Below are 57671 nucleotides of genomic sequence, written 5' to 3'. Positions count from 1 at the left end.
TTGGTGCTTAAACAACAAACCTTGCATAAGGGTAATTTGATTTACCAATTTATCAGCTGATTCTGTTGCTAATTGTTGGTTATTTACAGCAAATTCAGACTTTTGTACTCGTTTAGCCAATAAACGATTATTTTCGATCGTTGCATCTTGCCACGCTAAAGTTGGCACCACAATAAACTTAGCGACAACAAGTAAGGCAATCAGTAGTAAAGCATATTTGTGCTGGGCTAATTGCTGTTTTATATCACTCATTACGCTTTCGCCTTATCAATTGGTGTTATTTCAGCAACTGACTGCTCTTTGGGCTTTAAAGTAAAGCTAACCACAAAGCTCTCGTAACGTTTTGAACGCCTTACTGCCGAGTCAAATTGTGCGTCAACAACTTCTGGGTGACTAATAAGCCTTTCCAGTAAGTCTGTCGACTTTAGGGTTACATTTTCTTTTTCTTTTTGATCAGTGTTGCTATTTTTTTTCTCTCTGTGAGTACGGCCTAGAAACACATAACGGCCTTTGATAAACCTGATTGTACGAATATCAAAGTCTTCTATCACTGTTGCAAGGACAGGCCAAATCATGGCTTTTTGGTCTTGTGCCGCAATTAATGAAGTTAGTTCTTGAGCCTCAGCTAAACGCTCGGTGTATTTTGATTGCACATTCAAAGCATTAGCGACATCACCTTGCTGGTTGGCTATTTGTTCGGTCAGCGCTGTATTTTGCCAATATAACCAGGCAGAAGTTAACGCCAAATAAACGGCAAAAACACCAATACCCGGTAACAATAAACTTTTTATTAGTTCACCTATACCCTGCTGAGATTGCTGTTTTTGAGCAAAAGCGGATAAGTTACTAAAAGGGAGCCTTATTAAACCGCTGACAAGGTTCGCTGCCAGTTCTTTTGTTCCATGCTTGACTACTATGTCTCGAGTAAGCTCATTAGTCTCGTAGCTCGCTAGCGCTTTACCAATACTGTTGCAAAAACGTTCTGGCGAGTTAATTAGCGGTGTAAGATAAGAAGAAATTGAGCTGCCATTATGTTGGCTAACGAAGAGTTTTTTACTCTTAACATCGTTATCAGCTAGACAGTCTTGCGCTAACACTTGGTGTGGATGAATATTCAATGAAAGTAGCAAAGATTCAGGTAACACAAACCTAGGTGTTATGTGTGAAAGCTGCGTTAATTGATTAAACTTCCAAGTGCTTACTTTACTTGTGCTTTCACCTATCGCTGTAATTTGGTAGCTACTTGCCGTTTGCCCTTCAAATTCCAACGCTAATAGCTTAGTAAGCTCCTTTTTGTTATCTATAGGGTAACTTAGCTGTTTTTCTTGATAATATTCTCTAGCAACAATTAAAACTGCTGGTTGAAAACTACTGCCATTAACTTCTTGCAGCGTAATATTGGAATCACTAAAGTTAAATTTATAAAGGGCATTATTCGCATAGTAGCCAGTATAGCGGCACAGCATATTCACAATACGGGCACGCAATTTAGGCTGAGAAAAAATATTTAATGATAACTCTTTCATAGAATTTAACTAGCGACTCCTCGCCTAAATAAACCAACCTTAAAAATTTATACCTACACGGTAGAACTTTACTAGCTACCACTTCTCTGTTTGATAGTAAACGGTTTCACATTACCAGTACTATATGGGCTAAATTTCACCATTAGCGTCTGATTTAGTTCAACGTCGTTCATTGTTGAGCTAATCGATATCTTGACAACTTTATTCGGGGTAAAGTACACGTCTATATCCGAAGAGAGCCCCATCATATTGCGCACAGCTGATGTTCTCGAAGGTGGCGACAACCGCAGCTTGACAATTTCTTCCGCAATCAATTGGTTACTGAGTGCGGTAAGAACAGTTTCAGGGCTGGTCATCAAATTAATATAGCTAGCACCAAACAATGTAAAGTCTGATTCTACCTGCTCAAAACGTTCAATACTCATATTCTTTAGTAACAAAATTTCACGAGTATCTTGCACTAAGGCATTTCTAATGTATTGAGCTGACTCGTCGCCAGTGCTGCGCGCGATACTATCACTATCTTGCCAATCTAACAAGCTAGCCCCAATAGCCTCAGCAATTTCCTCGCTTGCACCGGTAAGCATAAAGCGCTTCTTTGTCAAATCAGCGAGTGGAAAATGAAGGCTGAGCAGACCCGCTTGGTCTTGAAGTCTAACTTCGACACTATCGGTAAGCTTAAATGGCTCACTATATAAATTCCAAGGCAGCACTTCACGGTTTTCCCGACCGTCATTTGTACTATTTTCTACAGCTGTAACGTTACTACTTTCTTCTGTACTCGTATCAAAGATCAGTTCGCTATTAATTTTGTTGGTTTGCCACTCATTAGTGAGAAGCTCGAACAATACAGCGTTTTTAGCACTATGCGCATTCACATAAGCCTGCGCCCTGTCTATAGACCATTGAGCTATAGTGACTTGTTGACGAGTAGATTGTGAAATATAAAGCGCAATTGTAGATAAGACCCCCACCAAAATGAGTATTTGGATAAGTGCCATTCCTTTAGTTGCTTTTAATGAAGCTAATTGCATTGAAGACAAGTACTGCGTCATTAATTGGCCTCTTGGTCAAAATAAGTGCGCAAGTGTTCTTCAACACTACTATCTAATTCAGTAATAAGGTTTAGCTTTTGGTTTTCATTAGTGATAGTGAGTTCTATTTTTTCAGGCATGAGTACTCTATCTAACCCAGAAAAGCGGGTTGACCAAGCAAGCTCACCAATCAGGTTATCTGCGGTGCGTCCCTTTTTGTCAAAAAAAGATGACCAACCATAATAACTAAACGATATATCATCAACATCATCAATTAGCACTTGTTGCCTTTCAAAATCAATCGACTGTGATTCGGTTAGAATTGCAAAACCTTCCAAGGATAAAGCTTGATACAGCAGCTGCTTTTTCCCCGATGGTTTTGTTAACACGGTCAAGCGAAAAGCTTCTGGGAAATTAAAATTAAATAAACCATTGTGGGTAATAGCTAAAAGGCTTTCTTTGTCACCAATAAAAAAAAATGCCGGTTGCTTGTTATCTTTAAAAATCACTAATGGCGAAATATTTTCCGTTGCCATTCGCAGGCGCTCAAGCCCCACTGAAAAGCGTTTTACTTGATCGAATTGGCCAATTTCCTCTTGCCATTTATTAGTGAACAAGCTGTAAGCGTAGCCACCCGTAAAGAGTAACAAGCTGATAATAAAAGTGACGATGAGCAGCTCAATTAAGGTAAAGCCACGGTTTTGGGTTCGCGGCTTTGACGTGCGCCTAAGATTGCGTTTAACTTCTCCCATTAGTTGAGCCAACTCACTTCTTTATATCGGTATTGCAAAGAACCCGGTTCATTGCCTTTTGCACTAGTGTTATCGCTACCTAAAGTTAGCTCGACTTGCCATAGCTTATACCTGTTATCTTGATTTTCTGTGTTACCCGTCTCTTGATCAAACTTATCTGGCGGTGCTTTAAAAGCAACTTCATTCGCTTGCCAATGATAATTAACCCCCCACATTTGACCTTTGTTACCAAGTTCTTTGGCTGTTGCGGTGGTCTTTTCTTGAATTTCTTGACTGATTACGCTCAGCACAGCTGGGACAACCGCAGTGTGTTCGAGTTTTTGCTGTGCTTTTTCTGAAGCAATAAAGGACGATTTAAACAAGATACTCACGACGGCAATAGTCGCAAATAAAATAAGGCTAGCTATCAAGACTTCAAGCAATGTGAAACCTTGAATATTTTTTATCTGCGATTGCCCTAATCTTTTCAATGAAGGTTTAAAGTTAGTCACTACGGGCTTTAATTTATCTGGATGATTTCGCGACATTATCAACTTTCTCGCCCAAAAAGAGTGCGCTATTTTCACCACCTATCGTGACATTGATTTCATTAGGGGTCATGTAACCAAAGACACTAACCAGAGCAAACTGTTTAGTAAAGTTAAGTTGCTCAAACTGACGCGTTGCTAATGGCTCAATATTTTCTATGGCAGCACTAATGGCATTTAGATTGTTGTTATACAGCTGTTTATTTCTTGGCGGTAAATAGAAGCGTACTTGATCTTTTTCAAAAGCTAGCACTCCTTGCTTTTGATTGGCAAAGCTTCTATATAACTGGCCGTTAATCCAGTTATTTAAGGAAAGTTGCTCTTCTTTTTGTTTGATTTTATCAAGCGATTTAAAGGTTAATGGGCCAACAAGAGAAGTTACTATGGCGACAATCGACATCACTATAATTAACTCAATCAAAGTGAAACCTGACTGACTGACGTTAGTTTTGCTCGGCAATGGTTTTAAAGGCTTAGAGAGTGACATAATGAAAATAAATAGTGGCTAAATAGCGCTAATTAATTTATATCCCTATATCATTTATAGAAACCATACTTAGCAACATCATTACCACAACGCCACCGACGAAACCGCCCATAAATAAAATCATTAGCGGTTCAAGTAAAGTGGTCATGCTTTCTGTCCAGCTTTCAAATTCTTTTCGTGATCGGGTGGCTATTTCATCAAATACTTTTTCCAAGTTTCCAGACTCTTCGCCAACTTCCAATAAAGATACAAAAAAATCAGGATATAGTGAAGTTTGTTGCAATGCTGGGGTTAAGGCACTACCACCTTTGACCTTAGATTTTGCAATATCCATTTCTCGCTTTAGGATGCTGTTTTTAATACTACCGCCAGCAAGCACAATAGCACGATCGATTTGCACACCAGCTTTCACCATCATGGCCAAGCCACTATTAAAGCGGATACGCTCGACGATAACCGTGGCTTTACTGATGACGGGCAGTTTTAGACAAACTTTTTGCCACCAGCGAATAAAGCCAGGTAACTTGGCTGCATATACCAATCCGATAATGCCTGCGACAACACCAAGAAGTAAAAGGCCTTGATAGTTCATCATCCATTCACTGGTGGAAAGCATAACTTGGGTGTACCAAGGTAATTCTTGCACGCCGTCAAACATGGATGACATTTTAGGGATAATAAAGTTAAAGATAAAAAAGATACTAAGAAGGCAAACAAAAAAGATCACCGCTGGATAGGCGAGTGAGCTAATAATTTTTCGTTGTAGATCGCGTTTGAATTTCAGATCTTTAGATAAACCGTCGAATACTTCACTCAGGTTACCTGAGGCTTCACCTAACTCAATAAGGTTGCAATAAAGTGGGTCAAATACATCATCATTATCAGCAAAAGACTGCGATAAACTTTTACCTTTCTTGAGATCTTTACTGATATTATTAAGTAATAAAGCCAACGCAGGTTTAGCCTTAGTGCGTTTAATAATGTCGATGCCTCTATCAATTTTGACACCAGACTCAAGTAAAAGACTTAGCTCTGAGGTAAGAAACTCGAGATCAGCAAGTGACACTTTTGATGAAAATAAACTAATACCGCCTGTTTGTGCGGCAACCTGTTTAACTTCGGTGGGCATCAAGCCTTGCTTTTTTAGCTCGAGCAACGCTGATGGCTTGTCTTTAGCCTCGACTTGACCGTTTACTTTACCGCCAGAGGTATCGTAAGCTTTATACTCAAAAATCGCCATTTAGCCAGCTACTCTAATTACTTCGTCTATGGTTGTCAGCCCTAAAATTGCTTTATAAAGGCCGTCTTCCAATAAAGTTCTGCGCGCTAAACTGTTGTTATGGGCTTTCGCTTTAGGAATAAAGGTCGCGTCTTTAGCCATGACTTTTATTTCATCATCACAGCGTAGATATTCTGTAATCGCCATTCGGCCTTTAAAACCTGAATGAGCACAGTGATCACACCCTTTACCTGAGCGGAGCTTGATGGTCTCGACGTTAAATTTTTCAGCAAGCGATTGCAGGTCATACTTAGCAATTAATTCTTCTTGCTGGGGATGTTCGGCTGTGCACTTAGGGCAAACCTTACGTGCTAAACGCTGGGCAACAATGGAAACAAGGGCAGCATTTAATAAAAATTCTTCTACGCCTAAATCTAATAACCGAGTATAGGCACTGGCGGCATCGTTAGTATGCACGGTAGAAAATACTAAGTGACCGGTTAGTGCTGACTGCAGAGCGATTTGTGCCGTTTCTTTATCACGAATTTCACCGAGCATGATGATATCGGGATCTTGACGAACAATGCTGCGCAAACCTGCAGCAAAGTTAAAGCCTATATCACTGTTAACTTGTACTTGGTTTATTCCCGGTAACTGATATTCAACCGGATCCTCTAACGTGATGATCTTAACGTCATCATTATTAAGGGCATTTAAAAAGGTGTATAAGGTGGTGGTTTTACCCGAGCCAGTTGGGCCTGTCAGCAATACAACACCAGCAGTAGTTTTAATATCCTCTCTTACTAAGGCTTCAATATCATCTGATAGGCCAATGACCGACATATCATATTGAACATTATCCTTACGAAGAAAACGTAACACCATAGATTCGCCATCATTAAGTGGCAATGCAGAGACACGAATATCTAAGTCTTGATTGGCGATCTTCATTTCGATCTTGCCATCTTGCGGACGACGCTTTTCCGCAATGTCCATGCCCGAAAGAATTTTTAAGCGGGTAACTATGGGGAGCTGCATTCTCGGAGAAAGCACTTCAGCCTCATGCAGTACACCGTCGACACGATATCTAGCTCGGTAACGGCCTTTATATGGCTCTAAGTGCATATCTGATGCACCTTGCCTTAACGCCTTAGAAATAAGTGAATTTAGCAAGTTAACGGTTGGGGCTTCTGAGGCCAGCTCTTTTAGTCGCTCTTCTTCATCCCCCAAGTATTCGTCACTCGCTTCTTCCTGTTGCTCAGTATCGTATTTGGAACTGAGTAATTGAAATTCAGTTTCACCGACAATATGGACATCTGCGTCAATATTGTTTGCGATTAGCCACTCATTGACACTTAAATCTAGGGGGTACTGACAAGCAAGTATCCAATGATTGCCATCAGCAGCGAGTGGCACCCAATGATTTTCCAGTAAAAAGGCTATCGTATTTTTATCGATATCAAGAGCTGGTGCTGCTTCCCACTCCGCTAAATCAATCAGGGGAATATTGAAAAATTTAGCATAAAGTACGGGAAGCTGATCATCTGATAAACTTCCCATATTGACTAGCGTTTGCTCGACGCGACCGCCAAAACGAGTTTGATAGCTTTCAGCGCGGTTCAAATCTTCCGGCGTAATACCAAAATCGGATACAAGTAATTCACCTAACGACATGTTATTTATGTACTATATCTTCGTTGTTATCTGTGCCGCCTTCTTTGCCGTCCGCTCCATAAGATAAGATTTTATATGGGTTACCTTCGTCACCTGGGGTTTTGTAAACATACGGATTTCCCCATGGGTCCATTGGAATTTCTTTAGGTAAGTAAGGGCCATCCCAACGAGGCTTGTCACTTTTGCGTAATTCTTCTAATGCAGCAGGATAGCCTCCCATATCTAAACGATAGGTATCTAATGCAGTTTCAAAAGCATTCATTTGAGCAGATGCAATACCCCGTTCTGCGGTGCCAAGTTGGCTAAAGAATTTAGGGGCAACTAAAGAGGCTAAAAGGCCAAGAATTACTATTACAATCAGTAATTCAATCATCGTAAAACCGCGATTATTTTTCATAATAAACTAATATACTGCTAAATTTTATTTGACAAAAAGTCTATCAACTGTGGTAATTCCTGTCGATAGGTAGAAACTGTTGCTTACTATTATTTGTAGGGCAAATAATGAAATGTCGCAGAAGTGCTAACTCTTAGAGATAACACAATACTTCTGAAGCAACATTGAATATACGACAAAGATAAGCGTAAAAACGGATAACATGATCCATTCTTGAACAATGAGTAGTTCTCCAACAACACCAATCAACGCCATAACAATAGATAACCCGCTGATAATCCACAAAGCCTTTCTAGACGTTACGCCATTTGCTAATAATATATGGTGAATATGACCATTATCTGCCTTAAATGGGGAGTCTCCTCTACGAATCCTCCTTATCATAATCGCTAGCATGTCCATAAGCGGGATAGCAATTAGCCAGAGTGCAATTACAGGACGAAATGTAGCAGTTGTATCTGCGGTATCTTGTGTACCCAGCGTAAGCAACCAAATAACGGTTAGCCCCATATACATGCTGCCAGCATCCCCCATAAATATTTTCTTACCGCGGGGGTTACGGGTGCTTACGTTATAAAATAAATAAGGAATCGTTGACACAACAATCAGCATTGGCAGCAAAATGCTCTCACTGCTATTGTTGAATGCCATCAAAGACGCTATTGAGCCAATTGTAATGATACTCATTGAGCCCGCCAAGCCGTCAATGCCATCAACCATATTAAACGCATTGATGGCAGCAATGACCGCTAAAACGGTAAATATCATGCCATAATCGCCAATAACTACGTTCTCACCACCAAATATCGCGCCAAAATCACTGATAAAACGGCTCGCTCCAAACACCAAAATACAGGCAACGATACCTTGGAATAACATTCGAGAGCCTACACTCAAATCATAGATATCATCTAAGGTTCCAATAAAGACAATAAGCGCAGAAGAAATCAGGTAGAGATTAATAATATTACTATTTTCAATAAATAACGTTGAGGCAATTAACACCCCTGTAAAAATAGAAATCCCACCGATCAGCGGAATAGCACCATCGTGCTTTTTTCTTTCATTGGGTAAATCAATTAAACCAATATGGGGAGCCAAAGGAAGCAAGACCTTAATGGTCAAGATAGAGCAACAAAATGCCACTACTAAAGCGAGGATATCAAACATATTAAGCGAAAAAATGAAAAATTAGTATTGCCGAACCAATTTGTATAGTCCGTTATAAGCTGGATGCATTATAAATGCACCCAGTCCAGTAAGCTAGCAATTAAAACAATATTGCCAATTTGATAACATTTTTGAGCAGTCTGTTACAAACCGGCAATTGCAGCAATTGCAACTGAGGCTTGATAAACAATTTGTGTACCTAAAGCCCATAAACTCAAATTATCAACAAAGTAAGAATCCAATGGCACGACCACAGTATCGCCCGGGCTAAGTGAATTTACATTGCTCGTAAACCAATTAGCCGCTTCTGGAATCATCACTTGACCGTTCGCTTTAATCACATAAATACGTTTGTTATCAGCTTGTTGCTTCGTACCACCACTTAACTCAACATAGTCAAAAGCATCTAACCCTTGTTTGTATATATGCGAGGTCGCAACTTGCACCTGACCAACAACGTTGATTGAGTTTTGTTTGGTGGGTACGAATAAAACATCGCCATTTTCCAGTAATATATCAGCATTAGCGTCTTGCTGAATTTGAGGAATATCGACCACTAAGCGACCAACCGGCTGAACTTTTGTTAGATCTGACAGTAATAATCGCGCTTGTTCATAGTCTATCGCTTGCGAGTCTTTTTGCGACAAGCTTTTCGAAGCAATCTCCGATCTCAAGCTTTCAGTCACTTTCAAAATATTTTGAAGTTCTAGTTGCTTGAGCTTTTCACGGGTAAAAACAGAGCCTTCTTTGTAGGCAAATTCGGTAAAGCCACCTGCGCGTTCGATAAGTTGGCCAAGTGTCTCGCCACGTTGGATCGTGTATTTACCCGGGAATAGAAATTCACCACGAAGCTCAACAATGTGATTTTCCTGCCATGCGGGAATAACATGTATATTGAGTCTGTCTTTGCTTCGAATGGTGATGTTATGACCATTTTCACCCGCTAAAGCGCTGTGCAGGTTAATATTGATTGCACTTTTACGCGCCTTATTATCAATAATTTCATTGCGCGTAATTTCGGCGCGCTCCAAATAGGCCGACTCTAAAAGACCGCCTGAAGCTGCCACTAAATCATTTACTTGGCTGTTTTTAGCTAGCGGGTAAATACCTGGGTATTTAACTGCACCAACAACTTCAATGAGCTGTAAAGGTTCACCCGATGCCGCTTGATGCTGTAGCTTCCTAATAACTGGAGCGAGTAACTTTTGGCGCGAAAAGATCGCGATATCTTTAGGGTCGACGTCTTCTTCATAAGTGCCGCCAGTCAACTCCTCTAGTGACTTTTCAGCAAGCTTTAATGACTCGTCGAGTTCGTCAAATTCCTCTAAAGGCTCTTCTTCACCATACTGCAACCAAAACATACGCTCTTTGTATTGCTCTTCCGCAAGTTGTTTTTCTCTTTTGCGAAGCTCTTCCTGCGTCATTGCCAGTAAGTCGAGAGAGTCATCTGCGCTAGCGTTGCGATCATTAATTGAAAACACCAAAATGCGGTCATGCGGTTCCAGCATCAAGTTATCATCAGAGTTAACATCGCTCAGTGCCTTAAAGAGGCTAAATTGCAGTACTTCGATATTTCTGCCAATGTCTTTTTCTCGAATAATCAAACTGTAATTTAAATCGGCATCATCGAGCATATAAGCGTGAATATTAGGAATTAAATCACTAATTTTATGGCCTTTTTGCCATTGATATTTACCAGGGCGAGTAACGGCACCAATAACCGTCACTGAATCATCGTATTGCTCAGATGTCTTGAGTACTTTTAACACATCGCCACCTTTAACGGCTTTCGCTAACTGTGTCTGCTGAGTTAAATCGACGTTTACTATGGTGCGAATGTTACGCTCGTTAAAACGCTCAACAACACTCGCTGTTGGATATGCTGAGGGCAATAAACCGCCAGCCATTTTGACAACAGCATTAAAGTCGTCATTACTTGAGAGCTCATAAATCGCCGGGCGCTTAACCTCGCCAGTGACCGTGACTCGCTCCCCAACAGGCGCCACAAAAACGACATCTCCGGATTTCAACAAAATATCATTTGAGGAATCACCGTAGATAAGTAGGTCGTACAAATCTAACGTTGTGACCAACTTACCAGCGCGCTTAACCTGAATATTTCGAAGCGAGCCAATGTCGTTTATACCGCCGGCCGCAAAGATAGCATGCGTAACACTAGACAAGGCACTCATCACATATGGGCCCGGCTTAAACGCATCACCAGCCACGAAAACGCGCATTGAGCGCAAATCAGCGAGGGTGACGACAACATCGACACCGAGCACTTTCTTTTTGATTTCAGCAGAAAAATAGCGTTTTACTTCTGTGTAGGTAAGACCAGCAACACTAAATGGTCCCAGATTTGGAATCACGACATCGCCTTGACGATTGACCTCAAGCTCAAATTCGTCACTTTCTTTACCAAACATTTGGAGCTTAATGGTGTCACCTGCGCCAATGATGTAATCAGCAGGCACGGCAATATCCATGGTTGGCGCAAAAGTAAATGGCGCATTCGCAAAAACATCATAGCCAAACGGCTGTGGCTCTGTTTCTTCCTCCTCTTCTTCCGCCAGCATTTCATCTTGAGGCAGAATAGGATTACCAAATTCGTCAAACTGAGTGCCACGAGGATAAATCGTTTGTTGTTCGTTCACACCTTCCTCGTCGCTCGTATTTGCACCACCTTGTAGCTGTTTTCTTATTGCGTTGTAGTCAATACCCATACTCTGCGCTAACGCTCTTTGTTGGGATACAGGCAATTTTTTAAACTGCTCTAGCTGTTGCGGTGTAATCGAGCTAGGAGCCTGAGCGGCGATAGCACTTACAGAGAGAGTCATGCCAAGTATGGCTGACATAAATTTGGTAGAAATGTATTTCATTGAACAGCGAATTCCTAGGAATCAAATATTTGTTTTGCTTGAACTGGTGCAAATACTAACATATGCACCAGTATTGTTAAGGTTGTTTACAACGAACCGAGTTTTCACAGAGGCGGTATTTACTCTTCATCAAGCTCATCTAAATAAGCGTCAAGCTCTGCTTCTTCATCTTCGTTAACCTTAATTGGCGGGTTACCATCGTAAACGCGATATTCCATATTCTGAAAATAAGCTTGTTTGACAAACTCATACGGGTCAATGGCTTCATTAATCAATTGCTCTTGTTGGGTTAATGAAGCTCTCGCTTCTAAACCTATAATTGCGCTACGGACAACATTCGGCCAGAAGTCAATGACAGCTAAAGGCCAATAATAACGGTCAACAAAATCGCCCGCTTCGTCGCGCACAGAGCTCGGCCCTAGTGCCGGGATAACTAGATACGGACCATCACCTACACCATAAACAGCGAGTACTTCGCCAAATTCCTCTTGCGTGCCCGTCCAGCCAAAGTCGCTAGCCGGATCGAAGAACCCCAAAATACCGACTGTAGAATTTAGTATAAAACGACCAGCACTTTTACCCGCGTCAGTAAATTTTCCTTGCAGGACATTGTTGATGAAAGACGATGGCTCATTCAGGTTAAGCGCCATATTGTGCAAACCAGTGCGCAAAAAAGTCGGCGTGTATTCTGTATAGGCAGTTGCAGCAGGTTTTAGAACATATTTATCGGCATAGTCCCAAGTGAAAGTCCAAGACGCTCGGTTGACAGGCTCCAACGGGTCTTTGGGATCGTTATCAACCTGTGAAGTTGACGAACAGCCGGATAAGGCAACAACTGACACCAAGGCCAATGCTTTTAACGTTGGAAACGAAAAAGCTGATGAAAATACTCGATAACATGAATAATTCACTATAACTTTCCTAATAGTAATTTTTTGAATTCTAACTTTGCCTAAATTACGCTCTCCAGTAATGAACGCATTGCAAGCGACAAACGCCAAAAGCAGCCGTTTAGTATTGTGCTTTAGGGGATACGGCTAGCCATCACCCTGCTTATACATCGCAAGTAACATTTCAACCTCAGCTCTGGGTAGTTCACACTCTGCCATAATCTCTTCGGCACTGGCGCCTTTGGCAGCCAGCTTCGACGCTCGGTGGTAAAACTTATCTTGAGGTTGTTGCTCATCTAACAAGGTTAACTTTTGCGTAAGACTGGCCAGTTCTTGTTGTTGATTTCGTATTCGATGTTCTAGCTGCCTAGACACTTGCTCGTTTTCGGTGGTTTGAGTGTTGAGCAATGCACTTAGTTCCGCATTTTTTTGATCAAGTGCACTAATATTGACTTGTAGATCTGCCGTGAGCATTTCTAACGCATTGAGTTGACTACTCAATAATTTAGCTTGCGATTTGAGACGAGAAACTTTGATAAGCAGCCAAACCAAGCTGAGCAGCAAAGCTGCTGCGACAACAATTATCAATACAAAGTTGATATTCACATTTCTCGTCCACAAAAAAAGCCTGATATACAGGCTCTATACCCATGCTATTTCAAGATGCTTGATTTCAGCGCTGTCACAGGGATTCAATATCAAGGCGCAGCTTGCCGGAATGGTCACTCCCTTTCAATAAGCTGCAACGCAGAGAGTGAGTTCCTGTGAAGCGCCCTTTCTACCCTAAAAAAGTGGGTTGGTTTAAAAGCGATTTATACTGTGTTATTGATTTTGACAAGGGAACAACCATTCTCTGTAATCAATGCCTTGCCTAAAACGCTTTTAATTCCAACTGAAACAAGCACTTTGAAGTAGCTTGGGTATTCATTAAAAATCCATTTAGAATTGCTTTAACTCATCCCATTCGTCATCTGATAGCAGTTTATTAAGATCAACAAGGATAAGCAACTCACCTTCACGGTTTGAAACACCTTGAATAAACTTAGCACTTTCTTCGTTACCGACATTTGGTGCAACATCAATTTCAGAGACTTTCAGGTAAACGACTTCAGCAACACTATCCACTAAAATACCAATAACCTGCTTTTCTGCTTCAATAATCACAATACGCGTATTGTCAGTAATTTCTGCGGCTGCTAAGCCAAAGCGAGAGCGCGTATCGATAACGGTCACGACATTGCCACGCAAGTTAATAATACCCAATACATAATCAGGGGCACCTGGCACTGGCGCAATTTCAGTGTAACGCAACACTTCTTGCACTTGCATTACATTGATGCCATAAGTCTCTTGCTCTAACTTAAAGGTTACCCACTGTAACACTTCATCATTAGTATCAACTGAATCGTTCGCACTACGTCTTTCGTCAGACATACTTCTTGTCCTCAAAGTTGTTAACTATTGCCGCACCAGCAGCAATAATGATTATTTGGATATACGCTTAATTTGGGTATACGTTTAAGCCTTGATCAAGCATTTTAATCAAAGCTTCGATATCTAATAGCGCACACATACGCTCTTTCACCAGCCCAGCTAACCATGGACGTTTAGGGTTATTATCCATCCACTTAACGTCACTTTGCTCTAACGTTACGGTATCAACTAGCTGCTCAGCCATTAACCCCCACTGGCTATTACTCAACATTATAATATATTGATAATGTAATGAATCCATTAATTGTTGATCACATTTTTCCGGCATCACCCATAACGCCGTATCAACGACATTAATTTTTTCCTCACGGTGTAACATCACACCTTTAAACCAGTCAGGCTTCCCCATTAAGTTATTAATGCTTTCCACGTTATGGATACCGCCTAACTCAATCAAAGGCACGGCAATGGTAAGCCCGGCGACGTCAAAAAACATCGCCTGGAAGCTGCCTTCGCGATAGTCTTTTTGCGGCTTAACATGAACCGTTTGTTCACTTTTCGTCGTCGAAATCGCAGTCGTTTTTACTGGTACATCAGTCTTTACTTGCGCAGCTGCTGGTTTGGCTGGTGCCTTGGGTGCTTGCGTAACTTTGCTTTTTACAGGTTTAGCGTCCGCTGTTATCGCACGCGCTTGAGCGCGAGTTGATGTCACTTTATCCGTCACCGATAAACTTGGTTTTGCAACATTTTCAAGCAGCTTTTCAAGCTTTTCACTATCCGGCTCTTTGTGTGTGAGCACACTTTGCGTTGATGGCGCTTGCTCGAGTGACTCAGCATCATCAGTCAAAAGCTCTGATAAATAAGACCTCATCACTTTTTGGCTAGCGGCTAGCGACTTTGACATTGATTAACCTATTTCTTTACTGCGGTAAGTTTAATTAAATGTTTCAACAAGCTTTTGTAGGCGTAAACACCACGCGAAGCACCTGCATAATCAGAAGGTACTTTTTGTGAAACACTGGCATTGCGAAAATTAGTATCTACTGGCACTACGCCAGGCCAAACCGTATCACCGTATAGCTCTTGAAGCTTTTGATAAGCAATCAGTGATGCCTTAGTGCGCTTATCGAACATCGTTGGCACTATGGTATACGTGAATGGCTCCTGCTGCTCGCCTTGCATGATCTCCATCGTTTTCATCATACGATCTAAACCTTTTAAAGCGAGAAACTCTGTTTGCACAGGCACGATGATTCTATCAGAAGCGGCTAGCGCATTCACCATTAAAACACCAAGTACTGGTGGGCAATCCATTAATACATAATCATACTGCCCTTCGAGCTTCTGAATTGCTTTTTTAAGCACTAAGCCCATGCCACCTTTGCTGCCAAGCGAGCGATCAAGTGTCGCCAAGCCCATCGTTGCAGGCAAAATATCAATATTCTTGTACTGAGTCGGGCATAGCGTTTGCTCAATTTGCTCCTGCGTCGATACTTGAACAAAAAGGTCGTATACACTCAGCTCTAAATCTTCAGATTCGATGCCAAAGTAATAGCTTAATGACGCATGAGGGTCGGTATCGACCAGTAACACTTTGTGTCCGCGTTCAGCCAGTAACCCTCCCAGTGAAATAGTCGTCGTAGTTTTGCCTACGCCACCTTTTTGATTAGCAATTGTCCAAACGACCAATAGAGCACCTATTTATTTGAGTTATTAATGTTTTCATCACTTCGCGTCGTGATACGGATACCACCGTTATCTAAGCGAATGATTCTAATTTTATTGTCTTCATCTGTAGAATCAACCACTTCCTTAATGGTTGCTACGTCCTTAACACTGATCGTTGGTGTATCAAGTAAACTTTCTTGATCTAGACCATATTTTGAAATGGCGATAACCACTTTACGATTTTGCGCTCGCCCTTCTGAGGTTTCGTTGTCTGCACTTGGGTAATACTGTCCATACCCTTCAATTGCCATTCGCGCTGGCAAAATACCTAAATTCTCTAATAACCTAAGAATGGCTGTGGCTCTGGCAACAGATAGCTCCCAATTCGAGGAAAATATTTCGTTGTTAATGGGTTGATTGTCAGTGTAACCGCGAACCCGTATAAAGTTCGACACATCGATCAGTACTTGATGAATAACCGTTAAAATAGCATCGGCTGAGCGCGTAGGTGATGAAGAGCCGCTCGGAAACAGCAAGGCGCTATTGAGTTCTATTTCGAGCCAGTCGCCGTCAACCTGAAGTTGGGCATAGCCTGACTCAATAATATCGTACAGTGCCGTGTGTAACTTTCGCTCTAGTGAAGTTAAATTTGTACCAACATCACTATCAGCGATATTAGATAATACCGGCTGGCCATCCGTTAACTCTGGCCCGGCATCATCTTTAATGCCGTCACCATATAGGCGCTTATTCGTTTTGCTCGAATTTACGGGTAAGATATCTTCACCGTGGCCGCGATTTTTAGGTAGCTCTTCGTTCGCCTGAAACACGCGACCAATTGAATCTGTCATTGTTTCAAATGGCTCTTCGTGGATCATCGCCATCGCATACAAGACCACAAACAAGGCAAATAATAGCGTCATGTAATCGGCATAAGACACCAACCAACGATGCACATCATCATGTTCCACTTCGTGTCGCTTTATTCTGAGGCGACTCATTCTTGTAACCTAAACGCAGATAAACGATTTTCAATCGCGTGTGGGTTTTCACCTTGCGAAATCGCAATTAAACCTTGCGCCATCATTTCCCGGTACATGGTTTGTTGGTGAACAATCGCGCGAATTTTATTAGCGATAGGAATATAGATGAGGTTTGCAAAACCAACGCCGTAGATAGTGGCGACAAACGCTGTAGATATACCTTGCCCCAGCATATCCGGGTCTGACAGGTTTCCCATTGCTTGGATCAAACCGAGTACCGCTCCCAAAATACCGATGGTTGGGCTATAGCCGCCCATCGACTCAAATATTTTGGCAGAGCGTAAACTGTGGTCTCGGTACAATTCGATATCGAGCTCAATAGACGTGATTAACTGCTCTGTTTCAACGCCATCGGCAAGAAAATTTAACCCTTTGTTAACGAAGCGATCTTCGACATCCATGGCGACATTTTCCAGTACCAAATAGCCTGACTCTCGCGCTTGTTGCGCCCAAGTCACGACATCATCAATGCCCTGTTCAATATCAAATTTAGGTGGATGAATTACCCAACCAAGCAATGAAATGGCATGGCTAAACTGTTGTTTCGAGGATTGCAGCAACACAGCTCCAACCGTGCCGCCAAAGACAATAATAAATGCTGGTAGCTCAAACAAGGTGGCGATTGCGCCACCTTCTATACTAAATCCTAAATAAATCGCGAATAGCGCGACAACAAGCCCAGCAATACTGAGCTTATCCATGTCCTATCTCCCTTAGGATGGTACCTGCTACTTGCTCAAGAGGTAGTGATAACTCAGACAAGCCTGCTTTAGTCACTGCTTGTGGCATACCGTACACCACGCAGCTGGCCTCATCTTGCGCCCAAATAGTGGCACCTTTATTTTTTAACATACGAGAGCCTTCCCTTCCGTCAGCGCCCATACCGGTCAATATGATACCTAATACATCACCCGCATATATTTTCGCAGCAGAGCCAAAACTAATATCTACACTTGGTTTGTAAGCAACTCGTGCCGAGTTGTCTTCCATCACCCTGATTTTTGCTGCATTTTCTGTACCATCTATAAGCATTTGCATACCACCAGGTGCTAGGTAGGCATGACCGGCTTGTAAGCGATCACCGTCTTTCGCTTCTTTGACGGAAATTTGACACAGTGAGTTGAGTCGATTGGCAAAGGCTTCAGTAAATGCCGCAGGCATGTGCTGAACCATGACGATTGGCAAAGGAAAGTTAGCGGGTAATTGCGTTAGAATTTGTTGAAGTGCGACGGGCCCGCCAGTTGACGTACCAATTGCGAGTAATTTGTACTTCTTACCTGAGCTCTTTCTCAGTTTCGTCTCTGGCATTGGTGCTGATGATTTATCAGTGCCGTCAATTGGTTTGGCAAAGTTTTTTGATACCACTGGCGATTTTGATAAAACTGGCGATACCGGAGGCTTTCGCTCGAACCTCGAGCGTGTCGAAGGGCTCAAAGTGCTCGCGGTACTGGTAGCCTTACTTTTAGGCGTGAAAGTCGGGGTTGGACGACGAGTAACACCGCGTTTAACTGAGCCGCTTTTGCGCGCTAGCTCTAAAACGCGCTGGCGTAACAAGCCACCAGCGTCTTCGTTATTTTTGGCAATCTCGTTGAACTTCTTAGGTAAAAAGTCTAGTGCGCCTGCGTCAAGTGCTTCAAATGTTGCCTTTGCTCCCTCATGGGTTAACGAAGAAAACATTAATATCGCGGTCGGCGATTTCGCCATTATCGCCTTAACCGCCTCAATGCCATTGAGTACTGGCATCTCGATATCCATGGTTATCACATCGGGCTTCAATGTTGCAGCTTTGTCGACAGCTTCTTGCCCATTAACAGCAACGTCAATCACTTCGATGTTGGAGTCTTGGTTTAATATGTCGGTAACTCGGCGTCTAAAAAAACTCGAATCATCAACAACCAATACTTTATATGCCATGTAAATTCTCTAATGCTGGCGCTCGGAGGGAGAGCTGCGCGTTAACCACGCAGCTTTTTGTGAACCAAAGCTTTTTTAGCGTAGTGCTTTAACATGCTCGGCACGTCTAAAATCAACGCAATACCGCCATCACTGGTAATCGTCGCACCGGCCATGCCTGGTGTGCCGTGAAGCAGTCGATCTAATGGTTTGATCACCACCTCTTCTTGACCAATCAAGCTATCAACCACAAAGCCAACTTGCTGTGTGCCTAACTGCACAATAACAACATGGCCTTTATCGCGTGGTTTTTCTTCACCGCCTTTTACCAACCACTGATCTAAATAGAACAACGGGATCGCTTTTTCACGGACGATAATCGTTAGTTGCCCATCAACCACGTTCGTGTTCGTCAAATCAAGGTGGAATATTTCGTTAACACCCGCCAGCGGTAAAGCAAAAATCTGCTCGCCAACAACAACCATTAAGGTTGGTAAAATAGCAAGTGTTAACGGTACTTTGATCTCTAAAACCGTACCGACACCCAATTCAGAATCGATATTTACCGTACCATTTAATTGAGTGATTTTGGTTTTAACAACGTCCATACCAACGCCGCGACCAGAGACTTCTGAGATCTCGGTTTTGGTTGAGAAACCAGGTGCGAAAATTAGGTTGAATGCCTCTTTCTCCGGCATACGCGCCGCCGCTTCAGCATCTAATACACCGCGATCAATGGCAATTTGCTTGAGTTTCTCTGCATTCATGCCAGCGCCATCATCTCGGATGGTGAGTAAGATATGATCACCTTCTTGCGATGCCGATAATATCACAGTACCTTCACGTGGCTTGCCATTGGCTTCACGCACATTTGGCTCTTCAATACCGTGGTCAACAGAGTTGCGCACCAAGTGAACTAGCGGATCGGCAAGCGCTTCAACTAAGTTCTTATCTAAGTCGGTCTCTTCACCTTCAAGGATAAGCTTAATTTCTTTGTTTAAGCTACGCGCCAAGTCACGAACAACGCGAGGGAATCGGCCAAAGACCTTTTTGATTGGCTGCATGCGGGTTTTCATTACCGCACCTTGAAGATCTGTGGTTACCGCATCAAGGTTAGAAACGGCTTTGGTTAACTCTTCATCTTCTTTCGTCAAACCTAGGCTAGTTAAACGATTGCGCACCAATACGAGCTCACCCACCATATTCATGATTTGGTCTAAGCGTTTCGTATCAACACGTACCGTTGTTTCTGCTTGTGGCGCAGCTGGAGCAGCTGGCTTTTTGTCTTTTGCAGCAGGTTTTGCTGGCGCTTTAGCAGCCGGTTTTGCGGCAACAGGTTTAGCGGCAGGCTTGGCTGGTTCCGCTTTAGCTGCTGGCGCTGCGGCCACAGGTGTTGCCGCAGGTTGGGCAGCACTAGGAGCTTTACCCTTACCGTGCAGTTCATCTAGTAACGCTTCAAATTCGCTGTCGTTGATCTCATCTGAAGAAGCCGCTGGTGCAGGTGCAGTATCTGCAGCAGTCGTTTTAAAGGCACCTTGGCCGTGAAGTTCATCGAGTAACGACTCAAATTCGTCATCGGTAATTTCATCGCTATTGCCCGCTGGCGTCGACGCTTGCGGTGCATTACTTGCAGCTGGGCCATTGCTTGGGCCATGTAACTCGTCAAGTAGTGCTTCAAACTCGTCTTCCGTCATTTCTTCATCACTGCTAGAAGCTGAAGTTTCAATTTCAACTTCTTGGAAGATTTCTGGTTCAGGCTGAGCCGCCACTGGTGCTGCCGTTGGCTCTGCACCTTCAGGTTCACTTAATCGATGTAACTCGGCAAGTAACGCAGGGTCTGCTGGCTCTGGTTGCTCACGGTTTTGGACCATGGCAAACATTTCATTGATGGTATCAAGCGCCTGTAAAATAACATCCATTAACTCTGGCGTTACCGCACGTTGACCATTTCGAAGAATGTCAAAAACGTTTTCGGCACCATGACAAGCATCCACAAGCTCTGTCAGTGATAAAAATCCGGCACCACCTTTGACGGTATGAAAGCCTCTAAATATGGCATTTAGTAAATCAGCATTGTCTGGGTCATTTTCCAATTCGACCAGCTGTTCTGACAACGCTTCTAAAATTTCGCCTGCTTCTATCAAAAAATCCTGTAGAATTTCTTCATCCGCTTCAAAGGACATGCACCAAACTCCCGCTAAAATCCTAGGCTAGATAAGAGATCATCAACGTCATCTTGACCTGATACAACGTCGTCTCTCTCGTCAGTATTTACAATCGGCCCTTCAACTAGGTTCTCACCTGTTTTCAGGGTTGCTTTATCTTTTTGCTCATCTTCCGTCACACCAAAAGCAGTCAGCATATTAATGAGGCTTTCTTCCACTTCTCGCACGAGGTCGATCACTTTTCTGATGACTTGACCCGTTAAGTCTTGGAAGTCTTGCGCCATTAATACGTCTGTCATTAACGCATGCATGTGTTCTGTTTCTGATGATGTCGTTTTCAGCAGCTTGTCAATGTCTTTACAAAGCGCTTTAAACTCCCCCAAATTCAGCTCGTTGTGCATCAGCTTTTGCCAAAGCGGATTAACCGCTTTGACTTGCTCTTGAATGGTGTCAACGACAGGGAAAATGGATTCGACCGCGTCCATGGTTTTATTAGCCGCGTCTTCCGTGCGGCTAATAACATAATTTAAACGCTCTTTGGCATCAGGAATATCAGCATTGGCCAAGTCATTCAATCGAGAATCCAATTGAAAATTCATCATCGAATCATGCAGCTGACGGGTTAATTTACCAATCTCTGCAAATAACTCAGAGTTTATCGGGTTTTGGATCTCAGCAAGTAAAGTATCAGCCTTTTCTTGCTCGCCATTTTCGATAAACGCCACTAATGACTTTGCCTGTTCTAAACTAATCTTTCCAGTAGACAGTTTACTCATGAAATTTCCTCGCGTTCAGATCGTTTATCCCAAACGCTCAAAAATTTTGTCTAATTTCTCTTTTAGCGTCGCAGCAGTAAACGGCTTAACAATGTATCCGTTAACACCCGCTTGCGCCGCCATAACGATCTGCTCTTTTTTCGCTTCTGCGGTAATCAGCAATACCGGAATATGTGCTAAGTTCTCATCAGCGCGAATCGCTTTCAATAGATCGATACCTTGCATACCCGGCATGTTCCAGTCGGTAACAACAAAATCAAAATCACCGCCTTGTAACATAGGCAGCGCTGTACTGCCGTCATCCGCTTCTTGAATATTAGTAAAGCCTAAATCGCGTAATAAGTTCTTAACAATTCGTCTCATTGTTGAAAAATCATCAACAACAAGTACTTTCATATTTTTATCCAAGGCACCCTCCGGTGAAATAAACCAATAAATTTCTATATATTCTACTTAACTTTGCCAAGATTGCATACGTGCTTTTAATCGATGCATCGCTTGACTGTGAATCTGGCTTACTCTTGACTCACTTACGTCAAGAACTTGCCCGATTTCTTTCAAATTTAATTCTTCGTCATAATAGAGGGACAGTACTAAAGCTTCTCGCTCAGGTAAAGTCGAAATACACTCTGTTAACGTTTTTTTGAAGGTTACTTGTTCAATCGCATGATATGGATCATCTTCTTGAAATTCTTCATCAAAGCTGATGACATCGTCAGTGACACCTAAATCTTCAATGCCAATGATTTTGCCAGTACTTACTTCGTTGAGAATATGATGATATTCGTTGAGGGAGAGATTTAGTTTAGCTGCGACTTCTGAGTCGGTAACATCACGTCCCAACTCAGCTTCAAGTGCTTTTATCGCATCGCTAACCATACGGCTATTTTTGTGGACAGAGCGCGGTGTCCAATCGCCTTTGCGAATTTCGTCGAGCATCGCGCCGCGAATGCGGATACCAGCGAAGGTTTCAAAGCTAGCACCTTTACTACCGTCAAAATTATTGGCCGCTTCCAACAGACCAATCATGCCGGATTGAATTAAGTCGTCGACGATAACACTGGCTGGCAGCCTCGCCAACAAGTGATAGGCAATACGCTTAACCAGCACGCTATGCTGTTCGATTAGCGTTGATTTGTCTAGATAGCTAGTGTAAGCATTAGCTTTAACCACTATAACTCCCTATGAAGTGCTATTGCTCAAGCAATTGTTCGATAAAGAACTCTAAATGACCTGATGGTCGATTGGGGATAGGCCAGCTGTTCACTTTCTTGGCTAGGCTAGTAAATGCCTTAGCCGCAGGTGACTCTGGAAATGCATCAACAATTGCTTTTTGTTTGCGCACCGCCTTGCGAATATTCTCATCGAATGGCACGACAGCTACTAGCTCGATGGCCACATCTAAGAATCGATCCGTCACTTTGGTTAGTTTAGCAAACAATTGCTGCCCTTCTTTTGGCGAACGTACCATATTGGCAACAACTTTAAATTTAAATACACCGTGATCACGGCTCAGCAACTTCATCAGCGCGTAGCAGTCAGTGATTGACGTGGGTTCATCACAAACCACTAACATCACATCTTGTGCTGCGCGTGCAAAGCTCAATACCATATCAGAGATGCCAGCTGCGGTATCGACAATCAGAACGTCAAACTCAGTTTGCATATCACTGAAGGCGCGAATCAGGCCGGCGTGTTCAGACGGCGTTAAATCAACCATTGATTGAGTGCCAGAGGTCGCAGGAATAATTTTAATCCCTGCAGGGCCTTCAATAATAATGTCGTCAAGTTCGCAATCGCCGCTAAGTACATGAGCAATGTTTTTCTGAACGCGAAGGCCGAGCATGACATCGACATTAGCTAAGCCCAAATCAGCATCTAAAACCAATACTTTTTTGCCTTGCTTTGCTAGTGCGATTGCAGTGTTAAGCGAAACATTGGTTTTACCTACACCGCCTTTGCCTCCGGAAACTGCGATTACTTTGATTTGTCTTAAATCTTGCATTTTTCGTAAGCCGCTTGCTTGGTCAATCATCTACTACATCTCAAAGGTTAACCAAAAGCCGCAGAGGCCATTGGTTGTCGATTAGCGCTAAAATTGAATCTTACCGCTGATTTGTTTGCTATTTTCTCTGCAAGACTAACCAATTTTTCAGCATTTGCAACTTTAATATCTTCCGGTACGCGTTGACCGTCTGTTAGATAACCAATTGGTAAACCATTTTGGATAGCCGTTGATAAGATTTCACCCATGCTCAAGCTTTCATCTAGCTTGGTAAAAATACAACCGCACAATGGAATTTTCTTGAAGCGTTCAACGTTTTCCTGCATGACCGCTTGTTGGGTATTAGCCGCTAATACTAAGTAGTTTCTAATACGAATACGTGAGTTAGCCACTAAGCCTGATAAGTTCTCTGCCAAACGCATATCACGTTGACCCATACCAGCTGTATCGATCAAAATCAGCTTTTTACTGCTGTATTGCTGGATCAGTTGCTCTAACGCTTCGCTGTCTTTTGCCAGTTTAACTGGGCAGCCAATAATCTTGCCGTAAGTTTCTAATTGCTCAAAACCGCCAATACGGTAGGTATCAGTCGAAATTAATAAAATGCTATCGGCGCCGTGCACCTGTGCGAAACGCGCAGCTAACTTTGCCAATGTCGTTGTTTTACCAACACCTGTTGGCCCAACTAGCGATACCACACCGCCACGGTGGATAATATCATTGTTGGTTGTGTTGATTTGACTGGTTAAGAGTTGTAGTGCACTTTGCCAGCTTTGCTCTTCATCTAAATGCGCAGGCACAAACCCGGCAACTTGGTCGGCTAACTGGTCGTTTAGGCCGAGTGCTGTTAAGCGGTCAATTAACATCGCGCGATTGGGGTCTTTTTGCGCCATGTCTTGCCACATTAGGCCTGACACTTGGTGTTCTAATAGCTGACGAATAGAGGCCATTTCCGCTTTCATTTGATTGAATGCATCCATACTAACAACGCTTGCGTCTGCGCTGTGATGAGCTGCTGGGGTATTGGCAGCGTGCATCGCAGGGGTCGCATTAACTGGCATATCAAAGCCGTCGTCTTCTACTTGTGGCAAGTCAAAGTTTTGACTCGACTCATTACTCGCTTGCTGTTGCTGTAATTTGTCGGTGAATTGTTTTAATTGCAGCTCTAAATCAGGTGCAGCGTCATGCACTGGCGCAGCCGTTGGGCTAGGCTGGCTCATTGCTGGTTGTTGTTGAACATTGCGTGCTAATAACGCACTTAAACTATCCGCTGGAGAGCTTTCAGCTGAAGAAGGGGCTTCTTGCGGCGCAACGCCGTTAAGTGAAGATAAGTGTGGTTCAATGCGTTGTTGCGGCTGCTCTGCGCCTGTCATTTCGGTGTGATTGCCCAGAGTACTTGTTGGTGCAGCTGGTGTCGATAAGTTGACAACATCATCAGCAAGATCGCGTTTAGTGTTAGCGCCTTGGCTCACACCGCCCATTTTCGGCTCAACTGGCGTGCTATTGTCTTGCGCCGCCATTAATTCAACACCTTCTGGAATCTTCTTGTTCGACATAATGACAGCGTCAGCACCTAACTCTTCTTTGATTTGTGCCAACGCGGTTCTCATATCTTTAGCAACATAACGTTTAATCTTCACTGATAACCCCTTAATTCAGCAGATAGCATTCAATTCTTACGTTTGTGCTGGTGGTTTAGTTACCGATCGCGCTGACAATCTTGATTTGCTTATCATCTGGAACTTCTTGATAAGAAATCACTCGCAGGCCTGGAATCGTGTACTTAACAAACTTCGCTAATACCGTTCTCAGTATGCCTGACGTTAGCAAGATAGGTGTTTCACCGCTTAATTCTTGCTGTTGTGCGCCATCGGTTAATGATTTTTGCAGTCTTTCTGCTAGGCCAGGTTCAATACCTGCACCGTCATCACCAGCCATCTGCATAGACTGATGCAACATCTGTTCCAACTCTGGCGCCAATGTTATGACAGGCACTTCACTTGCTGAACCTACCATGTCTTGGATAATGAATTTACGTAAGCTAATGCGTACTGCAGCCGTTAGTACCTCTGGGTCTTGGCTCTTAGGACCATACTCGACCAAGGTCTGAATGATGCTGCGCATATCACGCACCGCAACGCCTTCATTCATTAAGTTTTGCAGTACTTTAACCACGCTGCCTAATGGTAGAACGTCAGGAATCAGTCCTTCGACAAGTTTCGGATAATTTTGGCCTAAACGGTCTAGTAAGTTTTGTACTTCTTCATGGCCGATTAACTGCGCGGCGTTATTACTTAAAATTTGACTTAGGTGCGTTGCCAATACCGTTGCGGCGTCAACCACGGTATAGCCAAGTGATTGTGCCTGCTCACGCTGATTTTGCTTGATCCACACAGCGTCTAAACCGAACGCAGGGTCTTTGGTTGGAATACCGTCAAGTTGACCAAAAACTTGACCCGGATTAATGGCAAGGTCGTGATCGTGGCGGATTTCCGCCTCGCCGACCGCTACGCCCATTAATGAAATTTGATACGTGTTTGGCTCAAGATCCAAGTTATCGCGAATATGTACCGCTGGCACCAAAAAGCCAAACTCCTGAGAAAGTTTCTTTCTCACCCCTTTAATGCGATTAAGTAATTCACCACCTTGTGCTTTATCCACTAGCGGGATCAGGCGATAACCAATCTCTAGGCCAATGACGTCAACGTGATTAACATCATCCCAGCTAAGATCTTTGGTTTCCTCTTCTTTTTGCTGCGTTTGCACTTGCTCTTCTTGTGCTTTTTGTTGCGCTTCGTCAGCTTTTTGGGTTTTCATTTTCTCGCCAAAGTAAGCGATAGCGGCAATTAACGCAGCAAACGTCAAGAAGGCAAAGTGCGGCATACCCGGGACAATCCCCATGACAAACATCACACTTGCAGCGATGTAGAGCGAACGTGCTTGCCCTAACTGACTGCTAACCTGCTTGCCCATTTCTTCAGACGTATTTTGACGCGTAACCACGATTGCGGTACCGACGGAAAGCAATAGGCCAGGGATCTGTGCAACTAAGCCATCACCAATGGTTAATAGCGTATAAATTTCAACAGCCGCATCAAACGTTAAGTCATGCTGTACCATGCCAATCACTAAACCACCGATGATATTAATGAACAGGATCAAAATACCCGCAATCGCATCCCCTTTGACGAATTTACTGGCACCATCCATTGAACCGTAAAAATCAGCTTCACTGGTAATTTCTTGGCGGCGCTCACGCGCTTGGTCTTGCGTAATAAAGCCCGCGTTAAGGTCGGCGTCAATCGCCATTTGCTTACCCGGCATGGCATCAAGGGTAAAGCGCGCGGTTACTTCTGAAATACGGCCAGCACCTTTGGTGACTACGACAAAGTTAATAATGATCAGAATGAGGAAAACAACTAAACCCACCGCATAGTTGCCACCAATTACCACAGAGCCAAACGCTTCAATAACAGCCCCCGCAGCATCAGGTCCCTCGTGACCTTCCAGTAAAACCACACGGGTACTGGCAACATTAAGCGACAGTCGCAATATGGTGGCAATTAGCAATACCGACGGGAAAGCGCCGAAATCTAACGGCTTTAAGGTGTAGACAGTAATCAGCAAGACAATGAGTGATAACGCAATGTTGAATGAGAATAAGATATCTAGCAGCATTGCCGGCATGGGTAAAACGATCATACCAAGTGCCGCCATAACCAGGAACGGTGTGCCCAAGCCAGATAAATGGCTTACTTTACTTTTGTCAAATTGGGAGAATTTCGCTAATAACTGCATTTCAAATTAGTGATAAAGTTTTGACGATTACTGGATTACTAACAGCAAAAGCAATAAGCAAGCCACAACGCTAGCCTGCTTACTTAACCGCTGATAATTTGTCCGCCAGTCACTTTTCGGCTAGTCACTTCTGAGCTAGTATCGATAATCGTCTGGAATGGGAAGATTTTTTGCCAACGCCACAGGACGCCGCCCCTTACCTGAGCGGTGTGCCCTAAGCTGAAAAATAAACGCAAGTACCTGGGCAACTGCGGCAAACAGTGCTTCTGGAATTTCTTCGTTCACCTCAGCGGTGTAATACAAAGAACGCGCCAGCGCAGGTGATTGTAATATTTCAACTTCATGTTCTTTGGCAATAGTGCGAATATGAATCGCCATTTGATCCGCCCCTTTGGCAATCATCATCGGCGCTCCACCTTGCTCAGCATCGTACTTTAGAGCAACAGAATAATGAGTGGGGTTCGTGATAACAACGTCAGCTTGAGGCACGTCTTGCATCATGCGGCGCTGCGACATTTCATACTGTGCTCGCCTAATACGCCCTTTAATTTCCGGGCTACCCTCGGTATTTTTCATCTCATCTTTGACTTCTTGCTTCGTCATTTTTAGCTGGCGAGTGTGGTTCCACACTTGGTATGGCGCATCAATGGCCGCGATGATCGCTAATGATGACGCCAATGCCAAAAACATCCACAGCAACATTTCTACCGCGTGACCGAAGTTAGTGGGGGCGGACTCTAAACTCAGGCTGATAATTTCTTCAAACAAAACCGTCAACAAAGTGATCGCGACAAAAAAGACAACGAAAAATTTGAGTAGTGATTTAATTAGCTCAACCCCTGCTTGTACGCCCAACATTCGCTTGAAGCCTTGCAGCGGTGAGAGCTTATTTGCCTTGGGCGCCATCGCCTCCCAGGAAAAATTCATACCGCCTAACAAGGTATTCCCGACAAAGGCTGCGAGCGTGATAATCGCAAAAATCCATAACATGGGATACATCACACCGGCGAAAACCTCGCCAACGATATTGAAGATATTCTGAGTATCCATGACCTCTTCGCGCGTAAATGTAAACATGCGCTTCATCATTTGCGACAGGCTAAGCACTAAATAGTCGCCAACCATCAACAAGGCACAGGCACTACTGATAAGTACAAACATGGTACCTAAGTCTTTCGAGCGAGGAATTTGCCCTTTCTGTCGAGCCTCCGACAGCTTTTTCGCCGTCGGCTCTTCAGTGCGTTCGCCTGAATCTGAATCAGCCATCGTTTTTAACCATAATTGCTAGCCATAGTTATCAGCAATTGAAACAAGCGGTGAATGAACATAGGTTAACTCCCCCCACAATCGACAAGGTAACACGTAAAATCGATCGCCCTTTGCCACTGCTGCTCAAAGTGAAGAAGAAAATTACCAAGTGTTAGCCACATAATAATCAAGCCACCCGTCATCGTAATCGGAAAACCGACAGAAAATATATTAAGTTGAGGCGCGGCACGCGTCATAATACCAAACGAAAAGTTAATCAGCAGCATCGCCGTTAGCGGCGCAAGTGCCAATGACAATGCAGTAGTAAACATCCAGCCAGCCCACTCGACGGTTTCCTTATACTTCATGGCTTCAAGCCCCTGACCGGGGATTGGGATGGTTTCAAAACTCACGACAATAAATTGTAAAAACGTTAAATGCCCATCAAGCGACCAGAACAGTAGCGTTGATAAGATCAGAAAAAACTGACCAACAGCCGGTACACTAGTGCCACTGGCCGGGTCAACTAGTGAGGCAAACCCCAAACCCGTTTGCATCGCGATAATTTGCCCGGCAAGGGTAAAAGTATTGACCACCAAAACAGTGACAAAGCCAATTAACACCCCGATCAGAATTTGCTCAACGACCAATAAAAAAGTGTCAAAGGCAAATAAGTTGTCGACACCGACAGGTGGGATGGCAGGCATAATCGCGAAGGTAATGGCGATAGAGAGTAACAGTTTGATGCGCATGGGAATCGTCTGCGCCCCTAAACCAATCATCGACATAATCAAGGCCGATACACGGGTCAGCGGCAGCAATAAATCAGCCATAAATTGGTTAATGACTGACTCGGTAAACTCCATTAGCTAACGACACTCGGAATACTGCTAACGAGCCTGATGGTGTAATCCATCAGCTTTTCCACGAGCCAATGGCCACCAAAGATCAGCGCCAATAAAGTGACAATTAAACGCGGTAAAAAGCTCAGTGTTTGCTCGTTAATCGAAGTGGCCGCTTGGAAAACAGCAACGATAAGACCCACAATTAAGCTGGGAACAACAATTGCCGAGACCAGCAAAATTACCAGAAACATTGAGTCTCTTAGTACATCGACAAAAACCTCGGGAGACATCGCTAAGTCCCCAACCCATAGCTGGCGGCTATGGTACCAATAACAAGGTTCCAGCCATCGACCAGCACGAAAAGCATCAACTTAAAGGGGAGTGAAACAATCATGGGCGAGAGCATCATCATCCCCATCGCCATCAAGACACTCGCTACAACTAAATCAATGATAAGAAAAGGAATAAACAGCATAAAGCCAATTTGAAAGGCGGTTTTTAGCTCACTAATGACAAAGGCAGGGATGATAACCGTCATTGGTAAATCGGTTGGCTGATCGACCTGCCCTATGCCAGCCATTTCAGCAAGTGTTGCTAAATCTTTAACCCGGGTTTGCTCTAGCATAAAGGCGCGCAGTGGCACTTTTGCTTCGCTGAGCGCGTCAACAGAGGTTAATTGCTCAGACAAATAGGGCTGGATCGCCACTTTATCGATTTGGTTGTACACCGGCGTCATAATAAAAATGGTCATAAACAAGGTTAGACCAATGATCACCTGATTTGACGGCGTTTGCTGTAAACCAAAAGCCTGCCTCAGAATGGCCATCACCACTACGATGCGCGTAAATGATGTCATCATAATGACCGCTGCGGGAATAAAACCCAGTGCAGTCATAAAAATTAAGATTTGTAATGTCACTGAGTACTCTTGCGAGCCATCAGGATTGGTTGTTAGCTTGAGCGCCGACATTGATAAATCATCGGCAGCCAACACTTGACTAGAAGCAAAGAGAACAATCAGTGAGAAAACAAATATCAGCGTCTTTTTCATCGTTTTTTACAACACTATTTTTTAAGTAACTTGCTAAGGCTGGCACCAAGATCCACAGGCATACGCTGCTGGTGACTTAACGGCTCTGCAAGCTCTTGTAATATCGAAATATTATTTGCCGTCACCCCAAGCAGCAGTTGTTTACCAGCAACTTCGACCACAACGAGCCGCTCTTTGGTACCAATGTGCAATGACGTAATCACTTTTAATTCGCCACCTAGCTGCGTGCCTAGTTTGAATTTTTTAAGGACACTCGCAGCAAGAAATATCATCGCCAAGACAGCTAATAGGGATAACAGCATGCTCGACAATTCCAGATTGTTCGTGGCGACGTGGCGGCCTACTTCCAAATTTTGTTGTGCTGGCGTGGACTTTTTTGAGATAGCAGATGAGTTGTCTAACGAGGTATCTTGATCTGTGCTCGCTTGAGCAGCTTGCGCTTGATTTGCCTTATTGGGGGAATCTTTTTTTTGATATGCGGTGTTTTGATATGCTGTATCTTGATGAGCTTGAGCAACCTGTAAATCGGGTTGCTGAGCACTAGTTTCCGCTTTTACTGGCAACTCTTTTACTGCTGGCGCACTGTCATGTTCATTGCTTATCTGCTGCGCAATCACCGAAGATGACGTTAACAGCAGCAACGCGCAACAAGCAATATTTATGATAAATCTGGTCACCAAAGTCATGAAGTCACTTGAGTTATATAAGTTACTTGAGCTTCTTAATCCGTTCAACCTGACTAATAACGTCGGTTAAGCGAATACCAAACTTATCGTTCACAACCACAACCTCACCGTGTGCGATAAGTGTGCCATTGACCAGCACGTCTAACGCTTCACCGGCAACGCGATCAAGTTCAACAACCGAGCCTTGGTTGAGCTGTAGCAAGTTGCGAATAGAAATATTTGAGCGCCCCACTTCCATCGAAATAGTCACGGGAATATCAAGAATGGCATCTAGCTTGCGTTTCTCTTCGCCAGAAATAGGCGTGTCTCTTTCTTCGAGCTCTTCCAGTTCAACTTTTTCAGCGCCCTCAGCAGCTTCGCGAGCTTCAGCCTGTTCATTCAAGGCCTCGTCCCACATACTTAAATCATCGTTATCAGTACTCATAACTGCCTCTATTTAATACTCTAAATCATCTTCTAGCATATGCAATTCAGCATCACTATCTAGGCGCTTACCGCCCTTGGTTAATATGGTTAGTTCAGACTTCACAGATTCCGGACGCTTGATCTTCTCTTGGATTTGCAGTGCTAAGTTATCGCGACTGCGTCCTAACTTGGCCCTAAAGGTCGGTAACTCTTCAATCAAGACAGTGACGTGGTCTGGGATTTCTACCGGGATAATGTCACCTGCCTGCAACTCCATCACCTTTTGCAGCGACAAATCCACCTCGATAAACTTAGTGGTCAGCTCTACAGGTACATCGAGAATCTCATCGCGTAACGCTTTCGACCAGCGCATGTCGGTATCTTCTTTATCACTTTGTACACCGGCATCGAGCAGCTCGCGAATAGGCTCAAGCATCGAATACGGCAAAGCGACATGGAAATCACCGCCACCGCCATCCAGTTCAATATGGAAAGAGCTGATCACCACAACTTCCGTCGGGCTGACGATGTTTGCCATTGAGGGGTTAACTTCTGAATCGAGGTATTCAAATGAAACATCCATCACAGGCGACCAAGCTTCTTTGTAGTCTTCAAAAATCAGCTTGAGTAACATTTGAATAATACGACGCTCGGTGGGTGTGAACTCACGGCCTTCAATTTTGGCGTGATAACGACCATCACCACCAAAGAAGTTATCCACCAAAATAAAGACCAAGCGCGCTTCCATGGTAATTAGCGCAGTACCTTTTAGCGGTCTAAAACGAACCATATTCAAGCTAGTTGGTACGAACAAGGTATGTACGTACTCACCAAACTTGATCATCTGAATGCCGTTAATTGATACTTCCGCAGTGCGTCGCATCATATTGAACAAACTAATGCGCATGTGGCGCGCAAAGCGTTCGTTAACCATTTCAAGTGTCGGCATACGACCACGAACGATTCGGTCTTGCGACGAAAAGTCGTAGTCAGACATCCCTTCCTGGGGCTCTAGCTCCTCGACAATCTCATCTTCTTCGACCTCATCGACACCGTGGAGTAGCGCATCAATCTCGTCTTGTGAAAGTAAGTCACTCACTTGAAATTACTCTTTTATTTTTCAGTCTATGGACTTGTGCTTATTGCATCACAAAGCCGGTAAACAACACCTTCTCGACAATTTTTTTGCCAGAGATTTCGCTTAACACTTTTTGCACTTCAGCCAAGGCTTTTTGTTTCAATGACGCTTTACCAGCACTCGTTGCTAAATCATCGGCGTTTGCCAGTGAAAAAGTCGCCAGTAACGTGCTTTCAATTAGCGGCACATGCTTCTTAGCTTCTTCTTCATTGTCACTACCGCGCACTAATAATTGCACGCGAATTTCGACAAAACGGTCACGAGCTGCACCTGGTACGTTAAATCTAAACGGCCTTGGCATTGGAACATAGAGTGCACTGCCAGCAGAAGCACCTGCTGCTTGGGGCGCGGCTTCGCCATCAGCCTTTTCCATTTCACCGCTCTCCAAGGCTGTGGCAACTTCTTCCTCAGAAGGCTCACCGCCCATAAAAAAGAACACACCACCACCAGCAGCTAACAGCACGACCACAGCAATGATGATGATCATCATTTTCTTTTTGCCACCACCGCCGTTATCGACTTCCAATTCTTTTTCGTCTGCCATAAAACACCCTATTTTTTCAGCAGTTCAATCGCTTTGCTAAACTATATCGTCGATAACTGTTCACGCCAATGCTTTTAGTGTTTTAAGCGTAGAAATCAATACCAGTTGCCGAACCTTTAACCAACTGCGCAATATTATCAGGTATCGCGGTCACCTCATCCACTGCCCCATGCCCTTGAGTCATTCGCCCTTGCTGCTGACCATTACCTTGCTGTTGTTGCGCAACATTTGCATCACCAACATCGACACCGCTTTCTTGCAGCATATCGCGTAATTTATCCATATGCTGCTCTAGTGCATCTTTCGCCTGTGGATTTTGCACGGTGAAATTCACTGCCGCCTGATCCCCTTGCAAGTTAACGCGTACGTGAACATTACCTAACTCAGGTGGGTCAAGTTGAATATCTACTTGCTGAAGCTTTTGATTAACCAGCACCATCACTTTATCTTTAACCGCTTCGGCAAAGTCGCGGCGATAAATATTAATGGTTTCAGTTTGCAGCTGCTGGGCTTTTTTAATGTCCAAATTACTGTCAATCACTTTGCTGCTAACCGCTTCTAAGCGCTCAATTTGCTCAGCGGTTAAACTGTCACTATTAGCAATAGTCGAGGTTGCAGTAGGTTGACCTGCATTTGCTGCTATCAAGCTTTCAGCAAAACTGGAACGAGGGGGTTGACCCGAAAGTTGTGCTTGCTGATCGGCCACTTCTGACTGCTTTGCCAGTTCAGCGGCTTGCTGCTCTGCCTCACTAAAACCCTGTGCTAATTGCTCTTCTGCCCCATCATTGGCAATCGCATTTAATTGCTGAACATGTGCCGATGGTTGACTGCCTGAATTATTTGTACTTTTTTGCTGATTGATGGTTTGCTGAGTGCTGGTTTGCTGGCTTGCGGCCAGTTGTACATCACTTTCACGACTGCCGCTTTGCTCTGCATCAAGCACTTGTTCTGTGTTTTCATCAACCACACCATTTTGATTAGGGACACTCGGCGTTTGACCTGCCACTGTGCTATTAGCATCACTTTGCGCCTTACCACTTTGTGGTGAATTTGCTTGGTTGCTTGTCGATTGATTACCCAGAGACGGGTTACCCGCGCTCTGATTGTTGGTTGATAAACCATTTGCTGAACCACCTGCAAGTGCTTCACGCTCAGCTTCATCACTGGTCACTAATCGTGCATTGGCAATCTGCTCTTCCGTTAGCTCACTTCCTGCCTGCTCAGCTTCCGCCTGCTCAGCTCCTGAAAAGCGCACGTCACTTAACGTGGCATCCGAACTGGGCGTCACTACCTGTGATTTAGCGTTTTGCGCAACATTGCTTGCGTCAGCTTTAGATTGAGCTAAGCCCACTTCAATAAGTTTACTATTGTGTTTATTCGACTCTGTTGTCTCGCCGTCACACTCTTCTGAGCTCTCGTCAGTTAAATGTGATGCAACTTGCTGTGCAAGTGTATGATTCTTGGCTTGCGAAGTGCCTGCGGCTTGGTTAGTACTCTCTGAACCACCTTTTATGTTAACCACAACATCTTCACGACTAGTCACTGCTGTGTCCGCCGTTGATTCATCAGTGCTGTTTTCAGTCATCTTGCTACTCAGCAATTGCTCAGACTTAGCCAGTAGCGTCATAAAGTCGTCAGGCTTAGCCTGCGCTTTTGGCTTTAATGCCGCCTCACCTGTCGACGTTGCCAATTTATCGGTTTGCGTATTGGCTATTTCAGCGTTTTTCGTTGCTTCGTCAGATAGCTCATCTGTCGATTCCACCTCGCTAGCACTTTGATCATCACCGCTATGCTTGCTCGCTGACGGTGCTGAGCTATTACTACTGGCGTCGTCACTCGTTTCGCCACTTAATTTGTCACGGCTCTGTTCACTCGCACTTGCCGCAGTTTGCTCATTTTGCGTAATTTCATTGGAGTTACTCGCCGATTGTTGGTCGTCTCGCTTGAGCGAGCTGCGTTGCTCTCGCGCACTAACATTGGCAACTTTATTAGCATTCGCTTGTTGCGATTGCACTTGATCATCAACAAGCCGAGAAAACTCGCCATTACCCGTTGCTTTGTTATTACTGGCAGGAGCCTCAGCAACCAAGTCTGTCGTTTGTAGCCTGTCTACCGACAATACATTTACTCGTGTCATAACAATTCCAATACAACTTTATCCGTAGTGATATTCAGCCAATCAATTAGCTGTCTTTATTTTTGAACAACAATACCTACTTACTGTCCTCGCCACTTTTTAAACTCGCCCTTGCTTAGCCGCAACGCCCCTGATGCGGGTTAGACATAAACCAAACGCAGTGGCTGAGCAAAAACCTAAAGTTGGCAGCACTGCGCCGCTGTGCGGTAATCTTTGGTCGCTTGCGTTTACGCAGAGGCAATTAATACGCCTTTTTCCAACCTGTACCTGTTTCACCGCAACTTCACGGCTCATCTCGACAATAGGCTAGAATCCACGTAGTCATAAGCCTTTTACATGCAAGGGTTGCCCACGTTCAGGTGAAACCAATTAAAAAATAAGCAATTATTACGCCAGCACATATAGAGAACAATGTCATTAACTGTGTCATTAGCGATAAAATTCAAGTGTTAGCGCTGTTTTCTAACAAATTGTTGGGTCGCGATTTCATCAAACATTTTTTGCTCTTTTCTCGCTTCCTGCTTTGCCAGCTCTTTTAATTTCAATTCTCTCAGGTGCTCTACTGCCTGTACTTTCTGGCGTTGTGCTAACCATTGGCGTTTGCGCTGCTCCGTTAAGGCTTTCGCTTGATTGATAGCGATAGATACTTGCTCCGCCGCCTGATCTAGTTTTTTCACAAAGGCGTGAAAGTGATTAAACGTGGCGCTATCAATCCCCTGACGTGACCGCTCACTTAGCCTGCGCATGTATTCCAAGCGGTAATCGCTCACCCCTTGCATGCGCTGCAAATTTTGTTGGTAATCAAGCTCCGCCGCTTGCAACTGCTGAGCGGCCTTACTTTCTTTTTCCTTTTCGAATCGATACAAAATATCGAGCTGCTTCGAAGACATGGTGTTATCCTTTGCGATTAGCGGCAGGCATGATGACTCGTCAATCTAGCGCGCCGCGACCATATTCTGCTGCGCTTGTTGGCCTTGTTGCGCTTGCGCTGCGGCAATAATTTCATTGAGCTGAGTTAAGCTCTGATCGTAGGGGATCACTTCTTTCATCTGCTGTTGTAAGTAAAACTCGATAACCGGCAGCATATTAATCGCCTGATCAATACGCGGATCACTGCCTTTGGTATATGCGCCAATGGCAATCAAGTCTTTGTTTTGCTGATACAGTGAATAGATTTGCTTGAGATTACGAGCCAGTTGCTGGTGTTCAGGGCTGGTCACCATCGGCATAACACGGGAAATTGACGCTTCAACGTCAATCGCTGGATAATGACCACCGTCCGCTAAGGCACGCGAAAGTACGATATGACCATCGAGAATCGCTCGTGCGGCATCCGCAATGGGGTCTTGCAAATCATCCCCCTCAGTTAATACCGTATAGAAAGCGGTCACAGAGCCTTGCCCTTCACCACCATTGCCTGCGCGTTCAACCAACTGAGGTAATTTTGAGAACACCGAAGGCGGATACCCCTTAGTTGCTGGCGGCTCACCCACAGCCAAGGCAATTTCACGCTGCGCTTGCGCGTAGCGCGTTAATGAATCGAGTAATAGCAGGACATTTAAGCCTTGATCGCGGAAGTATTCAGAAATTTGTACGGCGGTTTCACAGCCTTTTAAACGCATTAGGGGCGAGCAATCTGCGGGGGCTGCAACAACCACCGAGCGTCGACGCCCTTCTTCACCTAAAATCTCTTCGATAAATTCTTTCACCTCACGGCCACGCTCACCTACTAGCCCAACCACAATAACGTCAGCACTCGTGCCGCGCGTCATCATCCCCAGCAGTACAGATTTACCGACACCAGAGCCAGCAAATAATCCCATACGCTGGCCTTGTCCAACGGTAATAAATCCGTTAATTGAGCGAACGCCAACATCTAAAGGCTCAGAAATAGCGCGACGAGCCAGCGGGTTGAGCGGCGTGCTGTCGTGACGATACTGCTCGTCAGATTCAATGGGCCCTTTGCCATCTAACGGATTACCAACACCATCAATCACTCGCCCGAGCAGATCCATCGACATTGGCAATCTTGCCTTGGCCGACAAGGGCAGCACTCGTGCACCAGGTAATACGCCAGTCAGGCTTTGCTCTGGCATCAGATAGGTTTTGTCTTCGGCAAAGCCGACAACTTCAGCGATAAGTTCACCGTGGGCGGTTTCAACTAAGCACTGGCTGCCAACATGTGCTTTCACCCCAACCGCTTCCAAGGTTAGGCCGACCACTCGGATCAGTCGACCGGCCACGGCTTGGTGAAATGGCTTAATAATAGGTTGGCATTGCGCTAGGCGCTCTGCCAAATGAGCACTTTCAATCATGTTGGAATTTTGACAACAAACTACTTATGTAGGGCTTCTTGCAAAAATGATTCCACAACTTGTTTGATACGTGATTTTAACGTGAGATCGATACTCGAGGTGCTGTTTTCGATTTGACAACTACCGGGATCGAATTGCGGTGCCGGCAATAAACGCCAGCCCTGCTCTTGAATATAGCTGTCACCAAATTGCTCTGTAACCCGCGTAATATCACTCGGGTGTAATAAAATTTGCACCTGTGATTCTTGGCTGGGTAGCGCTTTGATACCTTCACTGATCGCGGCCGTTAAAATATCGGGATTCGTTTTGGCTTCGCTCAGCACAACAGCTTCGGTTAACTGCGCCACCAACACTAACAACTGGTGCTCGATATTTTTTTCAACCACCGCCAGTGGTTGGTGTAGCTGTTCGACTTGCTGCTGCCACTGCGCAGCGAGTTCATTAATTGCTTGCTCACCCGAGGCAAAACCTTCGGCATGACCTTGTTCGCGCCCGGCTTGCTCACCCTCTTGGTGACCTTGCGCTTTACCCTCTTCATAGCCTTTGGCAAAGCCTTCTTCTTTGCCTTGGTTAAACCCTTCTTCGTAAGCCGCTTGGCGAATTTCTTCAATCTCTTCCGCAGTTAAAGGAACTGGCTCGGGTTCTGGCTCAGGGGGGGGCTCGTAGCGCCAATTGCGCGGTTTACCCAGTGCATTGGTTTGTTCAAGCTCTTGTGCGCTTGCTTGCTTTTCAACATCAGGCAAATGCCAAAGCGAGGATTCTTGCTCGCTCTGCTTTAACACTTGTTGACCAACGGGCGATTTTATCAATTTACTCATACGTATCAGCAGCCATCATCAAAACGTCATGACTGCTTAACAAGCAGACTCATCGGGTCGCGACTATAAGAATTCATCGCCACCGCCACCGCCGCCAAGCATAATTTCACCCGCGTCTGATAATCGACGAGCGACAGAAAGAATTTCTTTTTGCGCGGCCTCGACTTCACTGATACGCACAGGTCCCATGGCTTCAAGGTCATCTGCCAACATCTCTGCCGCACGTTTTGACATATTGCCAAGGATTTTTTCTTTCAAGGCTTCGTCGGCACCTTTGATGGCCTTCATTAGTGCGTCTTGCTGTACTTCTTTGAGGATTGCTTGAATACCGCGATCGTCAACATCCGCCAAGTTTTCAAAGACAAACATCAGATCTTGAATTTGTTGGCTCATCTCTTCGTCGTGCTCGCGAATTGAGTCCATCAACATACCTTCCACATTCGTGTCTAGGTAATTCATGATATCGGCAGCTGCTTTCAAGCCGCCCATTTTCGCCGCTTGCGCACCTGCTTGACCGGCAAACTGTTTCTCCATGATTTCGTTCAACTCTTGCAATGCTGCCGGTTGAACTTCTTCAAGATTGGCAATGCGCATCATCAGATCTAGGCGTACCTTTTCAGAGAACTGCCCCATGATTTCTGCTGACTGCTCAGGCTCTAGGTAAGATAAAACAATGGTTTGGATCTGCGGATGCTCATTGCGGATAATGTTGGCCACCTGCTTTGAGTCCATCCATTTCAATGAATCTAAGCCTTTCGCACCACCGCCCATCACGATTTGATCGATAAGGTTACCCGCTTTATCTTCACCAAGCGCCGCAGTTAATGCCTTGCGAACAAATTCTTCACTTTGGAAACCTATGGTTGAGAAGTTTTGAATCTCATTGATAAACACCTTGTGTACGGCGGTGATTTTCTCTTGGGTAAAGTCTTCCATACCCGCCATAATCATACCGACTTGTTGTACTTGTTTAGGCTCTAAGTGCTTGAGAATTTGTGCGGCGTCTTCTTCCGACAAACTCAACAGTAGAATTGACGCTTTTTCAGCACCGTCTAGCTTTTCAACATCAAAACCACCAGCACCACCGCCAGCGGGGGCTAGTTCTTGGCCTTCATCACTCATCTTCGCTCAACCAACTTTTCACTACTTGGGATGACAGCTCTGGCTCGTTTGCAACAAGCGCTCGAACTGCTTTCAAAATATCTTCATCGCGATGCAAGTCAGGTAATTGCAAGCTACCGTCAGGTGCAAAACCGACTGCTTCAGCATCAAAATCTGATGTTAGCATATCCATGGTTTCATCACCTAGGTCAACATGACTGTCTAGTGACTTATCGCCGTAATCTGCTGGTGTTTGATCTGGGTAGATTAGGCGTTTCAGCATTGGGCGAACCACAGCCACAATCAACACGATAATCACTAATGCCCCCATCACCAATTTTAACGCCTGCATAAACCAGGGTTGTTCGTAAATTGGCACCTCTTCTTCTTCACCTAAATCAATACGCGAGAATGGCAGTGTGACCACCTCTAAGGTATCACCACGTTGCAGGTCAAAACCTATACTGCCTTGCAATAAACGGCGAATGTTCGCTAACTCTGACACCGAGCGAGGGGCTTGAGCAGTTTCACCTTCCGCATTGGTTGATGAAATATAATCAAGCGCAACCGATACACTGATGCGACGAATAACCCCCGTTTGTTGTTTAACGTAGCTGATTGACTCGTCAAGCTCGTAGTTTTTCGTTGACTCAGAATGTTTGCGCGATGGCGCTACGGGTTGGTCACCATTACCGGTCGCATTTTCAGGAATATCAGAGGCTAGTGGCGGCTGGTTTGTTAGCGCCCCGGGAATCCCCCCCAATGAACCGCCAATCGACGTGTCTTCGACTTGCATTTCACTGCGCAGCGCGGGTAAATCTGGGTTGTAACGGCGTGACGTTTCTTCAGTGTTGGTGAAATCCATGGTCACGTCAACTTGCGCGGTGTAATTACCTAAGCCCACCACAGGAATGAGGATGGAGTCAATCTTCTCCATGTATTCGGTTTCGCGCTTTTGCTCGATTTCAAACTCTTTGCGCGAACGTGAAGAGACAGAATCTTGACTACCAGAGTTGAGCAAGCGGCCGTTTTGATCGGTTACCGTGACCCGATTTGGCGACATGCCTTGTACTGCGGAGGCGATAATATCGACCACAGAGTCAACTTCTTCTTCTGACAAGACGCGGCCACGGGCCAAGGTTAAAACAACGGTCGCAGAGGGTGATTTTTGTTTACGCGCGAAAACGTTTTCACGAGGGATTGCCAATAAGACTTTCGCGCGTTGGATAGATTGCAGTTGTTCAATGGTATAAGCAAGCTGTTTTTCGCGGCTGTGTTTTAAGCGTTCGCTTTCAAGTCGTTGGCTGACCCCAAAGCCCATGTCTTTCATGATGATGTCTGTACCTTCAGACGGCTCATCGGTTAAGCCTTGGCGAGCAAGTAATAATTTAATGTCTTGGTATTCGTCGGCTGGTACAGAGATAGTGTTATTCGCTTGTTTGTAGTCAACTTGATTGGCATCGAGAAAATCCATGGTTTCAATCAGTTGTTGTGTCGGCAGCTTTGATAAAATGCGGTATTCCGGCTGATTGGCCCACATAATTACAAACACGGCAATCGCTAAACAAATCGCCAATGCCATGATCAAAGTCAACTGACGCAGTACGTCGACATTACCAAGCGACGCGGCAAACCCAGACTTCTGCTCTTCGACTAAATCGTTGTCTTGTGCGACCAGATCTGAGCCATCTGTAGTTGCCATTGCTGTTGAATTATTGTCAGCCACTCTACTTCTCCGCTAATTGACTTTGTGAATGCGTTTTGCAAATTCAGCGCGCATTATACTGGCATACTCATGATTTCTTTATAGGCTTCGACAAACTTATTTCGAACTTGTACTGTTGCTTCAAATGCAACGCTCGATTTTTGCGCAGCAATCATGGTTTCGGCTAAGGTCACGCGATCGTCACCCATTTCAAAAGCCGTGCGCTTTTGCCCTGCATCTTGCTGTAAACCGTTCACTGTGTCTATCGCTTGTTTAAACACATTGCCAAAATCAGATGACGAGGAGTTGACCTTCTGCATTGACTCCATTGGCATGGCGCGATTGCCTGTTGCTTCTACAGACATAGCTTGCATTTGTGCCAATAAAGAATTTGCTTTGATATCCATGACGATTCACCTCTGTCAAAAAACTGTTGTTTATATCACCAACCACTTACTTACCTTGTAAAGCAAGCATAGTGCCAATGAACACAGCCTTTTTAACTAAGCGATAACCACTTGTTTATTATGACATTAATGAAAGGTTTAAGGGAATAAAAAGAGGATGTCACACTAGGCGATGGAATAAACCTAGCGTGACAGGTGGAATAATTAAGGTGTGAATCTTTAGACCTTGATGTTCGCCGTCGAGTCTTATGACGGCGATAACAACCGAGCCCCCCATAAACAGTTTTTACCAACGACTAACTGCTAACGAGTCATTATGATCATTAAGCCGGAATGTCGATACCACAATCACGCATTTTGGCAATTTTATAGCGCAGTGTCCGTGGACTGATCCCCAGTCGCTCGGCAACAGCCTTGCGGCTACCTTGGCACGCTTGCAAGGTATCCAAAATAATTTGGTGCTCTTGCTGTTTTAACTCATTGCCCAGCTTTTCTTCTTTTTCCTGCTCAACATCGCTCGTCACTTGAATTTGCGTGTCAAAGTTTTCAATCAGAATATCGCCAGCATTGATCATTTGCTCAGCGTGTAAAATTAACGCTCGCTGCATCACATTATCCAGCTCACGTACATTGCCTGGCCATTGGTAGGCCAACATTTTACTGCGCGCACAGGCACTAAACTCAGGCATAGGTTGACCATTGCGCTGGCTGTGAATTTGCGCCAAGTGCTTTGCCAGTGGCAATATATCATCACGGCGCTCAGCCAATGGCAGCCAAGTGAGTGGGAAAACGTTTAAGCGATAGTATAAATCTTCGCGGAATACGCCATCGCGCACAGCGTCTTTTAAATCTCGGTTACTGGTGGCAATGACACGCACATCGAGTGCAATTGTTTTACGACCGCCAAGACGCTCGACTTCCCGCTCTTGCAGAACCCGCAGAATTTTAGCTTGTAAGCCTAAATCCATCTCGGTAATTTCATCGAGTAATATAGTGCCGCCCTGTGCTTGTTCGAATTTACCTGGGCAGGCAGAAATCGCGCCCGTAAAAGCCCCTTTTTCATAGCCAAACAGCGTCGCTTCCAACATATTTTCAGGGATCGCGGCGCAGTTAATGGCAACAAAAGGGGCGTCTTTACGCGCCGAGTGATTGTGAACGTATTGCGCCAGCACTTCTTTACCTGAGCCACTTGGCCCAAGCACCATTACAGAGGCATCGGTTGTCGCCACTTTTCGCGCCAGCGTCAATAATTCAACACTTTTGCTATCAGCGACGATGGGGTCTTGTTTGCTCACTGCTGACAATGGCGCATATTGGCTGACCATATTGAGTAGCACTTCAGGAGCGAATGGCTTTGACATGTAGTTACTTGCACCATCTTTCATGGCTTGAACAGCGTCATCAATAGTGCCATACGCCGTCATCAGCAACATCGGTAAATTCGGGTACTGCGCTTTGACACTTTTCAGTAGCGACAACCCCGACATACCGCCCATCTGCACATCGCTAACGATCAAATCAACCGTTTGTTGCTTGAGTGTCATTAACGCCTGTTCACCAGAGTCTGCTTCGAGGCATTCGTACCCAGCCAATAATAAAGTATCAACAAGTGCTTCACGTAAACCTGCGTCATCTTCGACAACGAGAATTTTACTATTAACCTTACTATTAACCATGGTTAGCCTCCTGAAACTGCTGCGTTAAATCTGCTTCTGTCGCGTTATACTGCTTTTTAATTGAGGTGTGAGTTGAGGTGTGAGTTGAGGTGTAAGTTGAGCTGTGAGTTGAAGTGTGATTACCACCCACTAGCAGTGGTAACTTAATACAAAAGTTCGCCCCTTCATTCGAGCCACTGATCAGTTTGACATCACCTTGATGGGCATTTGCGACCGATTTGACCACCGCTAACCCTAGGCCAGTACCTTGCGCACGCGACGTAAAGAAAGGTTCGAAGATTTTTTCGGCGAGTGCTGGGTCAATCCCCTGGCCGTTATCTTTGACACTGATAAACACATGTTGCTCATGTGCTTCAACCGACAATACGATTTTTGCGTTGTGCTTGATGACTTCTAAACTGTTGTGAATAAGGTTTTGCAAAGCGCCAGATAGCGCACTTTCATTACCTAGTACCTGACAATGAGTATTGGTTAAGTTCAAGATCACTTCACTGTTTGACTTATTGATGAGCGCTTCCATCGCCGCCACTGATTTCTCAACAAGATCATTAACAGTTAATGTCGTGACCACTTGTTGGTTGCCACTTTTGGCAAACAGTAGCATATCGTTAACTTGCTGCTCTAAATCGGTAAGGCGAGACATGAGCTTTTCTTGAAATCCTGATTTAGAGGTTTCAGGCAAATTTTCGTTAGCGAGGTTTGCACCGTATAGCATCGCGGCAGACAAAGGTGTGCGAATTTGATGTGCTAATTTTGACACCATGCGCCCCAGCGAAGACAAACGTTGTAATTGGCCCAGTTTGTCTTGCAGTAAACGGGTTTCCGTCAAGTCAGTGATCATAATAAGTTGACCCGGCTGGTGACCAAGTGCACTGATTTCAAGTTTTACGCGGCGCCCGTCTTTTAAGGAAACCTCATGCCAGTCATCGGCACGCGGTTTAAACGAGCGCTTAATGACATCAAACCAAGCCTGCCCCAAAATTGGCTCATCAAGCAGCTGTTTTGCAAACTCGTTAACACGCACGACAATGCCATTGCCGTCGAGAATTATCACGCCTGTCGGCATAACATCAATAAGCTGACTTAGCTGGCTACTTTGCTGACGTAAATACGCTAACTCACCAACGTATGCTTCTTTGCCTAAACCATCCTGGCTACTAACACTTCGAATAGTGCCCGCTTGATGATCTTCAAATGCAAAGCCACCTTGGTTCAAAATGTTATTAGCTGTGCTAATGTCAACATGTGAATTCAGTGCTGTCGCCATAATACTTCCTCAATGCTTGATAAGCCCCGCTTTATTTGATGTTTGCGAATACCTTGTGCTGTGCGAATAAGATGCCGTGCTTGGCATCCGTTTCAAGGCATCGGCTTCGAAACACTAACAAAACGATAAAATAAGCTAGATGGCAAGGCTAAAGCACTAATAATGCCAATAACAAATACACCTTAATATTCAAGTAGTTAAACCACAAAAAGCTGAGATGCCAAATTTCTGTCAGCGGCTTACAGCTAGACAAAGTTAAACCGTCAATTTCGCTCAAGGCATACACAACAATACAAATAAAAGCATTAAAATTATAAGTATAACTAGTAAAGCAAAGTTGGCATCTTACGTGCTTGCAAGTCATTGTCTCAATAACGACAATTTTTTGGATAAAAGTAAGGTATTTATATGTTAGTACTTGGTGGAAGTGCAGAATCAAACCATGCAGAAAACAGCAGTAGCTTCGTTAAAGGTAAACGCTACAGCTTTAGTCTATTCACCCAGAATGAAAGCCTTGACGAGCAACTAGCGTCAATTGAAGAGTACATGATGAAAAAAGGCTGGGACAATATTATGATTGAAGAACAAAGCTTGCTTAACGAAGCCGAAGATGTGAATCACGAAGTGGTAGCTGAAGCAATTTTAGCGGCAAAAAATGACGGTATGGCTGGCATTGTTCACCACGTACCGTTATCTTAAACACTCGCCGATTTATCTACAAATACTGAAAAGGGTGAGCTGATTTTAATCAGCTCACCCTCTTATATTTTATGTCGTTTAAACAACTAACTTACTTAACCAACTAACTTAGCCTACTTGTCTTTCTGTAAGTCGTATTTTTTCATCTTCTCAACGAGTGTTGTACGTCTCATACCCAGCAGTTCAGCGGCTCTCGCGACGACCCCTTGGTGCTGCGCTAATGCTTGATTAATTAAAGAGACTTCCAGATCAGCAAGGTACTCTTTCAGGTTGATACCTTCACTTGGTAGCACGCCAACATTGGCAGCATTCCCCTCTTGAGCAGCCTCTTCACTAACTAAGCTTTGAGCTTCATTCTCGTCAAGCACATCATCATCGTCATAATCGAAACCGGCAAAAAGCTCATTAATTGCTTCGCGTTCTTGTAACTCTTCCGGGTATTCGGGTTCGTATTCTTCAACGTCGATATGCTGATACTTAGTTGGCAGTTCACTAACGTTAACCACTTGATCGCCATACATGATAATCATGCGCTCGATAAGATTCGAAAGCTCGCGGACGTTGCCCGCCCACGGGTGTTCCATGAGTGACTCAATCGCTTTCTCGGTAAAGCGAACACTACCACTTTGCTCAGCTTCAAAACGCGAGATTAGCTCTTGTAACAGTAATGGCACATCTTCTTTGCGCTCGCGCAGTGCCGGGGTTTCAATCGGGAAAACATTGAGGCGATAAAATAAATCTTCACGGAAATCGCCCGTTTTGATCATATTTTCAAGGTTTTGATGAGTTGCGGCAATAACACGCACATTGGCCTTAATGCTTTTACTCCCCCCAACACGCTCAAACGTGCGCTCTTGGAGTACGCGTAACAGTTTGACTTGCATTGGCTGTGGCATATCGCCAATTTCATCAAGAAATAGCGTACCGCCTTCCGCTAATTCAAAACGCCCTTTTCGGCTTGAAATCGCCCCCGTAAAAGCGCCCTTTTCATGACCAAAAAGCTCACTTTCAAGTAATTCTCCCGGAATCGCCCCACAGTTTACGGGTACAAACGGCGCATTAGCACGCTCAGATAAATTGTGAATGTTGCGAGCAACCACTTCTTTACCTGTACCCGACTCACCCAGTACCAGCACGTTCGCCGCAGTAGGCGCTACTTGTTCAATTAAGAACCGTACTTGCTGCATCGGCTTACTCACACCAATAAGTGAGCGAAACAGCTTAGTGCTGCCAGGTTTCGATTGACCTTTGGTCGGCAGTTTGTTGTGGTATTGATGGCAATGGTGAATCTGCTCAGTTAACTGCGCATAATTTAGCGGTACAGAAAGCTCGCCAATGACGTTGGCGTAACTAGCAACCGCGTTTTGATCCAACACATCATGCAGCACAAATGGGCAGCGCGGATTATTAGCGATCAACTGTGCAGACGAGTGTGAAACATTACCGGCAAAAATCACGGTTAACACATTAGCCGTTTGCTTAAAAACGTTAATCAGTTCATCTTCAGCGCAAGATAAAAAATGCTCGCCAACAAAGGCAAGAACCGTTTCAATTTGCTGCCGTCTTGTCACGTCGTTATCGACGACAAGAATTTGCTTTTGACCATGCATAAGTATTTGTACTGCCACTTATAATAATGATGCATCGATTCTAACGAGGTCATTAAAATAAGCAACAAAAAATTGACGCTTAGTTAGTCAAAAATACGTCACTCAGGTTAAAAACACTATGCTTAGCAGCTTATTTGAACAATCAGTGCTGTTGATTCATATAGTTATTCTCTTCTCACAGTGAATTTGGTATTTTGGGAATATTATTTGCTTTCTCTTTGAGAATCAGTGTTAAAGGGCGTTCGAATGTTTGACAACAAGAGTATTTTAATTACGGGTGGCACAGGCTCGTTTGGTAAAAAATATGTTCAAACTCTGCTGTCTCGCTATAAACCTAAAAAGATTATCATCTACTCACGTGATGAGCTAAAACAGTTCGAAATGCAGCAAGTTTTCAACGATGACTGTATGCGCTACTTTATTGGTGACGTAAGAGATCAAAATCGATTGCGTCGCGCAATGCGTGGGGTTGATTATGTGATTCACGCAGCAGCATTAAAACAAGTACCTGCGGCAGAATACAACCCAATGGAGTGTATTAAAACCAACATTGATGGCGCTGAAAATGTCATTGAGGCAGCACTCGACAACAAAGTAGAAAAAGTGATTGCCTTGTCGACTGATAAAGCCGCTAACCCTATCAATCTATACGGTGCCACTAAGCTTGCCTCTGACAAGTTATTCGTTGCCGCCAACAATATCTCGGGTGATCAAAAAACGCTCTTCTCAGTAGTTCGCTATGGTAACGTGGTTGGCTCCCGTGGCTCTGTTTTACCTTTCTTCCAGAAGTTAATCGCAGAAGGCACTGAACACTTGCCTATCACGCACAATCAGATGACCCGCTTTTGGATCAGCTTGCAGCAAGGTGTCGACTTTGTTTTAAAGAATTTCGAGCGTATGCTAGGCGGCGAAATATTTGTCCCTAAAATTCCATCAATTAGAATTCCTGACTTAGCAACAGCTCTTGACCCTTCAATGCCACAAAAAGAAATTGGCATTCGCCCCGGTGAAAAGTTGCACGAAATTATGTGTCCTGCTGATGATTCATATCATACTTATGAATACAGCGATCATTTTGTCATTGCACCAACGATTATTTTTTCTAGTCGCAGTAACGACTTTACCGTTAATGCCATTGGCGAGCATGGTAAACCGGTTGAGCACGGCTTTGAATACAGCTCGAGAGACAACCCAGATTTTATGAGTATTGAACAGATACAAGCCTTCAACTCACAGGCCTGTTTATGATCCCTTACGGTAAGCAGCAAATTACCGAGCAAGATATTGACGCCGTTGTTAATGTTTTAAAATCCGACTTTCTCACCCAAGGGCCAATCGTTAATCGCTTCGAGCAAGCTGTTGCGGGAAAATGCCAAGCTAAGTTCGCCTTAGCAACCAATAGCGCGACATCTGCTTTGCACATTGCTTGCTTAGCCTTAGATATTGGCCAAGGTGATATCGTTTGGACGAGCCCAATTTCTTTTGTTGCATCGGCAAACTGTGCCTTATATTGCGGCGCAGACATTGATTTTGTTGATATCGAACGCAATACCGCCAATATGTCGACCAGCGCTTTAGCAGAGAAATTAGCGCTCGCAAAGATACAGGGTAAGCTTCCAAAGGCTATTATTGTCGTTCATATGGCAGGTTTGAGTTGTGATATGGCGAAAATTGGCGCGCTTGCTCGTCAATACCAAGTCAAAATAATTGAAGATGCCAGTCACGCTATTGGCGGTGCATATCAATACACACCTGTCGGTAATTGTCAGTTCAGTGATATTTGCGTCTTTAGTTTTCACCCCGTTAAAGTCATTACCAGCGCAGAAGGTGGCATGGCGCTTACCAACTGTGAAACGTTAGCGCATAAAATGGAAATGTACCGCTCACACGGCATTACCAAAGATACAACGCAATTCCAACAGTTCTCGCCAAACGAGCCTTGGCGCTATGAGCAGCAGCTACTCGGCTTTAATTACCGAATGAGTGATTTACATGCGGCATTAGGTTTGAGTCAACTAAATAAACTTGATGATTTTGTCGCGCAGCGAAATGCATTGGCGCAAAACTATCGTAACGCCTTTGCAGGCCTCCCAATAAAATGTCAGCAGCAAAACGACCTGACACTGAGTGCTTATCACTTGATGTTGTGCCAAGTTGAATCAAAGTCCAAATTAGACAGAGACGCATTGTTTAATACTTTACGAGCACAAGATATTGGCTGCCAGATTCACTATATCCCGATTCATTTACAGCCCTACTTTCAACAGCTTGGTTATCGCCAAGGAGACTTCCCTGTTGCCGAGCAATACTATCAAACTTGTATCTCGCTCCCTCTATTTCCTGGCCTTGACAAGGTAAGTCAAACTCAAATTATCGAAACTGTAAAAAAGCTATTAAGCTAAGTGCTTTTGGCTAATTACTTTAGACTAAATGCTTTGAATAAAAGGCCTTGCGCTTGTCAAAGTGTGAAAATTGCAAATTCAACTTATGCGACTCACTTTTGTCGACAGACCACAGGAATTAAAACAAGATGACAAACTCATCAACTACACCACTTCAGCTTGCCTTTATCGGCGGTGGTGAAACTTCCGTTGTTGGCTATGTGCACTTTTGTGCCAGCCAAATGGATAACCGTTTTCAAGTGGTGGCAGGCGCTTTTTGTCGTGACGTTGAGCACAATCAAGCTACGGCAAGACAATGGGGGGTGAGCCTTGAGCGTACCTATAATGATTGGCAAGTATTAATTGAAAATGAGCAAGACAAAGTTGACGCTTTTGTTCTATTAACACCAACACCTGATCATTTGCCAATGCTCGAAGTCCTGCTTAACGCTGGTGCCAATGTAATTTGTGAAAAATCACTCGTTTGCGGCCCGAAAGAGGCAGCAGTGCTAGGTAAAATTTACGATCCTGAAAAACAATTTCTTGCCGTGACCTATAATTACAGCGGTTATCCTATGGTTCGCGAGTTACAACAGCGTATTGCCCAAGGTGAGCTGGGTAAAATACAGAAAATTCACTTAGAAATGCCACAAGAGGGATTTCGCAGACCACCGGATATTGCGGGCAAAGCAGCACAACCTCAAGCGTGGCGTTTACACGATGAAGAGGTGCCGACAATCTGTTTAGACCTTGGCGTTCATTTACACCACCTATCCAGCCTACTTATCGGCCACGAACCTATCGCTACCGTTGCTCAGTTCGCCAATCACTCTCAATACGACAGGCTCATTGATGACGTAAATATGTTGCTTAAATACCCAAATGACATTAAGGGCAGCATGTGGATGTCGAAAACCGCAATAGGTCATAGAAATGGTCTACAAGTAAGAGTTTATGGTGAACTCGGCAGTGCAAGCTGGTATCAGCTTAACCCAGATGAATTAGACATTAGCTATAACGATGGTACTCGAAAAATTATTGATCGCGCAACTCAGTGCATAGTGGCCAATGAGTTCCGTTACAACCGCATGAAGCCGGGACACCCAACAGGTTTTGTAGAAGCATTTGCTAACCTTTATGCGGATATTGCCGATAGCCTATCAGCTTTCAAACGAAATGAATCCTATGACTCTCCCTATGTTTATGGCTTAGACCATGCAACTCAGGGCTTGGCATTATTTGCTGCGGCACAAGCGTCAGATACTTCAGGTGAGTGGGAAAATATCGCTAAGCATCAAGTAAACTGGGCTGGCAGCTAAGGGCTGGAATAGGCAACGTCAATTACTCGCCGATTGCCTTGTAAGTAAACTCAGGCTAATTAGAGTTAGCTACATCTCGGTAGTTCGCCGCTAGATTAAGCTAAGCCAAGCCAACCTGAGCTAAATTGAATTTGGTTTAGGTGTTAAATGTTGAATAATTAATTCGCTGCATACACATTTAACGCTCGTCTTCTGATGCTTGGTACGCTAATTTAATATTGTTTCTCAAAAGCTTACCTAAATTATTACGTTCTAAGTGTTCAACTTGAAGAATATACTTAGGTTGTTGGTAATCTGTTAATTGCTCAAAACAGAGCTTTCGAAGCTCCATCTCATTAATGCATGTCGTTTTATCTAGTGTTTCAAAAACCACTTTAATCATCTCGCCGAACTTTTTATCGGGAACTCCGAACGCTACGCACTCACTAACCAAAGGGTGAGTTTTAATAACTGACTCAATGTCGCTGGGATAAACGTTTATGCCACCAGAAGAGATAACTTCTTTTTTCCTGCCGACATAGTATAAGTAACCAGCCTCATCAAGATAACCTAAGTCGCCAGTGTAAAAGTAACCTTGTTCATCCAAACTTTCGGCGGTTTGCAGAGGAAGCTTGTAATACCCTTTAAAACAAGTTGAAGAGCGGCACACAATTTCCCCTACCTGACCTGTAGGCAACTCTTTTCGCTGCTCATCAGTCACTTTGATATCAACGAAAGGTAGTGCTTTGCCAACACTAGCAAGCGGTTGATTTTTAAATGTAATATCAAAATCAGTGACAACACCAAGCTCCGATGCGCCGTAACACTCATGAAATTGACAATCTAGCTTATCGAGGAGCAATTGTTTGTCTTCGGCTGATAGCGTTGCTGACGATGAAACCATCACGCGCACAGAGCTTAGCTTTGCTTTATCCAACTCAGGCAACAAAGCCGTCAATTGACTGGCAACGGCAAACAGAAAGGATACTTGTTGTTGCTCTACAGCAGATAACCAAGCAGGCACAGAAAATTTTGGTAGGAGAACTGCGCTAGCGCCAAGCATAAGTGGCATTAACACTGAGCGCTGAGCTAGGGAGTGATACAGCGGCGTAGCCACTAATACGACATCTTCGGCGCTTAGCTGGTAATAATCGACCGTCGCTCCAAATGCACGATTGATTTTGGTTTGTTGACTAAAGACTATCGGTTTAGGCACCCCTGTAGACCCAGAGGTTAACGTATAAATAAAATCGTCATCAGCAGATACCTCATCATTACCCAAAAGAGGCTTTATGTCGCTTTCCATTAGTTCAGTAAAGCTATGCTCGTTTGCCGCTTTACTGCCAATCGTCACCAAATGCTTGTTTGAGATTAACGATTGAGAAAGCAATAGCTGGCTGATATGTTGCCAAGCAATAACGTATTCGCAATCAATTGTTGTCAGCGCTGTCGCTAGAGCCTTTCCTTTCAATGTCAGTGGCAATGGTGCTATCGCAGCGCCCAATTTGGCCGCTGCCAAAAGCGCAATGACGAACTCAGTATTGTTACCACAAAACAATGCGACCTTACTACCTCGCTTAATCCCAATTGAGAGCAGGCCGTTGGTGAAAGCATCAACGTCATCAAGCAGCGATTGATAGCTAGTCGTTAGACCTTGATAAGTAATTGCGGTTTTCGTGGGGGTGTTCAGTCGATGTTGGTTAACTAATTGATAAATAGTACTCAAAGATGAATATCCTTACAGGCGAGGCTAACATAGTTAAATTGGGCAGCCGTTGCACAAGGAAATAGTACTTGTGTCGCCGCTATCGCCTGCTCGCACCTTGTCTCTTTGAAGCCCATATATTGGTTAAGTAAATTCACAAACTTGTTCTCTTTATGAATAACGGCCAACCAAGTTGCGGTGTGTTCGGTCTTACTGCGAGATAACTGCCACTTTAACGCCAGCATTGCCAAATTAAACGGTACTTCTCCAGCTGCGGTAAACCAACCACCGTATAAGTAATCTTGCCCATTTATTTGTTGTTTACTATCCCAAATATAAAGTCTGTCCTGCCCGTTTTCTGACAATAAATAGGAAACGCGATCAGTCGTAAACCACCAGTGATAATGTGACAGGCGCGGTATTTCTTCGTTGATTGTCATACGTTGCGCATTAACAGGTAGATTTCGAGCGTTCAAATAGCGATTAATATCTTGATCATCAACCTGCCGAATCGCAACTTTGTCAGTCAGAGGCTCGCTACTGTAGCCTCTAGAGGCTTGTTTTTTATTACTTTCTAATTGATCTTTATCGTATTTAACGTGATCGCGTGTCAGTTCATGCTGTGCTGAGTTCGGCGCGAGCAAAACTTCAGCCACTCGCTCAGCTCCGCAACCATCTACGGTCAATTTTGCCGATGTTCGAAGTGTATTCACTCTGGGCAATTGCTGTAGTACCAACTGAGTAAGAGCAGCGAGCTTTTCACCTTGCGCAGCGTAATAGCTATCCAAATGAAAATAATGACCGAGATCTTCAAGTGCCAAAATATCATTTTCTTGATTGTCAGCAATGCTAAAGGTTATCGCAGGTAGCTGACACGCTGCTAATTCGTACAAAGAAGTACCGAGCGCCCCAACGAACAGATCAGCCTGTTCGTAATAGGAAATAAGCGATTTAGGGTGATTGATTAACGTTAAATTCGTATGTTCCGCAGCAACACACTCAACACTTTGATGATTAATGGCTTGAGGGCCAACAACCAAGTTAATTTGTAACGCAGGCGCTCGCTCAACCAAGTGATAAATAAACGGCTCTAACAGTGACAAGTCACCACCACCACCAAGTGAAATCAACAAATTTTGATTTTTGCTAGCGCTTGGGTGAATTGTTTGACGAATAGTGTGATTACTGTGCACACCGCGACTTTTAGTGTTGAAATTCTGTTGGCGATAACCCGGCGCTAATAAAGCAAATGCAGGCCCTAAATAACGTTGACACTCATCAGGTAACTTATCTTTATAACGCTTATCTGTGTGCTCAGCACACCACTTCATATCAAACAATTGATGACAATGATGCTCGCGAGCTAAGTCATCAAAAACCGTAATATTCACTTGCTTGTCGATGGCTCGTTCATATTCGACTCCCAACTGGTAGCTGTCAATGATCAGCCGCTGACATTGATGCTTTACCAATATTTCATTGGTAAAAAAAGCATCCGAATGCTGGCTATAACGACTATTTCCTATATTGACAAAGTAAAGCTGCTCCGCGACATCGGTAATATTCTGCCAACTTGCTTGAGTGCACTCATCAAGAATAAAAATAACCTGACAGCCTCGCTGAATGAGTGCATGAGCGAGCCACTTCATTCGCATTAGGTGGCCGATGCCTTGCTGGCTAGCCACCCTGATTGCAAAATTTATCATTGAGCCTTAGCCAATAGCGTGTTAACTAAACCGCAGACATCAGCATTAGCCTCGTCACTGATCTCTTCCGGTGTCAATTTAATACCAAAGCTCATTTCTAACTGAATAAACATGCTTAATAGTTCAAAGGAGTCCAATAACCCTGATGCCATAAAATTGAAGTTATCTATCTCATCTAGCGAACTGCTTATGCCGCGCTCTGTGAGAAAATCAATAAAAAATGTTTGTAATGATAGTGTAGATATCACAAAAGTGCCCTTTGATAACCAAAACGAGATTTATATAAAGTCTTGCCAATCTAACTGAGTACCGCGCGCTAAATCTCGCACCGCGCTGCGCCCTATCGCATGATGAATGTCTTTGGGCATCATGCTGCCACCACCTGGTCGAAGGTTAGCGACATTATCTGCTGTTAATCGCTCGCCAGCCCTAACATTTTTTGTAACGTATAAACAACGTCGATGCGGCGATGGTTCGCTAGGGTAGTGAATTTTACCCAGTGCTTTTTCCACTTGCCTAACCCCAATCACCAATTCAGATAACTCATCAGGCGTCATGGAAAAAAAGCTATCAGCCGTGTCATCATCTTTACTCATTACAAAGTGCTTCTCAATTACTTGAGCCCCACAGGCAACAGAGGCAATCGGCACACTGTTACCTAAAGTGTGATCAGAGAGACCCACTGGGCAACCAAAAGAGTCAGCGAGATGCTTAATCGTTCTCAAGTTAATACTCTCTGGCGGTGCTGGGTAAGTACTTGTACATTTTAACAAGCACAATTCCGTAACCCCAGCACGACGTGCGACAGCTACCGCCTCGGTGATTTCGTTGAGTGTGGCACCTCCTGTTGACATAATCACAGGCTTACCTGTATTCGCTGTACACTCAATCAGTTGATGGTCTATCAATTCAGGAGAAGCAATTTTATAAGCTGGTGCGTGCAACGATTCCAATAAATCAACGGCACTGTTGTCAAATGGCGAAGAGAAGCAAGTGAGGCCCAGTTTGTTAGCAAGTTCGAATAGTGGCGCATGAAAATCCCAAGGCATATAAGCGCCTGTGTATAGATCATGCAGATATTGACCTTGCCATGCACCCTGAGCTGCAAAGTGAGGAAGCTTACAATCGAGCGTCAGTGTATCAGCCGTGTAAGTTTGTAACTTTATGGCATCAGCGCCAGCTTCTTTAGCGGCATACACTAACTCTTTAGCCTTGTTTAGGTCTTGACCATGGTTGGCAGACATTTCTGCAATAATATATGTCGGCTGATTGGGGCCAATAGGACGACCCGCTATGGTGATTTCAGCATTAAATGTCACAACAACTCCTAAACTCGACAGCACTTGCTAACTTTACTCGCATTAGCAAGAAAACTAATTTTTTCATAGAACTATGTTTCACACAACTAATGGAATCTGCTAGCTGCAAAGACAACAAACAAAGTACAGCAAGAATCATGCGCAAACCGATAAAGTTTGGCTTATGCCGCTAGTGACCAAAGCACAGTTAGTGTAAAGTTTGCAGGACTTTAACATTTTCAGGCTAATTAGTACGAATAATGCCAGACTATAATCCTTTGCCTTGCTCACAAACACCAAAATCATTGGATGCGAGCAATGCTCTGCAGTCACTGCAAATAATTATTCAAGCGCGAATGACGTCAACTCGGCTCCCCGAAAAAGTGATGATGAAAATGGCGAACAAGCCGATGCTTGAGTGGCTCATTGAACGTTTAGCGCCATTAAAACAGCATATCATTGTTGCCACCACAAATGATGGTAGCGAAGCGCCTATTGTAGCGCTTTGTCAAAAGCTTGGCGTTGGCTATTTTCAAGGGAGTACAGATGATGTACTTGGTCGCTACTACTTTGCCGCCAAAGCCCATGGTGCGACAAAAGAGACCGCAGTGATAAGAATTACCAGCGATTGCCCCTTAGTTGATGTAAAGCTGGTGCAACAGTCCGTGAACGAATTTAACACGGGGCAGTATGATATGGTCAGTTTAGGCCCTCATTCTGGTTATCCAAGGGGGCTTGATGCCTGCATCTTTGGCTTTGAGTTATTGGAAAAAACCCATTTGATTGCCACATCAGCAGCCGACAGAGAGCACGTCACTCTGGGTATGGGCAAAGTTCAAACGATAAACAATCGGGTATTGTACGCCGAGCAAGATCTCACGCATTTTCGTTTAACCTTAGATGAAGCCGATGATTTTAAAGCCATTGAGCGAGTATTCCAATTGATGAACTACCAGACCGACTTTGATTACCCTGCACTAGAAAAAGTCCTATTGGCTCATCCAGAAATTGCAGAGATTAATCGTCATGTTGAGCAGAAAAATGCTTAAATTTGGGTAAGTGTACAGAGATTAAGCTAATAACCGCTAATTTAAGATATTGCTATAGGATTTATATACCTTCAGTGTTATCTTTTTCAGTCTAATAATATAGATAAAAAATGCCTCCATATCGTCAATATGAGTTGGCAAATTAAATCAATCTTATTAATTGCCGATACAAATACGCAGCCTAATCTCACCTAAGAACGAAACCTTGGAAGCTAAACTTAAAGCCTTATACAGGTAGGCGCTATTAGATTCATTAGGCGCAACATTTAACAACAGGAAATAATGCATGAAAGGCAGCCTCGATAACGCAGTAAAACACAGTAGCACTGAATTACTCGTTACTCGTTACACCAAAAACTTAACCAAAGTTTTAACACAATTAAACCATCAAGATGTCGATTTGATGGTAGCAATGCTATTAAACCTGAAAAGTAACAATAGAACTTTGTTTATATGTGGTAACGGCGGCAGTGCAGCTAATGCTATTCATTTAGCAAATGACTATACCTTTGGCGTAAACCCTCAAGGCAACGCCCTAAATGTAGAGGCATTGGCGGCCAACAGTTCAGTGCTCACTTGCCTGGGTAATGATATTGGTTATGAGAATATATTCTCTCATCAGCTAAAGGTCAAAGGCCAAACGGGTGATATATTATTAGTGCTGTCAGGCAGTGGCAACTCAGAAAATATTATCAAAGCAATAGAAGAAGCTAAGCAAAAAGAAATGCAAACAATCGCGATTCTTGGATTTGACGGTGGCAAAGCGAAAAACTTAGTTGATCTGGCGTTCCATTTCAATATTGACGATATGCAAATCTCTGAAGATACTCAGGTAATTTTAGGTCATATCATCATGCAATCACTTAGAGATGCGGTTGCTTTACACAGTGCTGATGAACATAAATAACCATCCCAAAAGGCTTGCTCACGATGACAGATAAATATGCAATTGACTCACATAAACTGATATTACACCCCGTAAGAGTGGCGAGTTGGTACGAGGGCCGCCAACAAAACAATTGGGAAAAATTAAAGAAAATATACCCTGTTTATGTCGAAATATCTCCTTTTGGTGGCTGTAACCATCGCTGTACCTTTTGTGCACTTGACTATATGGGCTATAAAAACATCAGTATTGACTATGATGTACTGAAAAACACGATAACCAATATGGCGGATAAGGGGGTTAAAAGCGTGATGTTTGCCGGTGAAGGTGAGCCGCTGCTTTTTAAGAATCTGGAT

55 protein-coding genes (2 of these 55 only partly in view) are annotated in these 57671 nt (G+C 44.1%); 7 read left to right on the top strand and 48 right to left on the bottom strand.

Annotated features, from left to right (window positions below):
• The 43 genes from DXX93_RS05650 to DXX93_RS05440 all read right to left on the bottom strand — a co-directional run.
• A protein-coding gene (locus tag DXX93_RS05650) for a hypothetical protein (protein ID WP_116007231.1) crosses the window boundary here: on the bottom strand, positions 1-252 show its start. 342 nt of this gene lie to the left of the window's left edge; only the first 252 of its 594 coding nucleotides appear in the window; it begins with the start codon at positions 250-252; its stop codon lies beyond the left edge, outside the window.
• On the bottom strand, positions 252-1526 hold the full coding sequence (locus DXX93_RS05645) for a hypothetical protein (RefSeq protein ID WP_116007230.1): 1275 nt from the start codon (positions 1524-1526) through the stop codon (positions 252-254). The genes DXX93_RS05650 and DXX93_RS05645 overlap by 1 nt, the downstream gene beginning before the upstream one ends.
• Before the next feature lie 71 nt (positions 1527-1597).
• Positions 1598-2560, bottom strand: a complete 963-nt coding sequence (locus DXX93_RS05640) for a general secretion pathway protein GspK (protein ID WP_181902151.1) — start codon at positions 2558-2560, stop codon at positions 1598-1600.
• Between the two features lie 20 nt (positions 2561-2580).
• Complete coding sequence (locus tag DXX93_RS05635; RefSeq protein WP_116007228.1) at positions 2581-3312, bottom strand: prepilin-type N-terminal cleavage/methylation domain-containing protein; 732 nt, start codon at positions 3310-3312, stop codon at positions 2581-2583.
• Positions 3312-3839, bottom strand: coding sequence for a PulJ/GspJ family protein (locus DXX93_RS05630; protein ID WP_116007227.1), 528 nt, complete (start codon positions 3837-3839; stop codon positions 3312-3314). The genes DXX93_RS05635 and DXX93_RS05630 overlap by 1 nt, the downstream gene beginning before the upstream one ends.
• Positions 3817-4326 carry a type II secretion system protein gene (locus tag DXX93_RS05625; protein WP_116007226.1) on the bottom strand — a complete coding sequence of 170 codons (510 nt, stop codon included), beginning with the start codon at positions 4324-4326 and terminating at the stop codon, positions 3817-3819. The genes DXX93_RS05630 and DXX93_RS05625 overlap by 23 nt, the downstream gene beginning before the upstream one ends.
• 37 nt (positions 4327-4363) lie before the next feature.
• The gene (locus DXX93_RS05620; RefSeq protein ID WP_116007225.1) at positions 4364-5566 is read right to left on the bottom strand and encodes a type II secretion system F family protein; all 1203 of its coding nucleotides are present in this window, start codon (positions 5564-5566) and stop codon (positions 4364-4366) included.
• Entirely contained in the window at positions 5567-7219 is a 1653-nt protein-coding gene (locus tag DXX93_RS05615; protein ID WP_116007224.1) for a GspE/PulE family protein, read from the bottom strand.
• Between the two features lies 1 nt (position 7220).
• A complete protein-coding gene (gene gspG, locus DXX93_RS05610) occupies positions 7221-7616 on the bottom strand; it encodes a type II secretion system major pseudopilin GspG (protein WP_116007223.1) in 396 nt (131 codons plus the stop codon).
• A 126-nt stretch (positions 7617-7742) separates the two neighbouring features.
• Entirely contained in the window at positions 7743-8786 is a 1044-nt protein-coding gene (wecA, locus tag DXX93_RS05605; RefSeq protein ID WP_116007222.1) for a UDP-N-acetylglucosamine--undecaprenyl-phosphate N-acetylglucosaminephosphotransferase, read from the bottom strand.
• A 143-nt stretch (positions 8787-8929) separates the two neighbouring features.
• Positions 8930-11668, bottom strand: coding sequence for an SLBB domain-containing protein (locus DXX93_RS05600; RefSeq protein WP_116007221.1), 2739 nt, complete (start codon positions 11666-11668; stop codon positions 8930-8932).
• Positions 11669-11787: 119 nt separating this feature from the next.
• Positions 11788-12579 carry an MlaA family lipoprotein gene (locus DXX93_RS05595; RefSeq protein WP_116007220.1) on the bottom strand — a complete coding sequence of 264 codons (792 nt, stop codon included), beginning with the start codon at positions 12577-12579 and terminating at the stop codon, positions 11788-11790.
• Between the two features lie 126 nt (positions 12580-12705).
• A complete protein-coding gene (locus DXX93_RS05590; protein WP_116007219.1) occupies positions 12706-13164 on the bottom strand; it encodes a DUF2802 domain-containing protein in 459 nt (152 codons plus the stop codon).
• Positions 13165-13497: 333 nt separating this feature from the next.
• The gene (locus DXX93_RS05585) at positions 13498-13992 is read right to left on the bottom strand and encodes a chemotaxis protein CheW (RefSeq protein ID WP_116007218.1); all 495 of its coding nucleotides are present in this window, start codon (positions 13990-13992) and stop codon (positions 13498-13500) included.
• 67 nt (positions 13993-14059) lie between these two features.
• Positions 14060-14896: a chemotaxis protein CheW gene (locus tag DXX93_RS05580; protein WP_116007217.1), complete on the bottom strand. Its 837-nt coding sequence runs from the start codon at positions 14894-14896 to the stop codon at positions 14060-14062.
• Between the two features lie 8 nt (positions 14897-14904).
• Positions 14905-15681, bottom strand: coding sequence for a ParA family protein (locus DXX93_RS05575; RefSeq protein ID WP_116007216.1), 777 nt, complete (start codon positions 15679-15681; stop codon positions 14905-14907).
• An 8-nt stretch (positions 15682-15689) separates the two neighbouring features.
• Complete coding sequence (locus DXX93_RS05570; RefSeq protein WP_116007215.1) at positions 15690-16661, bottom strand: flagellar motor protein MotB; 972 nt, start codon at positions 16659-16661, stop codon at positions 15690-15692.
• Complete coding sequence (locus tag DXX93_RS05565; RefSeq protein WP_116007214.1) at positions 16658-17404, bottom strand: flagellar motor protein; 747 nt, start codon at positions 17402-17404, stop codon at positions 16658-16660. Before DXX93_RS05565 ends, DXX93_RS05570 begins: the two co-directional genes overlap by 4 nt.
• Complete coding sequence (locus tag DXX93_RS05560; protein WP_116007213.1) at positions 17397-18617, bottom strand: protein-glutamate methylesterase/protein-glutamine glutaminase; 1221 nt, start codon at positions 18615-18617, stop codon at positions 17397-17399. The genes DXX93_RS05565 and DXX93_RS05560 overlap by 8 nt, the downstream gene beginning before the upstream one ends.
• A gap of 41 nt (positions 18618-18658) precedes the next feature.
• The gene (locus DXX93_RS05555) at positions 18659-20779 is read right to left on the bottom strand and encodes a chemotaxis protein CheA (protein WP_116007212.1); all 2121 of its coding nucleotides are present in this window, start codon (positions 20777-20779) and stop codon (positions 18659-18661) included.
• Positions 20780-20793: 14 nt separating this feature from the next.
• Positions 20794-21537, bottom strand: a complete 744-nt coding sequence (locus DXX93_RS05550) for a protein phosphatase CheZ (protein ID WP_116007211.1) — start codon at positions 21535-21537, stop codon at positions 20794-20796.
• A 24-nt stretch (positions 21538-21561) separates the two neighbouring features.
• On the bottom strand, positions 21562-21945 hold the full coding sequence (gene cheY, locus DXX93_RS05545; RefSeq protein ID WP_116007210.1) for a chemotaxis response regulator CheY: 384 nt from the start codon (positions 21943-21945) through the stop codon (positions 21562-21564).
• Positions 21946-21990: 45 nt separating this feature from the next.
• Positions 21991-22662 carry an RNA polymerase sigma factor FliA gene (locus DXX93_RS05540; protein WP_374188939.1) on the bottom strand — a complete coding sequence of 224 codons (672 nt, stop codon included), beginning with the start codon at positions 22660-22662 and terminating at the stop codon, positions 21991-21993.
• A gap of 67 nt (positions 22663-22729) precedes the next feature.
• Complete coding sequence (locus DXX93_RS05535) at positions 22730-23572, bottom strand: MinD/ParA family protein (RefSeq protein ID WP_116007208.1); 843 nt, start codon at positions 23570-23572, stop codon at positions 22730-22732.
• 17 nt (positions 23573-23589) lie between these two features.
• Positions 23590-25182: a flagellar biosynthesis protein FlhF gene (flhF, locus tag DXX93_RS05530; protein ID WP_116007207.1), complete on the bottom strand. Its 1593-nt coding sequence runs from the start codon at positions 25180-25182 to the stop codon at positions 23590-23592.
• Positions 25183-25237: 55 nt separating this feature from the next.
• Positions 25238-27340 (bottom strand): flagellar biosynthesis protein FlhA, encoded by a 2103-nt coding sequence (gene flhA, locus DXX93_RS05525; RefSeq protein ID WP_116007206.1) that lies wholly within the window; start codon positions 27338-27340, stop codon positions 25238-25240.
• 135 nt (positions 27341-27475) lie between these two features.
• Positions 27476-28606 (bottom strand): flagellar biosynthesis protein FlhB, encoded by a 1131-nt coding sequence (gene flhB / locus DXX93_RS05520; RefSeq protein WP_116007205.1) that lies wholly within the window; start codon positions 28604-28606, stop codon positions 27476-27478.
• A gap of 65 nt (positions 28607-28671) precedes the next feature.
• A complete protein-coding gene (gene fliR / locus DXX93_RS05515; protein WP_116007204.1) occupies positions 28672-29454 on the bottom strand; it encodes a flagellar biosynthetic protein FliR in 783 nt (260 codons plus the stop codon).
• Complete coding sequence (gene fliQ / locus DXX93_RS05510) at positions 29454-29723, bottom strand: flagellar biosynthesis protein FliQ (RefSeq protein ID WP_116007203.1); 270 nt, start codon at positions 29721-29723, stop codon at positions 29454-29456. The genes fliR and fliQ overlap by 1 nt, the downstream gene beginning before the upstream one ends.
• Before the next feature lie 2 nt (positions 29724-29725).
• A complete protein-coding gene (gene fliP / locus DXX93_RS05505) occupies positions 29726-30484 on the bottom strand; it encodes a flagellar type III secretion system pore protein FliP (protein ID WP_116007202.1) in 759 nt (252 codons plus the stop codon).
• 14 nt (positions 30485-30498) lie between these two features.
• Positions 30499-31170, bottom strand: a complete 672-nt coding sequence (gene fliO / locus DXX93_RS05500; protein ID WP_116007201.1) for a flagellar biosynthetic protein FliO — start codon at positions 31168-31170, stop codon at positions 30499-30501.
• A gap of 22 nt (positions 31171-31192) precedes the next feature.
• Positions 31193-31594 carry a flagellar motor switch protein FliN gene (gene fliN / locus DXX93_RS05495; protein ID WP_116007200.1) on the bottom strand — a complete coding sequence of 134 codons (402 nt, stop codon included), beginning with the start codon at positions 31592-31594 and terminating at the stop codon, positions 31193-31195.
• 12 nt (positions 31595-31606) lie between these two features.
• A complete protein-coding gene (gene fliM / locus DXX93_RS05490) occupies positions 31607-32674 on the bottom strand; it encodes a flagellar motor switch protein FliM (RefSeq protein WP_116007199.1) in 1068 nt (355 codons plus the stop codon).
• Between the two features lie 40 nt (positions 32675-32714).
• Complete coding sequence (gene fliL / locus DXX93_RS05485) at positions 32715-33257, bottom strand: flagellar basal body-associated protein FliL (protein ID WP_116007198.1); 543 nt, start codon at positions 33255-33257, stop codon at positions 32715-32717.
• A gap of 82 nt (positions 33258-33339) precedes the next feature.
• A complete protein-coding gene (locus DXX93_RS05480) occupies positions 33340-35394 on the bottom strand; it encodes a flagellar hook-length control protein FliK (RefSeq protein WP_116007197.1) in 2055 nt (684 codons plus the stop codon).
• 449 nt (positions 35395-35843) lie between these two features.
• Positions 35844-36284, bottom strand: a complete 441-nt coding sequence (fliJ, locus tag DXX93_RS05475) for a flagellar export protein FliJ (RefSeq protein ID WP_116007196.1) — start codon at positions 36282-36284, stop codon at positions 35844-35846.
• 45 nt (positions 36285-36329) lie between these two features.
• Positions 36330-37709, bottom strand: a complete 1380-nt coding sequence (fliI, locus tag DXX93_RS05470) for a flagellar protein export ATPase FliI (RefSeq protein ID WP_116007195.1) — start codon at positions 37707-37709, stop codon at positions 36330-36332.
• Between the two features lie 20 nt (positions 37710-37729).
• Positions 37730-38527 carry a flagellar assembly protein FliH gene (gene fliH, locus DXX93_RS05465; RefSeq protein ID WP_258872593.1) on the bottom strand — a complete coding sequence of 266 codons (798 nt, stop codon included), beginning with the start codon at positions 38525-38527 and terminating at the stop codon, positions 37730-37732.
• A gap of 63 nt (positions 38528-38590) precedes the next feature.
• Complete coding sequence (gene fliG, locus DXX93_RS05460) at positions 38591-39649, bottom strand: flagellar motor switch protein FliG (protein ID WP_116007194.1); 1059 nt, start codon at positions 39647-39649, stop codon at positions 38591-38593.
• A complete protein-coding gene (gene fliF, locus DXX93_RS05455) occupies positions 39642-41354 on the bottom strand; it encodes a flagellar basal-body MS-ring/collar protein FliF (protein WP_374188924.1) in 1713 nt (570 codons plus the stop codon). The genes fliG and fliF overlap by 8 nt, the downstream gene beginning before the upstream one ends.
• Positions 41355-41407: 53 nt before the next feature.
• Positions 41408-41740: a flagellar hook-basal body complex protein FliE gene (gene fliE / locus DXX93_RS05450; RefSeq protein WP_116007193.1), complete on the bottom strand. Its 333-nt coding sequence runs from the start codon at positions 41738-41740 to the stop codon at positions 41408-41410.
• Between the two features lie 323 nt (positions 41741-42063).
• Positions 42064-43416 (bottom strand): sigma-54-dependent transcriptional regulator, encoded by a 1353-nt coding sequence (locus DXX93_RS05445; protein ID WP_116007192.1) that lies wholly within the window; start codon positions 43414-43416, stop codon positions 42064-42066.
• A complete protein-coding gene (locus tag DXX93_RS05440) occupies positions 43409-44683 on the bottom strand; it encodes a sensor histidine kinase (RefSeq protein WP_116007191.1) in 1275 nt (424 codons plus the stop codon). The genes DXX93_RS05445 and DXX93_RS05440 overlap by 8 nt, the downstream gene beginning before the upstream one ends.
• Positions 44684-45091: 408 nt before the next feature.
• On the opposite strand from DXX93_RS05440, the gene DXX93_RS05435 reads away from it, so the two are divergent.
• The gene (locus tag DXX93_RS05435; RefSeq protein ID WP_116007190.1) at positions 45092-45382 is read left to right on the top strand and encodes a hypothetical protein; all 291 of its coding nucleotides are present in this window, start codon (positions 45092-45094) and stop codon (positions 45380-45382) included.
• Between the two features lie 113 nt (positions 45383-45495).
• Here the strand turns inward: DXX93_RS05435 and DXX93_RS05430 are convergent, their stop codons facing one another.
• Complete coding sequence (locus DXX93_RS05430) at positions 45496-46992, bottom strand: sigma-54 dependent transcriptional regulator (protein ID WP_116007189.1); 1497 nt, start codon at positions 46990-46992, stop codon at positions 45496-45498.
• A 246-nt stretch (positions 46993-47238) separates the two neighbouring features.
• On the opposite strand from DXX93_RS05430, the gene pseB reads away from it, so the two are divergent.
• The 3 genes from pseB (at position 47239) to DXX93_RS05415 (ending at position 50692) form a co-directional block, all read left to right on the top strand.
• On the top strand, positions 47239-48240 hold the full coding sequence (pseB, locus tag DXX93_RS05425; RefSeq protein WP_116007188.1) for a UDP-N-acetylglucosamine 4,6-dehydratase (inverting): 1002 nt from the start codon (positions 47239-47241) through the stop codon (positions 48238-48240).
• Positions 48237-49394: a UDP-4-amino-4,6-dideoxy-N-acetyl-beta-L-altrosamine transaminase gene (gene pseC / locus DXX93_RS05420; protein ID WP_116007187.1), complete on the top strand. Its 1158-nt coding sequence runs from the start codon at positions 48237-48239 to the stop codon at positions 49392-49394. Before pseB ends, pseC begins: the two co-directional genes overlap by 4 nt.
• 128 nt (positions 49395-49522) lie before the next feature.
• The gene (locus tag DXX93_RS05415) at positions 49523-50692 is read left to right on the top strand and encodes a Gfo/Idh/MocA family protein (protein WP_116007186.1); all 1170 of its coding nucleotides are present in this window, start codon (positions 49523-49525) and stop codon (positions 50690-50692) included.
• 178 nt (positions 50693-50870) lie between these two features.
• Here DXX93_RS05415 and DXX93_RS05410 read toward each other — a convergent pair whose 3' ends face one another.
• Genes DXX93_RS05410 through pseI form a run of 4 tightly spaced genes read right to left on the bottom strand, consistent with a single transcriptional unit; the run spans position 50871 to position 55401 of the window.
• On the bottom strand, positions 50871-52397 hold the full coding sequence (locus DXX93_RS05410) for a class I adenylate-forming enzyme family protein (RefSeq protein WP_116007185.1): 1527 nt from the start codon (positions 52395-52397) through the stop codon (positions 50871-50873).
• Complete coding sequence (locus DXX93_RS05405) at positions 52394-54082, bottom strand: pseudaminic acid biosynthesis protein PseG (protein ID WP_116007184.1); 1689 nt, start codon at positions 54080-54082, stop codon at positions 52394-52396. The genes DXX93_RS05410 and DXX93_RS05405 overlap by 4 nt, the downstream gene beginning before the upstream one ends.
• On the bottom strand, positions 54079-54330 hold the full coding sequence (locus DXX93_RS05400; RefSeq protein WP_116007183.1) for a hypothetical protein: 252 nt from the start codon (positions 54328-54330) through the stop codon (positions 54079-54081). Before DXX93_RS05400 ends, DXX93_RS05405 begins: the two co-directional genes overlap by 4 nt.
• 30 nt (positions 54331-54360) lie before the next feature.
• Positions 54361-55401, bottom strand: coding sequence for a pseudaminic acid synthase (gene pseI, locus DXX93_RS05395; protein WP_116007182.1), 1041 nt, complete (start codon positions 55399-55401; stop codon positions 54361-54363).
• Positions 55402-55640: 239 nt separating this feature from the next.
• On the opposite strand from pseI, the gene DXX93_RS05390 reads away from it, so the two are divergent.
• From DXX93_RS05390 to DXX93_RS05380, 3 genes are all read left to right on the top strand, one after another.
• A complete protein-coding gene (locus tag DXX93_RS05390) occupies positions 55641-56429 on the top strand; it encodes a cytidylyltransferase domain-containing protein (protein WP_116007181.1) in 789 nt (262 codons plus the stop codon).
• A gap of 286 nt (positions 56430-56715) precedes the next feature.
• Positions 56716-57336 (top strand): SIS domain-containing protein, encoded by a 621-nt coding sequence (locus DXX93_RS05385; RefSeq protein ID WP_116007180.1) that lies wholly within the window; start codon positions 56716-56718, stop codon positions 57334-57336.
• A gap of 23 nt (positions 57337-57359) precedes the next feature.
• Positions 57360-57671: the beginning of a radical SAM protein gene (locus DXX93_RS05380; RefSeq protein WP_116007179.1), read on the top strand. It continues 789 nt past the right edge of the window; only the first 312 of its 1101 coding nucleotides appear in the window; its start codon is at positions 57360-57362; its stop codon lies beyond the right edge, outside the window.

Source organism: Thalassotalea euphylliae (assembly GCF_003390335.1).
GTDB classification, from domain to species: Bacteria; Pseudomonadota; Gammaproteobacteria; order Enterobacterales; family Alteromonadaceae; genus Thalassotalea_F; species Thalassotalea_F euphylliae_B.
Note: the sequence above shows the minus strand (reverse complement) of the source record. Positions and strands in the feature narration are given on the sequence as shown.

Bases quoted from the DNA above. Each gene is read 5' to 3' on its own strand.
- DXX93_RS05645 (WP_116007230.1), bottom strand. From the start codon at position 1,526: ATGAAAGAGTTATCATTAAATATTTTTTCTCAGCCTAAATTGCGTGCC.
- fliP (WP_116007202.1), bottom strand. From the start codon at position 30,484: ATGAAAAAGACGCTGATATTTGTTTTCTCACTGATTGTTCTCTTTGCT.
- DXX93_RS05430 (WP_116007189.1), bottom strand. From the start codon at position 46,992: ATGCATGGTCAAAAGCAAATTCTTGTCGTCGATAACGACGTGACAAGA.
- DXX93_RS05415 (WP_116007186.1), top strand. From the start codon at position 49,523: ATGACAAACTCATCAACTACACCACTTCAGCTTGCCTTTATCGGCGGT.
- flhA (WP_116007206.1), bottom strand. From the start codon at position 27,340: ATGCAGTTATTAGCGAAATTCTCCCAATTTGACAAAAGTAAAGTAAGC.
- DXX93_RS05635 (WP_116007228.1), bottom strand. From the start codon at position 3,312: ATGGGAGAAGTTAAACGCAATCTTAGGCGCACGTCAAAGCCGCGAACC.
- DXX93_RS05585 (WP_116007218.1), bottom strand. From the start codon at position 13,992: ATGTCTGACGAAAGACGTAGTGCGAACGATTCAGTTGATACTAATGAT.
- DXX93_RS05555 (WP_116007212.1), bottom strand. From the start codon at position 20,779: ATGTCCTTTGAAGCGGATGAAGAAATTCTACAGGATTTTTTGATAGAA.
- DXX93_RS05620 (WP_116007225.1), bottom strand. From the start codon at position 5,566: ATGGCGATTTTTGAGTATAAAGCTTACGATACCTCTGGCGGTAAAGTA.
- DXX93_RS05615 (WP_116007224.1), bottom strand. From the start codon at position 7,219: ATGTCGTTAGGTGAATTACTTGTATCCGATTTTGGTATTACGCCGGAA.
- fliG (WP_116007194.1), bottom strand. From the start codon at position 39,649: ATGAGTGATGAAGGCCAAGAACTAGCCCCCGCTGGCGGTGGTGCTGGT.
- pseC (WP_116007187.1), top strand. From the start codon at position 48,237: ATGATCCCTTACGGTAAGCAGCAAATTACCGAGCAAGATATTGACGCC.
- DXX93_RS05625 (WP_116007226.1), bottom strand. From the start codon at position 4,326: ATGTCACTCTCTAAGCCTTTAAAACCATTGCCGAGCAAAACTAACGTC.
- fliH (WP_258872593.1), bottom strand. From the start codon at position 38,527: ATGAGTAAATTGATAAAATCGCCCGTTGGTCAACAAGTGTTAAAGCAG.
- flhB (WP_116007205.1), bottom strand. From the start codon at position 28,606: ATGGCTGATTCAGATTCAGGCGAACGCACTGAAGAGCCGACGGCGAAA.
- fliI (WP_116007195.1), bottom strand. From the start codon at position 37,709: ATGATTGAAAGTGCTCATTTGGCAGAGCGCCTAGCGCAATGCCAACCT.
- DXX93_RS05445 (WP_116007192.1), bottom strand. From the start codon at position 43,416: ATGGTTAATAGTAAGGTTAATAGTAAAATTCTCGTTGTCGAAGATGAC.
- DXX93_RS05435 (WP_116007190.1), top strand. From the start codon at position 45,092: ATGTTAGTACTTGGTGGAAGTGCAGAATCAAACCATGCAGAAAACAGC.
- DXX93_RS05640 (WP_181902151.1), bottom strand. From the start codon at position 2,560: ATGCAATTAGCTTCATTAAAAGCAACTAAAGGAATGGCACTTATCCAA.
- pseB (WP_116007188.1), top strand. From the start codon at position 47,239: ATGTTTGACAACAAGAGTATTTTAATTACGGGTGGCACAGGCTCGTTT.
- wecA (WP_116007222.1), bottom strand. From the start codon at position 8,786: ATGTTTGATATCCTCGCTTTAGTAGTGGCATTTTGTTGCTCTATCTTG.
- DXX93_RS05560 (WP_116007213.1), bottom strand. From the start codon at position 18,617: ATGGCATATAAAGTATTGGTTGTTGATGATTCGAGTTTTTTTAGACGC.
- gspG (WP_116007223.1), bottom strand. From the start codon at position 7,616: ATGAAAAATAATCGCGGTTTTACGATGATTGAATTACTGATTGTAATA.
- DXX93_RS05570 (WP_116007215.1), bottom strand. From the start codon at position 16,661: ATGAGTCGCCTCAGAATAAAGCGACACGAAGTGGAACATGATGATGTG.
- DXX93_RS05565 (WP_116007214.1), bottom strand. From the start codon at position 17,404: ATGGATAAGCTCAGTATTGCTGGGCTTGTTGTCGCGCTATTCGCGATT.
- fliQ (WP_116007203.1), bottom strand. From the start codon at position 29,723: ATGTCTCCCGAGGTTTTTGTCGATGTACTAAGAGACTCAATGTTTCTG.
- fliJ (WP_116007196.1), bottom strand. From the start codon at position 36,284: ATGTCTTCGAAGCAGCTCGATATTTTGTATCGATTCGAAAAGGAAAAA.
- fliE (WP_116007193.1), bottom strand. From the start codon at position 41,740: ATGGATATCAAAGCAAATTCTTTATTGGCACAAATGCAAGCTATGTCT.
- DXX93_RS05600 (WP_116007221.1), bottom strand. From the start codon at position 11,668: ATGAAATACATTTCTACCAAATTTATGTCAGCCATACTTGGCATGACT.
- DXX93_RS05440 (WP_116007191.1), bottom strand. From the start codon at position 44,683: ATGGCGACAGCACTGAATTCACATGTTGACATTAGCACAGCTAATAAC.
- fliL (WP_116007198.1), bottom strand. From the start codon at position 33,257: ATGGCAGACGAAAAAGAATTGGAAGTCGATAACGGCGGTGGTGGCAAA.
- fliO (WP_116007201.1), bottom strand. From the start codon at position 31,170: ATGACTTTGGTGACCAGATTTATCATAAATATTGCTTGTTGCGCGTTG.
- DXX93_RS05405 (WP_116007184.1), bottom strand. From the start codon at position 54,082: ATGATAAATTTTGCAATCAGGGTGGCTAGCCAGCAAGGCATCGGCCAC.
- DXX93_RS05535 (WP_116007208.1), bottom strand. From the start codon at position 23,572: ATGATTGACCAAGCAAGCGGCTTACGAAAAATGCAAGATTTAAGACAA.
- DXX93_RS05390 (WP_116007181.1), top strand. From the start codon at position 55,641: ATGCCAGACTATAATCCTTTGCCTTGCTCACAAACACCAAAATCATTG.
- DXX93_RS05385 (WP_116007180.1), top strand. From the start codon at position 56,716: ATGAAAGGCAGCCTCGATAACGCAGTAAAACACAGTAGCACTGAATTA.
- DXX93_RS05630 (WP_116007227.1), bottom strand. From the start codon at position 3,839: ATGTCGCGAAATCATCCAGATAAATTAAAGCCCGTAGTGACTAACTTT.
- DXX93_RS05580 (WP_116007217.1), bottom strand. From the start codon at position 14,896: ATGTCAAAGTCGCTAGCCGCTAGCCAAAAAGTGATGAGGTCTTATTTA.
- DXX93_RS05550 (WP_116007211.1), bottom strand. From the start codon at position 21,537: ATGAGTAAACTGTCTACTGGAAAGATTAGTTTAGAACAGGCAAAGTCA.
- fliR (WP_116007204.1), bottom strand. From the start codon at position 29,454: ATGGAGTTTACCGAGTCAGTCATTAACCAATTTATGGCTGATTTATTG.
- fliN (WP_116007200.1), bottom strand. From the start codon at position 31,594: ATGAGTACTGATAACGATGATTTAAGTATGTGGGACGAGGCCTTGAAT.
- DXX93_RS05480 (WP_116007197.1), bottom strand. From the start codon at position 35,394: ATGACACGAGTAAATGTATTGTCGGTAGACAGGCTACAAACGACAGAC.